Below are 56,691 nucleotides of genomic sequence, written 5' to 3'. Positions count from 1 at the left end.
CGGTTTCAACGTGCACTACGGCCAGGTCGTGCCGCGCGAAGACATCGACGTCATCATGATCGCCCCGAAGGCCCCCGGCCACACGGTGCGCAACACGTACAAGCAGGGTGGCGGCGTGCCCCACCTGGTGGCCGTGTACCAGGACAAGTCGGGCGCCGCGCGTGACGTGGCCCTGTCGTACGCCAGCGCCAACGGCGGCGGCCGTGCCGGCATCATCGAAACCAACTTCCGCGAAGAAACCGAAACCGACCTGTTCGGCGAACAGGCCGTGCTGTGCGGCGGTACCGTCGAACTGATCAAGGCCGGTTTCGACACGCTGGTGGAAGCCGGCTACGCGCCCGAAATGGCTTACTTCGAGTGCCTGCACGAACTGAAGCTGATCGTCGACCTGATCTACGAAGGCGGCATCGCCAACATGAACTACTCGATTTCGAACAACGCCGAATTCGGCGAGTACGAAACGGGCCCGAAGATCGTCACGGACGAAACCCGCAAGGCCATGCGCCAGTGCCTGACGGACATCCAGACCGGCGAATACGCCAAGAAGTTCATCCTGGAAAACGCCGCCGGCGCCCCGACCCTGACCTCGCGCCGCCGCATCAACGCGGAATCGCAGATCGAGCAAGTGGGCGGCAAGCTGCGCGCCATGATGCCCTGGATCGCCGCCAACAAGCTGGTGGACAAGTCCAAGAACTGATCCCCACGGCAGGCGGGGCGCGGCCCCGCCCGTCAGGATCGAAGCGGCATGCCTTTCATGGGCATGCCGCTTTTTTCTTATTTTTTGGCCTTTTCGCAGCCATTTGGGCGCTTTGGCGCCAAATGGGGACGGGCATGATCCTTGCTGTAGCCCGCAAGCAGGGCCAGATAGGTTAACCTTTCAAAGTCCGTCGTAAGTTATTGAGACCATGCCCAATTTTTCCATGCGCGATTCCGAGAACCGCCACCGGAGCATTTACCTGCTCCCCAACGCGTTCACCACCGCCGCTTTGTTTGCCGGGTTCTACGCCGTTGTGCAGGCCATGAACGACCGCTTCGAAGTCGCCGCCATCGCCATTTTTGTCGCCATGGTGCTGGACGGCATGGACGGCCGGGTGGCCCGTCTGACCAACACGCAGTCCGCATTTGGCGAGCAATACGACTCGCTGTCCGACATGACGTCGTTCGGTGTGGCGCCGGCGCTGGTCATGTATGAATGGATCCTGAACGACCTGGGCCGCTGGGGCTGGCTGGCGGCTTTCGTCTATGTGTCCGGCGCGGCGTTGCGGCTGGCGCGTTTCAACACCAATATCGCCGTCGTGGACAAACGTTTCTTCCAGGGATTGCCCAGCCCGGCCGCAGCTGCGCTGGTGGCGGGTTTCGTCTGGCTGGCCGTGGACAACAAACTGCCCATCCATGACAGCCTGATGGCCTGGGTGGCGTTCACGCTGACCATGTACGCCGGCATCACCATGGTGTCGAATGCGCCGTTCTTCAGCGGCAAGAGCTTCGCCCTGGGCCGCAGCGTGCCGTTCTGGGGCATCCTGCTTGTCGTTGCGGTGTTCGTGTTCGTGTCCAGCGATCCTCCCGTTGTCCTGTTTGGCCTGTTCGTGCTGTACGGCCTGTCGGGCTGGGTCACCTGGCTGTGGCGCTGGAACAAGGTGCGCCGTCTGCAGCAGGAGCGACGCGGTCATTCGTCCTGACGTCCAGACGCCGCCAACAAAAAACCCGCCATCGCAGAGATTGGCGGGTTTTTTGTTCCGGGTGGTGCTACCAGAAGTTGAACCGGTCGTCGTCGTACATGGGGTCTGGTCCGGGGTGGAAGTGGGTGACCTTGCTGCCGTCGCGGCTCATGTACACGTACATCAGGGAATTCCAGACGCTGTTTTCCTTATAGCGATACGACCAGACGACCTCGCGCTTTTCGCCCAGGCCAGCCTGTTCGATACGAGCTGGCGGGCCGAACTCGCAGCGCACCCGATCCGGCCCCCAATCTCCGGTCTCCAGCACTTTGAAGTGCGCGTCGGTCAGAAGCGGCATCACCCGGTCGACCCGGCCATCGGGGCCGACGTTCGCGCCCCAGGCGTACTGGCCCATGGGCTGCTGCGTCCAGATCACCCGGCGGCCGCCATTGGCCTGGGGGCATTCGAAGTTGGGCGCGCCGAACTGCGCCTGAACTTGCGAAAGCGGGGTGCCGGGCGGCACCTCGGTCATGTTGGCGCAGGCGGCCAGTCCGGCCAGTGCGATCGAGGCCAGGGTCACGCGGGCCGTTCTGTATAAGCTGATCATGTCCATGCTCCTTCGGGTGCGCACTGCGGCTTGGCCGGCCCTCGCGGCGGGCCCGGTCTTCTTGCTGGGGTAATTCTAGCGAATCAGCTATAATCGCCGAGCTTTATCAAATGTATTGATTCTGCAAGATCCTTTGCGCCAGCCGCCGGCGGCTTGTCGCAGTACCCGCAACATGGCGCCAAGCCTCATGTGCCGGTCCTGCCCGATCCCGCCAATGGCAGCAGTGAGAAAGCGAATTCAAGCCTGGCTCGCGCAAAATTTTCCAAACCACGTCAGGGCGCCTCGGCCCTGTCGCATGTCCGAAGAGGTCATCAATGTCTGTAGCTGACATCAAGAAATCCGATATCGTTGCGCAATTCCAACGCGCTCAGGGCGATACCGGCTCCCCCGAAGTTCAGGTGGCTCTGCTCACCGCCCGTATCAACGAGCTGACCGGTCACTTCAAAGAACACATGAAGGATCATCACTCGCGCCGCGGTCTGCTGCGTATGGTCAGCCGTCGCCGCAAGCTGCTCGACTATCTCAAGGGCCGCAATCCCGATTCGTACCGCGCACTGATCGAAAAACTCGGTCTGCGCAAGTGATCGACGGGGCTGGCTCCCCATGACGCAACCGTGGTCGGTGCGACGCATGTCGCAGCGGCCACGGTTTTTCATTTGTAAGGAATAATCGTCATGTTCAACAAAGTGACTAAATCGTTCCAGTACGGCCAGCACACGGTCGTCCTGGAAACTGGCGAAATCGCTCGCCAGGCCTCCGGCGCCGTTGTGGTGTCGATCGAGGACACCGTCGTCCTGGCCACCGTCGTGGCTGCCAAGAAGGCCAAGCCGGGTCAGACGTTCTTCCCGCTGACCGTCGACTACATCGAAAAGACCTACGCCGCCGGCCGTATTCCGGGCGGGTTCTTCAAGCGCGAAGGCAAGCCCTCCGAAAAGGAAACGCTGACGTCGCGCCTGATCGACCGTCCGCTGCGTCCGCTGTTCCCTGAAGACTTCTACAACGAAGTCCAGGTGGTCCTGCACACGCTGTCGGTCAATCCTGAAATCGATCCCGACATCGCCGCCATGATCGGCGCCTCGGCCGCACTGGCCATCTCGGGCATCCCGTTCAATGGCCCGATCGGCGCCGCGCGCGTGGGTTACATCGATGGTCAATACACCATCAATCCGACCGCATCGGAACTGAAGTCCTCCAAGCTGAACCTGGTTGTCGCCGGTACGGAAAACGCCGTGCTGATGGTCGAATCGGAAGCTGACCAGCTGTCCGAAGAAGTCATGTTGGGCGGCGTGGTCTACGGCCACCAGCAAATGCAGACCGTCATCAACGCCATTCACGACCTCGTGAAGGATGCTGGCAAGCCCGATTGGGATTGGCAGGCTCCCGCCAAGGACGAGGCCCTGATCGCCGCGGTCACCGCCGCCGCCCAGGAAGGCCTGAACGCCGCCTACCAGATCCGCGAAAAGCAGGCCCGCACCGCCAAGCTGCGTGAAGTGTCGGCCGAGGTGTCGGCCAAGCTGGCTGCCGCCGCTGCCGAAAAGGGCGAATCGGCTCCCGACGCCGTCACGGTCGACAACATCATGTTCTCGCTGGAATCGGCCATCGTCCGTGGCCAGATCCTGAACGGCGAACCGCGCATCGACGGCCGCGACACCCGCACCGTCCGTCCGATCAGCGTGCGTCTGGGCGTGCTGCCCCGCGCGCACGGCAGCGCCCTGTTCACCCGTGGTGAAACCCAGGCGCTGGTCGTGGCCACGCTGGGCACCAAGCAAGACGAACAGATCATCGACGCGCTCATGGGCGAGTACCGTGACCGCTTCATGATGCACTACAACATGCCTCCGTTCGCCACCGGCGAAACCGGCCGCATTGGTGTGCCGAAGCGCCGCGAAATCGGCCACGGCCGTCTGGCCAAGCGCTCGCTGGTGCCGCTCCTGCCGGCTCCGGAAGACTTCCAGTACACGATCCGCCTCGTGTCGGAAATCACCGAATCCAACGGCTCCTCGTCGATGGCCTCGGTCTGCGGCGGCTCGCTCGCCATGATGGACGCTGGTGTGCCCATCAAGGATCACGTGGCCGGCGTGGCCATGGGCCTGATCCTGGACGGCGGCAAGTTTGCCGTGCTGACGGACATCCTGGGCGACGAAGATCACCTGGGCGACATGGACTTCAAGGTTGCGGGCACCGAAAACGGCGTTACCGCACTGCAGATGGACATCAAGATCCAGGGCATCACCAAGGAAATCATGCAGGTTGCGCTGGACCAGGCCCGCGAAGGCCGTCTGCACATCCTCGGCAAGATGAAGGACGCCCTGGACGGTTCGCGCGGCGAGCTGTCGGCGTTCGCGCCGCGCATGCTGACCATCAAGATCAACCCCGAGAAGATCCGTGACGTGATCGGCAAGGGCGGCGCCACCATCCGCGCGCTGACCGAAGAAACCGGCACGCAGATCGACATCTCCGACGACGGCACGATCGTGATCGCCAGCGTCGACGAAGCGCAGGCCAAGGAAGCCCAGCGCCGCATCGTCGAGCTGACCGCCGACGTCGAAGTGGGCCAGATCTACGAAGGCTCGGTCCTGCGTCTGCTGGACTTCGGCGCCATCGTGCAAGTGCTGCCGGGCCGCGACGGTCTGCTGCACATCTCCGAAATCGCCAACTACCGCATCGCGAACATCAACGATGTGCTGAAGGTCGGCCAGCAAGTCCGCGTCAAGGTCATCGAGGCCGACGACAAGGGCCGTCTGCGCCTGTCCATCAAGGCAATCGGTGGCATCGAGCAGCAGCAAGCCGCTGCCGCTCCCGAAGCTGCCCCCCAATCGGAACCGCAAGCTGAATAAGCCTGCAGCCTCCTGATTGAAAAGCGGCGCCTCATCCGAGGCGCCGTTTTTTTTGCCTGGCGCGGCTGAACGTGAGGGGGATGGGTCGCTGCTCCCCAGTTCGTCCGCCTTCCTGTAAAGTCTTGCGCGAGAGACGCGCCGCCGGGTGCAATGGCGCGCTTCACGCTTGATCGAAGGGGGCATACGGATGAACAAGGCATGACGGCGTGGCCGATAACCGCAGTCACCGCAGCGCTGTTGGCGGCGCTGTTGACCGGCTGCATGTCGCCCCCCGGGGCGGGCCAGCGTGGCCCCAAGGGCGAGGACATGACGGCGGACCAGTTCGCGCAGACGGACTTCAACCGGACGGTCACGCTCGAGGTACGCGACAACCTGACCAGCCTGTATTCGTTGCTGGACAAGCTGTACCGCCGCAATCCTCGGGAATGGCGCAAGACCGGTGCGCCGGACTTGGCGACGGCGGTGAACCGCGTCAAGCATTCCATCGAAGTCCGCGTGCCGCCGAGAGATCTGAGCGGGCTGCGCGACATCCAGATCCTAGCAGTTGCCCTGGATCCCAATTATCCGGGCGACCGGGTCGGCGCCTTCATCTACGGGCTTGCGGACACCATCATCGCCGCGCACAACGGCAAGACGCGTCTGTACGCGACAGACGCCCTGGACGGCCAGCGGGTCTACAATGCCGCACGGAACGTCGAGGCCGCGGCCTGGCTGCTGGCCACGCGCCGCAACAACCAGGGCGAATTGCTGTTGCTGGCCAACGAAATTTCCCCGACCGCCACGAATCTCAGCTTCGAGCGCGAGTTCGGCGCCATCATCGGCCGGCTGGACCTGATCGCCAACCTGCTCGGCGAGAACTCCCGGCGCATCGGCATCAACTACGCCCAGGGCCTTTTGCTGTTCAACTTCCTGCCTGTGCGTTAACCGGATTTCCATCGTGATCGATATCGCATCCATCCAGGCCGCCCGCGAAAAGCTGCGCGGCCAGGTCCTGAAGACCCCGTTCACCCTGTCCCGCACGCTGTCCGACATTTTCGGCGCCGAGATCTGGCTGAAATTCGAGAACCTGCAGTTCACCGCATCCTTCAAGGAGCGCGGGGCGCTGAACCGCATGCTCACGCTGTCGGACGAGGAGCGCGCCAAGGGCGTGATCGCGGTGTCGGCGGGCAACCACGCGCAAGGCGTGGCCTACCATGCCCAGCGCATGGGCGTGCCGGCGGTGATCGTCATGCCGCGCTTCACGCCGACGGTGAAGGTCGCCAACACGCGGCGCTTCGGCGCTGAAGTCGTTCTGGCAGGCGACACCTTTGACGATGCCAAGGCGCGCGGCTACGAGCTGGCTCGCGAACGCGGCCTCATCATGATCCACCCCTACGACGACGAAGCCGTCATGGCGGGGCAGGGGACCGTCGCGCTTGAAATGCTGGAAGACCAGCCCAAGCTGGACACCCTGGTCATCGCCATCGGCGGCGGCGGGCTAATCTCCGGCATCTCCACCGCCGCCAAGGCCGTGAACCCCGACATCGAGATCGTGGGCGTGCAGACCGAGCGCTTTCCGGCCATGTACGCGGCCGTCAAGGGCGTCACCATGCCGCCGGGGCAGTACACCATCGCCGAGGGCATCGCCGTCAAATCGCCAGGCGATCTGACGCTGGCGGTCGTGCAACGACTGGTCGACCGCATCGAACTGGTCAGCGAAGCGGACATCGAGCACGCCATCGTCGTGCTGCTGGAAATTGAAAAGACCGTCGTGGAAGGCGCCGGCGCCGCGGGCCTGGCCGCCTTGCTGCGCGCGCAGGAAGAGGGCAGCGACCGCTACAAGGGCAAGCGCATCGGGCTGGTGCTGACGGGCGGCAACATCGACCCGCTGATGCTGGGCGAGCTGATCGAGCGCGGCATGGTGCGGGCCGGGCGGCTGGCGCGGATCCGCGTCGACCTGCGTGACCTGCCCGGGGCGCTGGCCCATGCCACCAAACTGATTGCCGACGCGCAGGCCAACATTACAGAAGTGCACCACCAACGCGCGTTCACATCGCTGCCCGTGCGCAATGTCGAGGTGGATTTCGTGCTCCAGACGCGCGGTCCCGAGCACATCCAGGAAGTGATCGACATCCTGAACGCGGCCGGATTTGCCGCCAGCAACCACGACCACTGACCTGCCGGGCGGCATTAGGACGCCGCCAGATTCTTTCAATATCCTGTCAGAAAACTGTCGCTCCGGCCGAACTTCGGCCGGAGCGATTTTGCTTTGATGGTCGGATTGAAGGCGCCCCGAGCAGGCCCTGCATCTGCTGCTCTGAGGCTCGCCCGAGGGACGATTTGGAGCCGTCCTTCTCACAAAAAGTGCGTCCGCATATTTCTCCGCTGACCACCTTGTGATCGGACGTGGAACTTTTTGCGCGAGCCTCAACTTCCGCGAAAACACGGTTTTTAAAGGGAATTTCTGCGATTTCTGCAGCGTGTTCGCCTTTGTTTTGGACGAAATCTGTCCATTGAGTGGTCGCGGGATATCCCCAGGGAAGTCATGGTTCCTACCGATATGAGATATGTCGGCCCACGATTTAATATCCCGCGTTCATGTCGTTGCCGTCCTTTGGGGAGGCTGCGTTGAACGAGAAATGCTTGCGCCTGAAGTCATGTTTTTGGGGCCGCAGCAGATTAGGGAGAAAGCAGATTGATAAAAAACAGACAGGATTTCTGGTCTGGCGTCATGTTCATCGTGGTGGGGGGAGGCTTTGCGTTGCAGGCGACCCAATATTCCATGGGCAGCGCGGCGCGCATGGGCCCCGGTTACTTTCCGTTCTGGCTCGGCATCGTGCTGGCGCTGATGGGCGCGACGGTGCTGATGAGCGCCTTGTCCCCCCGCGCCGAGAAAACGACCATCGGCCGCTATGACTTCCGCATTCTTTTTCTCGTCGTCGGGTCCGTGTTCCTGTACGGCTTTTCCCTGCGTTATCTCGGCCTCTACCTCTCGGTGTTCCTGCTTGTCCTGATCAGCAGCGTCGCCAGCCACGAATTCAACTGGAAGGTTGCCGTCGCCAACGGCCTGTTCCTCGTGGCGTTCTCCTACCTCGCGTTCATTCGCGGGTTGGGCCTGATTTTTCCGCTGTGGCCCAGCGTGCTGACCAACTGAGGTACCGGACATGGAATTGCTTCAAAACCTGATGCTGGGCTTTTCGGTGGCTTTCACCCCCGAAAACCTGACTTATGCATTCATCGGCTGCCTGCTGGGCACGCTGGTCGGGGTGCTGCCGGGACTGGGTCCCGTGCCGACCATCGCCATGCTGCTGCCCATCACCTACGTGCTGCCGCCAACCGCCGGCCTCATCATGCTGGCTGGCATCTACTACGGCACGCAGTACGGCGGGTCGACGACAGCCATCCTGGTGAACCTGCCGGGCGAGACCTCGGCGGTGGTGACCGTGCTGGACGGGCACCAGATGGCGAGAAACGGACGGGCGGGCGCCGCACTGTCGCTGGCGGCCATCGGCTCGTTCTTCGCGGGCAGTGTCGCCACCGTGCTGATCGCCGCCTTCGCGCCGCCGCTGGCCGAAGTGGCATTCGCGTTCGGCCCGGCCGAATACTTCTCGCTGATGGCGCTGGGCCTGATCGGCGCCGTGGTGCTGGCGTCGGGCTCGCTGCCCAAGGCGATCTGCATGATCCTGCTCGGCCTGCTGCTGGGCATGGTGGGCACCGACGTGAACTCGGGCGTGGCGCGCTATGACTTCAGCATCCCCGAACTGCAGGACGGCATCGACTTTGCCATCGTCGCCATGGGCGTCTTCGGCCTGTCGGAAATCATGAGCAACCTGGAGCTCAAGGAGAACCGGGTCGAGATCACCGACAAGGTCGGTTCGCTGTATCCCAGCCGCCAGGAATTTCGCGAAGCCGCGCCCGCCATCGTGCGCGGCACGGCGCTGGGTTCGGCGCTGGGCATCCTGCCGGGTGGCGGTTCCGTGCTGTCGGCGTTTGCGTCCTACACGCTGGAAAAGAAGCTCTCGAAAGAGCCGCAGCGCTTCGGCAAGGGCCACCCCGCCGGGCTGGCCGGTCCCGAATCCGCCAACAACGCGGGCGCGCAGACCTCCTTCATTCCGCTGCTGACGCTGGGTATCCCGGGCAACGCGGTGATGGCGCTGATGGTGGGCGCGATGACCATCCACAATATCCAGCCGGGACCGCAAGTCATGTCCAGCCACCCCGAGCTGTTCTGGGGCCTGATCGCCTCGATGTGGATCGGCAACCTGATGCTCGTGGTGCTGAACCTGCCGCTGATCGGCATCTGGGTGAAGCTGCTGCGCGTCCCGTACCGCATGCTGTTCCCGGCGATCCTGGTCTTCTGCACGATCGGGGTGTATTCGTTGAACTACAACGCCTTCGACATCTTCATGTTCGCCATCTTCGGCATCATCGGCTACGTGTGGAGCAAGCTTGGCTGCGAAGGCGCGCCGCTCCTGCTTGGCCTGGTGCTGGGGCCCATGATGGAAGAGAACTTCCGCCGGGCACTCCTTCTGTCGCGCGGCGAGTTCTCCACCTTTGTCACGCGTCCGCTGTCGGCCACGCTGCTGGCGCTTGCCGCGATCCTGCTGGTGCTGGTTGCGATGCCCGCGCTGCGCAAGAAGCGCGAAGAGGCTTTCGTCGAGGTCGATTGACGTAACGGTAACGGTTGGCTCCGGGTCTGGTTCGGCGAAAGCCGGCCAGGCCCCTTTTTTCTTGGCGGCTTCTTATTGCCTGCCTTATTTCCGCCGGCTTATTGCCGCCGCTTTCATCGCCAAGCGGTCTATTGACGCGCCACCAGGTTCTTCAGACCGTACAGCCGTTCGCGATGCAGGGTCGCAGTCAGCGGCTCCGGCTCGCGGCCCAGCGCGACGTAGTCGGCGGGAATCTGCGCAATCGCGTCCTGCATGTTTTCAGACCCCGCGTGCCACCACTGCACCAGCATCCGGTCCGGGTTGTAGACGTCCAGCCCCTGGCGTCGCAGCTCGGATCGATTGAAATCCTTCAGGTTCCACGTCAGCACCTGCACGGTCGGCGTCTGAGGCAGCCCGCAGCGCGCGCGCCGCGCCAACCCGGCCGCAATCACGTGGAAATCCTTCGGATCGCTGTAGCGCAGCGACGCTTCATAGACCTGCGTGTCCGATTCCATGGCCGCCGGAAACCGCGCGTTCATGTCTGCCCAGAATTCCGCCATCACCTCCGGCGGAATGTCCCAGATGCGGCAGGCGTTGCGGCGCCATTCCTCGCCGATGCGTTCGGTCCATACGGGCTGGAACACGCCGGCCTCGGCCAGGCGCAGCAACAGGCGGCGCAGGATGCCGGACATAAGGACGCACGCGTCCAGGACGATGAACGGGGGAGAGGCGGGGAGGGAGGTCAAGATCGGTTCGGTCGCTGGCCCGGGCAACGCGCACGAATGGTGCGGCGATGGTCGCCGGGCGGGCGGGAAATATGAGGCGAGGCAGAAGAATAGTGGTTTTTTCTGTGGTCTGCCGAGCGGGTGATCTGTTCAGGAGGTCGTCCGGCACCAGAAGGTTTCGGTCGTCGGGACCCTGTTGGGTACCGCTGAGGAAAGGTCGGGCCATCGGGGTGGCCGTCAGCATGTCTGCCGGAAACGGAACCAGCATCTCGCGGCTGTGGGCGGCCGATGCGGTCAGCCAATCGCCATAGGCGCCTTCCGGCAGGATGACCACCATGCGCTTTTCCGTGTTGGGCTGGTGATAGCGGCTGAACAGGGGATCGTGGTCGGCGTTGATGGTGAGCATGGTGTAGCTCTCCTGCCATTGCCCCGCCGCATCGCGATAACGGTCCCACAAGCCCGCGATGCCCAATGGCTTGCCGTCGGCGCGGGTGAAACGGGTGGCCACGGCCTTGCCGGACGTCCAGTCCGGCTCGAAGATCGCGTCGGCGGGAATGATGCAGTGCTGCGCGCGGCGCCAGGCGTTGCCGAACGTGTACGAGCCCGCGGCGGTCTCCGCGCGGGCATTGAAGGTAGACAGCTTGCCTGCCCGTTCCAGGCCGCCTGAACGCGTCATGGCGCTGATCAGTCCCCAGCGGCCCGCCGCGGCCTCACGATCAGGAACGGCATCGTCGCCGGCGTCATGCTCAGGCGGACGCCGCACGAACACCCCTTCGTAGCGGGGCCACATGTCGTACTTGCCGATGGCGGCGGGTCTGGTGCGCACGCCGAATTTCTGCAGCAGCAGTTCGGCGTCCTTGAGCGTCTGGTAGTGCGAACACATGCACGGGCTCCCGGAATGACGGGGAGGCGCGGTGTGGCGCCTCCGGGGTATCCAAGCTTGCCGTGTGGGCGTGCGATTTGTCCAGCGTGAGGGGACTGCGAGAAGGCGTGGCGAGCAGGGCGCTCATGCGGCGCGGGGCGACAGATGCTGAAAAGGAAGCTCGAGAGCTTCCTTTTTTCATTATGCGGCGACCATCTTCTTGATCGGTGCCGGAGGTCCGGGTTCTTCCCGGGCGCCTTGTGTTATGCCGCTGCTACCGCTGGTGATGGCGCGCAAACCGGAGTCCGTGAGGGTGAGCTGTCGTACCGTGATCTTGGCATCCGGTTTCGAGATGACCGTTGCCTCTTTTACGAAAGTCCAACGTGAGCGCGGGGTGGCAGTTGTCATGTCAATACCTTTTCGTGACGAAATCGCTGATGGCTTCGCAGCCGGCGCCAACTATTTCCATTACATCGTCACGGGCGAACAATGCACGGTCACTTGAATCGAAGTAGATCACGCCCACTGCATGCTGTCGAGAAGCGTCCAGGACAGGAATGGCTAATGCGGAATATCGCCCCGGCGTGAGTCTGCGAGCTTGTGCCGTAGTGTACCCCCAGGCATCAACGAGCTCATCTCTCAATTGTTCGTCCGTCGCGGTTTCGCTCGACATATCAAATGGGGTCTTATTGCGGATGGCTTTGCCGGTGATGCCCGCGTTCACCGGAAACGTTCGGCCAACCCCTTCGCCGCTTCCGCCTGCATAGTTGATGATCTGCTCGATCTCAGTCGGATCGTTGACAGGTGGGACGACTCGATGAAAGGTTGCCCGCAAGTCCGACCCGCATTCTCGGGTGGCGCATTGCTTGGCGAGCATATGGTGTACGGTGGACACCGCAGCATACAGCCCTTCGTGGACGGCGGCGGGGCTGTCTTTGGTATCCTCCCCTCGAGCTACGCTGACGCGAACCATGAGGGCGGCAATAAGCCAAACGAACGCAAGAGCGGCGCAACCGAAAAGGAAGTAATCAGGCTTTGGCTCATGCCACAGCTTTATCGCCGCAATGCCGGCCGCGAATATAGGCGGCACGTTATACAGGAGTTCACGCGGCCAGCGCTTCTCGAGCAGCCGTCGCTTTTTGGCGCCGGGGATTTCTTTCAGGCGCATAGGGTTCCCTCCTGTTCGGACCCGTCGGGTGGCAGGTGACCGATTCTGCGAGGTAAGTCTAGCTTGGCTGTTATCGCGGTAGCCAAGGCTCAACAAAAATCAGACAGAGTCGCGCATAACGCTTGCCGAGCATTGGTGCCAGTGGGCATGCGAAACAATCATGAACAGTTTCGGGAGGCGCGTGGCGTTGCGGCCCCTGACGGGCACAGCGAACGCCAAGGAAGGCGGCGCAGAAATGGCGTCCTGCCTTGGATCGTGATGCAGAGGGGTGGTGCCCGAGACCGGAATCGAACCGGTACGGCCGCGAGGCCGAGGGATTTTCTTACCACTTCGGCTTTCGCCGCCAGCACAGGCTTGCTGTTCGTGGTCTGGAGCACGCCTTCACCATAGCCCTTTCGGCCTTAGGTGCCCGCCGTCTGCTCTCTACACCTTCCCCGATATGTCATCGGGGCTTGGCTCGGCGTTAGCGCGGAACGGGTCCAGGGCCTTCGCCGAGTTTGACGGGCTTCACCTTTGGAGTTTCCTCCAGAGGGCTCAAATTTGTTCAAGTCCCTTGTGTCTACCAATTTCACCACTCGGGCGATGCGCGTCCCGCGAGGGGCCGGCAGCGGGCGAGACTATACCACCTTGGCAGCGGGGATATTGGCGGCGCGCGCTGGTGACGGGTAATCGCGACAGGAACTGGACCGGCGGGCGGGTAAACCCCGATCCCTGCGCGGCGGGACTACGGACGACACTTTGCGCCATGAAGCCCAGCCCGCCCGCCCTGCCGTCCCGCGACATCGACCCCGTTTCCCTGCGCCTGTTCCTGGCCGCGCTGGAGGAAGGCAGCCTTGCGCGCGCCGCCGCCCGCGAGAACATCGTGCCGTCGGCCGTCAGCAAGCGCATGTCGGAAATGGAAGACGCGTTTGGCGTGCCGCTGCTCGAGCGCGGCGTGAAGGGCGTGCAGCCGACGCCGGCCGGCGATGCGCTGGCCGCGCACGTGCGCCGCGTGCTGGAGGATATGGACCGCATGCACCGCGACATGGCGGGATTTGCAACCGGGATACGCGGGCATATCCGGCTGGCCGTCAGTTTTGCCGCCTTGTCGGGCGACCTGCCGGCGCAGATCCAGTCCTTCCGGCGCGCGAATCCGCAAATCGATATCTCGCTGGAAGAGGACACCACGCAGACGGCGTTTCGCGCCGTGCTGGAAGGGCGGGCGGACGTGGCGGCCGGTTCCGACTTCGGACACGAAGGCCTGCAGGTGTTTCCCTTTGGCCATTGCGAACTGGCGGCGGTGGTGCCGGGCCGGCATCTGCTGGCTGACCGCGAGACGCTCGGTTATGCACAGCTGCTGCCGTTCGAGCAGATCGAGCTGAACCGCGATAACGGCATCAGCAGCGTATTCGATCAGGCGGCGCGCGAGGCGGGTATGACGCGCCGCATCAGCGCGCGTGTCAGTTCGCACGAGACCATTTGTCTGCTGGTGTCGCGCGGCATGGGCGTGGCGGTGGTGCCGCATTATCTGAAGCCGCGACTGGCGCACCTGGACATTCGCTTCATTCCGCTGGAAGGGCCTTGGTCCAGCACGCCGCTGTGCATTGCGGTGCGGGATCCGGAAGCGCTGTCGCCGGCTGCGCGTGCGCTGCTCGCGCATCTGGGCGTGCTGGGGGATTGACGCCCTCAGGGCTAACCCGGACGTTCCGAAACGAGAATGCCCCCGTGCTGAAAGACCGCTACCCGCCGGTGCCGCCCGCCCGCGATGATGCAGACATGCCGGCGCGGCGCGGACAAGTTTCCGAGGCTGACGCCGCGCTCCCATTGAACAGGCTGGCAAGAGGAACCGCAGATGACAGCAGCACCGGCTTCACCCTTCATGGACAGCACCGAACTGCCGCTGCGCGGCATCAAGGTCCTGGAACTGTCTCACATGATCATGGGGCCGGCCGCCGGCCTGTCGCTGGCGGACCTGGGCGCGGACGTCATCAAGGTCGAACCGATCGACGGCGACCGCACGCGGCGCTTGAAGGGATCCGGCAGCGGCTACTTTCCGGTCTTCAACCGCAATAAGCAGAGTCTTGCGATCGACCTGAAGTCGCCGGAAGGCCAGGAGGTCGTGCGCAAGCTGGCGCTGCAGACCGACATGATCGTGGAGAACTTCCGCGATGGCAGCCTGGCGCAGTACGGACTCGATTACGAATCGCTGTCGGCTGAGAACCCGGGGCTGATCTATGTGTCGCTCAAGGGCTTTCTGTCCGGTCCCTACAAGCACCGCACCGCGCTGGACGAGGTGGTGCAGATGATGGGCGGGCTGGCCTACATCAACGGCGGCGCGGACACGCCGCAGCGGGTGGCGGCGTCGGTCAACGACATCCTGGGCGGCACGTTCGGCGTGGTGGGCGCGTTGGCCGCGCTGCACGACCGCCACGCCACCGGCCGCGGGCGCCATGTGCGGTCCGGCCTCTTTGAAAACAATCTGCTGCTGGTTGCACAGTTCATCGCGCAGTTCCAATTGACGGGCACGGCACCCAAGCCGATGGGCGCCGAGCGCAAGCCGCCATGGGGCGTGTACGACGTCTTCGAAACCGCCGATGGTCGCGTGTTCGTCGCGGTGGTGGGCGATGCGCAATGGCGCAACTTCGCGCAGAAATTCCTGCCGCCCGAATGGGCCGCGGATCCGCGCCTGGCGACCGCCATCGACCGCGAGGCCGCACGGTCGTGGCTGGTGCCGGGCGTCGGTGAAATCCTGAAAACCTGGAAAACCGACGAACTGTGCGCCGCGCTGGAGGAAGCCAATCTGTCGTATGGCCCGATCCGCCAGCCGCACGATCTGCTTGATGATGCGCATCTGAACGCGGGCGGCGCGCTGCTGCCGACCCGGCTGCCGGACGGCGGCGAGATCTCGGCCGCCGCGCTGCCCATCGAGTTCGATGGCCGCAAGGCGGGCAAGCGGTTCGATCCGCCCACCCAAGGCGCGCAGACGCACGCCATTCTTCAAGGCCTGGGCCTGGATGCCGCGCGCATCGACGCCTTGCGCACGGCGGGAGTGATTGCATGACGCCAGGGCGTTAGCGCCCGATTTCTGTCGAGGCGGCGTCAGACCGCCAAGACATCCATCAAAGAGGAGACACCCATGATCCGCAAACTCGTTGCGCTGGCTGCACTGGCCGTCGCATGTACCGCCACTGCGCAGGACTATCCGAACAAACCCATCCGCATCATCATCCCGTCCACGCCGGGCGGCGGCACCGACTACATCGGCCGCCTGATGAGCACCAAGCTGCACGAGCTGAACGGCTGGGCGGTCGTGCCCGAGAACAAGCCCGGCGCCGGCACCGCGCTGGGCTTGGCCGAAGCGGCGCGCTCGCCCGCGCAGGGCTATGACCTGGTGATCGGCCAGTCCGACAACGTCACGCTGATTCCGCTGCTGATGAAAGTGGCCTACGACCCGGTCAAGGATCTGACGCCGGTAGCGCTGGTGGCCACGACGCCGATGGTGCTGCTGGTGGCGGAGGCCTCGCCCTACAAGACGCTGCCTCAGGTGATCGAAGCGGCCAAGAAGGCGCCCAACCAGATTTCGTACGGCACGTCGGGCACCGGCGGGGGCGTGCACATCGCAATGGAAATGCTGCAGCACGAAGCCGGCTTCAAGATGCAGCACGTGCCGTACAAGGGTTCCGCGCCGGCGCTGGCCGACCTGATGGGCGGGCATCTGCAGTTCGCGGGCTCGTCGATCTCGTCGGCGGCCACGCTGATCAAGTCGGGCAAGGTGCGCGCGCTGGCGGTGACCTCGCCCAAGCGCAACCCGGCCTTGCCGGACGTGCCGACCGTGGCGGAGCTGGGATACAAGGACTTCAGCGTGGTGACCTACTACGGCGTGCTGGCCCCGGCCAAGACGCCCGACGCCATCGTGACGCGGCTGAACAGCGACTTCAACAAGCTGCTGGCGCGCCAGGATGTGAAGGACGCGCTGGCGGCGCAGGGACTCGAGACCGACCCTGTATCCAGCGCACAGTTTGCCGCGCTGATCCAGTCGGACATCGGCAAGGCGCAGCAGACCATCAAGAGCGCCGGCATCGTCATTCAGCAATAAGACACGGGAACGCACATGAACCAGGAAGTCAGGCTTTGCGAGGTCGGGCCGCGCGACGGGTTGCAGATGGCCAAGGGCATGATGCCGGGCGCCGACAAGCTGCGCTGGATCCGGCAACTGGCCGATGCCGGGCTGCGCGAGATCGAAGTGGGCAGTTTCGTGTCGCCGCGACTCGTGCCGCAGATGGCGGACACGGGCGACATCCTGCCCGAAGTGCTGAAGATCGACGGGCTGACCGTGTGCGCGCTGGCGTGCAATCTGAAGGGCGCCATCGCCGCCTACGAGGCCGGTGCGCACGTGCTGGCGTTTCCCGTGTCGGTCAGCGACACGCACAGCCGCGCCAATGTGGGCAAGGGCACCGACGCGCAGGTCGACATGCTGGCCGCCATCGTCGACTGGGTGCGTTCGCAGGCGCGGCCGATGCGTATCGACGCCGCCGTCGCCACCGCGTTCGGGTGTTCGATGGAAGGCGAGGTGCCGGTGCGGCGGGTGGCCGAGGTCGCGGCCGCGGTGGCGCGCGTGGGCGCCGATGAAATCGCGCTGGCCGATACCGTGGGCTATGCGCACCCCGGGCGCGTGCGCGAGGCGGTGCGTGCCGCGCAAGACGCCGTGGGCGCGCGGCTGACCAAGCTGCATCTGCACGACACGATGGGGTTGGGCCTGGCGAATGCGCTGGCCGGGTTGGACGAAGGCATCCGCGCCTTCGATTCCTGCCTGGGCGGGCTGGGCGGTTGCCCGTTTGCGCCGGGGGCGTCGGGCAACATCGTCACCGAAGATCTGGTGTTCATGCTGGAAAGCATGGGGTACCGCACGGGCGTTGACCTGACCCGCTTGCTGGCGGCGCGGCCCCTGCTGGCAGAATCATTGCCGCAGGAAAGCCTGCGCAGCGGCGTGGCCGCCGCCGGCATTCCCGGCACCTACGCGGCCACCGCTTAGGTCAGCGATACACCAGGACGGGCAGGGTGGTGTGCGCCAGCACCTTCTGCGTCTGGCTGCCCAGCAGCAGCGCGGCCATGCCCCCACGGCCGTGCGAAGACATGGCAATCAGGTCGCAGTTGCGCGTCATGGCCACGTCGACGATCACCTGATAAGGCGAGTCGCTCTCGCGCATTTCCGTGACGCAGGCCACGCTGGCGGTGCTGGCCTTGCCGGCGGCTTCGGACAGATACGAGCTGGCCAGCTCGCGCGCCTGGTTTTCGTAGATGCCGCGCATGCCTTCAAGCTGCACGGATTCCATGGAGGGCATCTCGAACGGGCTGTATACGGTCAGGACCGTGACGCTGGCGTCCAACGCACGCGCAAGCGCAAGGGCTTGTTCCAGGCCGGAATTGGCCAGGCTGGATCCGTCGATGGGGATGAGTATGTGCTTGTACATGGCAACCTCCAGAGGGAATCTGCGTCCATGGTACGCCCGTTGGGGTCGGCCCGTTTGGGTCGGCCCGTTTGGGACGGCCCGTGGAGGACGGCCCGTGGAGGACGGCCCGTGGAGGACGGCCCGTGCGTGGAGGACGGCCCATTTGGGACGGTTGCCTCTGAATCTGGCGGAAGCGGTGAGATTCGAACTCACGAACGGTTGCCCGTTGCCGGTTTTCAAGACCGGTGCAATCGACCACTCTGCCACGCTTCCGGGGTGTTGCCAGTACTGCCGGCGATTTTGCCTGCCGGATTGCCCGCAGTGCCGCCAGTCTATTGCGGCCGCCAGGCAAACATTCTGCCCGAACGGAATCACGATATGCCGCAAAGGGCGCAATAATAATCCATTTGCTGCAAAGGAGGCACGCGATGCACGCTGTTGAAATCACCCGCCCCGGTGGCCCCGAAGTCCTCGTCCCCGTGGAGCGCCCCACGCCCGAGGCCGGCGCCGGCGAAGTTCTGATCAAAGTGACCGCTGCGGGCATCAACCGCCCCGACGTGTTCCAGCGCAAGGGCAACTACGCCCCGCCGCGCGGCGCGTCCGACCTGCCGGGTTTGGAAGTGGCCGGTGAAATCGTCGGCGGCGACGTGGCCGGCAGCGGCTTTGCCGTGGGCGACAAGGTCTGCGCCCTGGTCGCGGGCGGCGGCTATGCCGAATACTGCGTCGCGCCTGTGGCGCAATGCCTGCCGATTCCCAAAGGCCTGTCCGACATCGAGGCCGCCGGCCTGCCGGAAACCTATTTCACCGTGTGGAGCAACGTGTTCGACCGCGGCCGCCTGTCCGAAGGCGAGGCGCTGCTGGTCCATGGCGGCGCCAGCGGCATCGGCACCACGGCCATCCAGTTGGCCCGTGCGATGGGTCACAAGGTCTACGCGACGGTCGGTAGCGACGATCGCGCCCGTGCCGTCGAGGCGCTGGGCGCCGACAAGGGCATCAACTACAAGACGCAGGACTTCGTGAAGGAAGTGCTGGACGCCACCGGCGGACGCGGCGTCGACGTGATCCTGGACATGGTGGCCGGCGATTACATCGCCCGGGACATGCAGTGCCTGGCCGATGACGGCCGTATCGTCATCATCGCGCAGCTTGGCGGCTCGCACGCCAATGTGGATACCGCCCAGGTCATGCGCCGTCGCCTGACCATCACCGGTTCCACCCTGCGGCCCCGTCCGGTCGCCTTCAAGGGCGCCATCGCCCGCGCTCTGCGCGAGCAGGCCTGGCCGCTGCTGGAAAAAGGGGCCATCAAGCCCATCGTCCACGCCACGTTCCCGCTGGCCGAGGCCTCCAAGGCGCACGCCATGATGGAAGGCGGGGAAAACATCGGCAAAATCATCCTGACCATGTAAGAAACGCGCGGCGTTCGGCGTATCGCCGCGCAACAGGATACAATCTCGGGTTTCGCCTGGAATTTTTTCCAGGCAGGCCCGTGGGCGGTTGCTGCACAAGTCCCCTGTATCAGGACCTGCAGGCTCACCCCCTCACTCCCAATCGTCAGACAAATTCGCCATGACTTCAGTCGAAAACCGCGCCCGCCTCGTGCTGGGCAACTGGAAGATGCACGGCAACCTTGCCGAGAACGCCGCGTTGCTGACCGAGCTTCGTGCCGCGGATGCGGCGGGCCACTGCGAAATCGGCATCTGTGTTCCGTTTCCCTACCTGGCGCAGGCTGCATCGGCCCTGACCGGCAGCAGCGTGTCCTGGGGCGCGCAAGACGTCAGCGCGCACGACAAGGGCGCGTACACGGGTGAAGTTTCCGGTTCGATGCTGAAGGAATTCGGTTGCCGCTGGGCGCTGGCCGGCCACTCCGAGCGCCGCGTCCTGCACGGCGAAACCGACGAGATCGTGGCCGCCAAGGCCCAGGCCGCGCTGGCCGCCGGCCTGACCCCCGTGGTCTGCGTCGGGGAATCCCTGGCCGACCGCGAAGCCGGCAACACGCTGGCCGTGATCGAACGGCAGCTCAAGCCCGTGCTGGCGTTGGGCGCCGATGCGGTTTCCCGCATGGTTCTCGCCTATGAGCCCGTCTGGGCCATCGGCACGGGCCGCACCGCCTCGCCGGAGCAAGCCCAGGAAGTCCACGGCGCCATCCGCGCCGCCCTGCGCGCGCTCGGCGCCGCGCAAGTTCAGGTGCTGTACGGCGGCAGCGTCAAAGCCGCCAACGCCTCCAGTTTGTTCGCCATGACTGATATCGACGGAGCCCTGGTCGGCGGCGCGTCGCTCGTGGCCGAAGAGTTTTTGCGAATTGCCGCCATCTAAGTTTCCGTTCCGGAGTCTGTAATGCCCCTGATGCTCAAAATTCTGCTGGCCGTCCAAGTGATCTCGGCGCTGGCTATCATCGTCCTGGTCCTGCTTCAGCAGGGCAAAGGCGCCGACATGGGCTCCGCTTTCGGTAGCGGCTCGTCGGGCAGCCTGTTCGGCGCCACCGGTGCGGCCAACTTCCTGTCGCGCGCCACCAAGTGGGCCGCGGTCGTGTTCTTTGCCTCCACCGCTGGTCTGGCCTACTTCAGCCACAAGGGCACCGCTGGCCCCGCCGTGGATTCCGGCGTGATGCAAAGCTTCCCGGCCGACCGTTCGGTCCCGCAAGCGCCGGGTTCCTCGGTGCCGTCCACGCCGGGCGCCTCGTCCGTCCCGGGTGCATCGTCCGTGCCCGCCACGCCGGCGCCCGCCCAGCCCGACACCTCCGTGCCGACGGCTCCGGCTGCCCCGGCCGCCCCGGCTGGCGACAAGCCGGCGGCCGCGCCCGCCGCCCCGGCAAAGTAAGGCACAGCAGCAGAAAGGCCGGCGTAAGCCGGCTTTTTTTATGCTTGCCGCATTGAAGCGACCTGCCTGGAAAAGCCATGGAAAAGCGATTGATGCCGTCGATGATGGCGCTGCAGTGTTTCGAGGCGGTGGCGCGGCACATGAGCTTCACGCGCGCGGCCGAGGAACTGCACATGACGCAGAGCGCGATCAGCAAGCAGATCGCGCAACTGGAGGCCCTGCTGCGCAACCCGCTGTTCCTGCGCGTGCGCCGCCGGCTGCAACTGACGCCCGCGGGCGCGCTGTACCAGTCCGAGGTCAGGGCAATTCTGAATCAGATCGACGTGGCTTCGCGCGACATTCTGACCTATGGCAGCGAGACTCAGGTGCTCACCATCGGCACCCAGCCCACCTTCGGGTCTCGCTGGCTGATCCCGCGGCTGCAGCGCTTCATGGCTGCGCATCCGGAAATCCAGTTGAAGGTGCGCAGCGAAACCCATCCGTTCGATCTGATGCAGGCCAAGATCGACATATCGCTTTTCTTCGGCCATGGCGCGCTGCCCGGCGCGCAGTGCGTGGAACTCTTCGAGGCTGACGTCGTGCCGGTGTGCTCGCCCGCCATCCTGCACGGCGGCAAGCTGGCCAGCCTTGCCGACCTGAGCCGGCAGACGCTGATCCAGTGCGCCTCCCGCCCGGAGGCCTGGCACGACTACTTTTCCCATCAGCAATTCCAGTCCGACCGCAGCTATCTCGGACCGCGCTTTGACACCTTCTACATGTGCGTGCGCGCGGCCGAGGGGGGTTGCGGCATCGCGCTCACGCCGCGCCTTCTGGCCGAAGAAGAATTGCAGGCCGGCAAGCTGGTCGTTCCCTGGGATTACGTGCAGCCCAGCGATGGCGCGTACTTCGTGGCGTATTCCGAGCACTCGGCCGAGGTGCCGAAGATCAAGCAGTTCGTGGCATGGGTGCGGGACGAAGCCCGCCAGCCGGACGGCCGGGGCGCGCCGCGCGCCCGGTCCATGAAAAAACGGACTGATTAGGCCGAATTTTTTCATTTGATCGGCGCGGGGCGGCGTGATTACATGCGGGCCATCCTTTTCCACCGATGTGCCGAGCCCGTCATGAGTCAGAACTACGTCAATCCCGATCAGATCCGCGCCTGGTTTTCGCGCGCCATGTCCGACATGTACAAGCAGGAAGTCCCGCTGTACGACACGCTGCTGGACCTGGTGGCGCAGGTGAACGCCCGGACGATGGACGAGCAGCCGGAACTGGCCGCGCATCTGGCGCGCACCGGCGAGATCGAGCGCCTGGACATCGAGCGCCATGGCGCCATCCGCGTCGGTACGCCGGAAGAACTGGCCAACATGCGCCGCGTGTTTGCCGTGATGGGCATGCTGCCCGTCGGCTACTACGACCTGTCGCCCGCCGGCGTGCCGGTGCATTCGACGGCTTTCCGCGCCACGCATGAAGCGGCCCTGCAGGCCAGCCCGTTCCGCGTCTTCACCTCGCTGCTGCGCCTGGAGCTGATCGACGACGTGGCCCTGCGCGAAAAGGCCGCCCGCATCCTGGCCGCCCGGCAGATCTTCACGGACCGCGTTCTGGCGCTGACCGCCAGCTGTGAGGCGCAAGGCGGCCTGAATGAGGCCGACGCCCGGGAATTCGTGGCCGAGGCGCTGCACACTTTCCGCTGGCACAGCGAGTCCACGGTCAGCCTGGCCGACTACCGCGAATTGCATGGCCAGCATCGCCTGATCGCCGACGTGGTGGCATTCAAGGGGCCGCACATCAACCACCTGACCCCGCGCACGCTGGACATCGACGAAGCGCAGGCCGAGATGCCGCGCCGCGGCGTGTCGGCCAAGGCCGTCATCGAAGGCCCGCCGCCGCGAAAGTGCCCGATCCTGCTGCGCCAGACCAGCTTCAAGGCGCTGGAGGAACCGGTGCGCTTCGCCGGCGCGGATGGCTCCAGCGCGGTGGGCAGCCACACCGCCCGCTTCGGCGAGATCGAGCAGCGCGGTGTGGCGCTGACCCGCAAGGGCCGCGCGCTGTACGACCAACTGCTGGACCTGGCCCGCAGCCGCATCAGCGGCGCGCCCAACGAGGGCAATGCGGCGGCTTACATGCAGAACCTGCAGGATTGCTTTGCGGCGTTTCCGGACGATTACGCGGCGCTGCACGACCAGGGGCTGGCGTACTTCCGCTATTTCCTGACCGGCAAGCCGGGCACGCCGGAAACCTCGGATCTGTCCGCCCTGATCGATGCGGGCTACGTCCAGTTTGAACCGCTGGTGTACGAAGACTTCCTGCCGGTCAGCGCAGCCGGCATCTTTCAGTCGAACCTGGGCGACAAGGCGCAGGCCGAGTACGCGCAAAACGCCAGCCAGGCCGCGTTTGAAGCGGCGCTTGGCGCGCCAGTGATGGACGAACTGGCGCTGTACGACGCCACGCAGGCGCGATCGCTCGCGGCGTGCCTGCAGGCGCTGGGCGTGGAGGCGGTGGCGGCCTGAAGATGTCCGGGCTGAATGGGCCGCAACCCGCCGCCTTGCAGATAAAGCGGGACGGCTTTCCCGCTTTCCAAATTACGTGATAGAATGCTCGACTTTCCAGCAGGGTTCGCCTTGTTGGGTTGGTCAAGCCGACGTGGTGAAATTGGTAGACACGCTATCTTGAGGGGGTAGTGGCGAAAGCTGTGCGAGTTCGAGTCTCGCCGTCGGCACCAAGAAATTCCTCGCAATGAACCCGCATTTCTCTTTTGGAGGATGCGGGTTTTTTGTTTGTCGGTCCCTTCGGTGGACGGTCCCTTCCATGGTGGGTCCGCAAGCCAACTGTGGCTATTCGCCCGGATCCGCTGGAAAACAGATTTCCAGATACCGGAACAAAGGACAGATGGGCCTCGGATCCCCCGTGAACCGCGCGATCTCAGGGGAAACCCCATCCGGTCGCGTATCGCCGCTGCGCTTGTGCCGTCGCCGCCTCGCGACTAACATGTCGCAAGCCAACTATCAAGCCAACATTGCAATCTGTCGCTCGTGCCCCGAGATTGCGCAAAATTCTTCAATGCTTTCCTGCACCTTCGAATCCCCGAGCCGACATCGGCATGACCGACCGCATCCTCATGCCGGGGCTTCCCGGCATTTGCCGAGGCCGCGTCCGTGCTGAACGTGTCGGTCCGGCAAAAGACCGCCAATCTGAAGACGACACCCTGGAAGGGCCTGCAAGTCATTCCGCGGCGGGCGCTCGCCCCGTCGGAATCGGCCAGTCCGTTCGAAATCCTGGATTTGAAGCCGCTGAACATCGCCGCGGCGGGCAGCGAGCGGGACGTGTATCTGCATCCGGCCGACAACTCGTTGCTGATCAAGATCGTCAATGGCGTGCGCCGCAGCCAGGCCGACCGCAAACGTCCCTGGTACAAGCGTTTCCGGCGTGATGCCTCGCATCGCGTGTTCATCATGGAAGCCGTTGAATACATCGCCACCACGGCCCAGCAAGGCGCGCGGGGAGGCAATGTGCTGATGGCGCGCATCTTCGGTTTGGTGTTGACCTCGAAGGGCTTGGGCCAGGTGGTCGAGCGCATCGTCGATGCGCATGGCAACCTGGCGCCCACGCTGAAGGAAGTCGTGGCGCGGCACGGGTTCTCGCCGGAACTGCGCTATCGCGTGCACGAATTCATCATGGCGCTGATCGACGCGCATGTGGTGTTCAACGATGTCAGCGCCAGCAACATCGTCGTGGGTTTCAATGCCGAAGGGCGCGAAGGCCTTTATCTGGTGGACGGGTACGGCTCCAAGCAGCTCATTCCCGTCTATTCGTGGAGCAAGTCGCTGAACGGCCGGCGCATTCTGCGCCGTTACGACACGATGACCAAGAAGCTCCTGGCCGCTAGCGAACGCCGGCGCTAGGCGTTTACCTCGTTAGCCCAGATTTGACGCCTGTCCTTGGGGGCAGGTGTCCGCCGCTTTTGTCTCTAACGACTTGAAATTCTTCGCTGCCTATTCAACAGGGCAGGAAGTAAGAATTTCGGGCGCGAGTTTCTGGATATCACTTCCTGATAGCGCCGGCAGCGCCTCCGCCTTGATGTTGCGCTTGATGACTTGTAGCGCACAGGTGCAATAGCCGGAGTTTCCGCTACTCGCCGCAACACAGTTCTTTTCGAAGTTGCGATCAAACTCAGATTGCCGCGAACAGCTTGTTAACATCGCAAGCGTCAGAAACATAAAAATACATTGAAGAAAATTTTTGTGACGCATTGTTAGTCTTATCCTTATAATTTCAAACTGTCCCGAATTAAAACACGGGGTCGTCCATGCCCGCGTGACGGAGATTGGGGGCTGTTCGTCCAGATTGTGGGCGATATAAAGCAGACAAGTAACAAAATATGCTAGGCGTTAAATTACGTAGCGAAAATATTGACCAGTTTGATGTGTTGGGCGAACGCGGACAGGCCATTCACCTTGTCGCCAGCCAAATCCTGACTGTGTTGAAAGGCAAGCGTCCCGATCTGCTCGCCAATTTCGCCGTGCCGCAGCCTAGCGAAAATGGCACTCGCATTGATTGGTACGCGCCTAATCCGGGAGCCGTGATCGCCTGGAACGCGGCGACCAAAACAGAGCAGTCGAGCGCATTGGCAAGGCTCGAATCGGTACGGGCTGGCGTGGCGCAGTTGCGGGAAACCGTGCAAGCGAAGGGGAGCAGCAACGATGCTGCCTTGCTGGGTCAACTGCTGAAATGGATCCTGCACCACCCGGATAACAGCTTTGTGTTCCTCGTGGACGGCCAGCCCGTCATCACGTTCTGGGGCTTCGTGCACAGCGGTGCGGATCGATCCCTCGATCCTCTTCACGCCTTGCGGCCATCCGCTTTCGCGGAATCGGTCCCGCAGGCGCCACTCCTGGAAACTGCAACCCGTCCCTCCTTGTCCTCGCCGGGGCTGCCTCAGGTTGGCGCGTCCTCACCTTGGTGGAAGCGGTGGTGGATATGGCCGCTCTTGCTTCTTGCATTGTTGGCTTTGTTGTTTGGTTTGCGTGCGTGCATGCCGGGTCTCGCGCCGAGCTCATCCTTGCCGGTCGACACGGCGCCGCGCGACGTTGGGGGGTCACAAACCCTTCCGGAGCTGCCTAAGCCGCCTGGTGTCACACATTGGACCGCGCCCGCAGCGAATGGCAATGGTGCAAGCAGTGGCTTGCCCGCCACTTCGGGCAGCGCTGTGTCGGGCGAGAAACTGCCTGTTCCCGGCCTGAATACTCCCGCTGAATCTGCATCTGCCCTTGCCGGAGCAGACCAAGTCGCGCCTGCGACGCCGCCTTTGGCCGCGAATGACGCCAATTCTTCCGCGCCGGGCGCCTCGGACAATTCCTCCGGCCAGCGCGATGTCGTGCCGCCGTCGCCGGCAGAAAACAAGGACGCCCTGCAGATTCCGGTTGACGCGGGCGAGGGCAATGCCGACTTCCTCAACGGTAACTGGCGCGCCGGCGCGGGAATTCAAGACCGCGATACCGGCCAGCCCCTGCGTCTGCTCTACCAGTTCAAGAACGGGGAAGGGAACGTCACCCTCAATCGTCACAACGGCGTGCAGTGCTCCGCGCCTGTCAGTGCCGCCATGAGCAAGGGCTCGTTGATGATCAACAACAGCGTCGAGGCACAGTGTAGCGATGGAGGCACCTACGAAATGCCCCAGATCCAGTGCCAGCCCGGCGCGACAAGTATCGCGTCGTGCGCCGGCCATTATGGGGACACTCGATTCCCCATCTCCATGCGTCGCGCCCAACCCTAATCGTTGAGAGAACCTGCCATGTTGCCCCCAGTTGATACCTACGACGCCGACAAAGATAACGTTGAGCTTTTCGGAAATACGGGCGTCCAGTTCCTCGACCTGGCGTGCGCCCTGCCTGATCTCAAACGAGAGCCGGAGGGTGAGTTCTGCATGCATCCATCTGGCAGGATGCCGATCAGGCTGTATGTGCCTGACGACGGCAAGCCAGGCTACGAAGACAGGCCGGGCAACTTCTTCGAGACGAGGGCCGCCTTTTCCCTGCCGCTACAGGAAAGCCTGGAGTTGTTTGACGGCTACTGGTTGCCTGCTCCTTTCTTTCGCTACAAATCAGACAGCCAATTCGATCGGGGTCCGAAGAACTGGGCGCGCCTGCGCTTCGTCAAGCTCGCTGAAGCTGACGCCAATGGCAATACGCACCGTCTAACCCTGGCGTTCGACACTCGCACGCGTGCGCGCGACGACGCCCGCGATTACATCGAGCCCTACGACGAAGACATGGAGACGGGCGCCTTGTTTCGTCTTGCCTTCAACCTCCACGAAATGCAGTGGTTCCTTGACGAACAGGAATGGGTCGTCAAGTGGCTTGAAAGTATCTTCCGCGAGCGCCGGGACGACCTCGAAAACCGGGAAATTGAAAAGGCGCTCGCAAAGAAAGAGCACATTGCCCACTACTTGAACCTGCTCAGCCTGATGCGCGAGGGCGCGCCCACCACACGCTCCAACAAGGAGCTGAAGGACAAGGTCAAGATCAAGTTGCCGCGCATCAAGGTGCTGAACATGGTTGCGCCCGGTAGCAATGGCCGCAAGGTGATTCGAGGGGGAAGCGTGCCGGTCGACCTGGTGCTGGACGTGGGCAATTCGCGCACCTGCGGCATCCTGATCGAGGAACACAAGCAGAACGACAACGGCTTGAACGACTACAGCTTCCTGACCTTGCGCGACATGACACGGCCGGAGCATGTCTACCATCATCCGTTCGAGTCGCGCGTTGAGTTCGCACCGGTCAGCTTCGGCAAGGATGACCTTTCTCTGCAAGGCGGACGCGACGACGCGTTTGTCTGGGTCTCGATGGCGCGGGTCGGCACCGAAGCGACGAACCTGGCCGCGCGCAAGGAAGGCACGGAAGGGTCCACCGGACTGTCCAGCCCCAAGCGTTACCTCTGGGATGCCGAGGATGCCTACGAGACTGGCTGGCGGCCCAATGCTTCAACGATCAAGGGCGAAGCGCCTGAATGGGCGACGCTCGGGCCTTTGAAGAACCTGATCGACGAGAAGGGCATTCCTTTGTATGGACCGTGCCCGCTTTACGAAGGCGAGGAAACTTCAGGCTTTCCCGCGTTTGAGGCCCACTACACGCGCAGTGCGTTGATGGGCTTCATGTTGAACGAAGTGTTCGCGCAGGCGGTGTCGCAGATCAATAGCTGGTTGTATCGTTCGCGCAAGAAAGATCGGACCCTGCCTCGCTTCCTGCGTGCCATCATCCTGACCGTCCCCCCCAGCATGCCGCAGGTGGAGCGTGGCATCTTCAAGCAGCACGCGCAACGCGCACTCAGCTTGCTCTGGAAGAGCATGGGCTGGCACACCGGCGATGGCGACCCCGTCGAGGACAGCGAGGATGAGAAGCACGACCTGTTCGTCATTCCCTTGCCCAAGATCGTCATCAAATGGGACGAAGCGACCTGCGGTCAATTGGTTTACCTGTACACGGAGGTCGTCACCAACTTCAACGGCTATGCCGAGGAGTTCTTCGATGCGATCGCGCGGCGCGAGAAGCCGGATCGTGAATGCATCACCGTGGCCTCCCTGGATATCGGCGGCGGCACGACCGACCTTGTCATCACCGACTACAAGCTGGACCGCGGCGCGCGGCAATCGGCCAACAGCTTCGTCCCGATCACCCCCACGCAGCGCTTTCGCGATGGTTTCAAGGTGGCGGGAGACGACATCGTCCTGGAGGTCATCCGCAAGTACGTGCTTCCCCAGCTGGAAACCGCGCTCAAGGAGGCGGGCGCCCGGGAAACGGCGAGCCTCATGGACATCCTGTGCGGAAGCACGGGCGACGACGAGCGCCAGCGCCTTCTGCGCCAGCAGCTCACGTTGCAGTGCCTCTATCCCTTGGCGCTCGTACTGCTCAAGGAGTACGAAGGCTATGACCCGGAGAAGCCGGCCGAGCGCAAGGAACAGACCATTGGCGATTGGCTGCACGATAAGCAGCCGCTTAGCAGTGCGGTGCGAGGATTCGTGGGCAAGGCGCTCAATGAAGCCGCCGGGCAGCCGGTCGAGTTTGACCTGGACGCGGTGGTCCTGACGTGCGACCCGCTCAAGATGCACTTTGACTTCCTGACCGACAACCTCGATATCTGCAATACCTTGCGGAACCTTTGCGAGATCGTCAATTACTTCGAGTGCGACGTGTTGTTGCTGACCGGCAGGCCGTCTGTCCTGCCGGGCGTGCAGGCCGTGATCCGCAAGGCCGTGCCGTTGCCGCCGGGGCGGCTGGTTTCCATGCACAACTACCGCACTGGCGACTGGTTCCCGTTCCGCAAGGCCGGACGCATCGACGATCCCAAGACCACGGCATCGGTAGGCGCCATGGTGATCTGGCTGTGCGAGAACAATCGCATTCCGACCTTCAAGATCAATACCGGCACGCTACGACCGAAACCCCTGATCCGCCATTTCGGCGAGATCGGCAACGACAACATGCTCAAGCACGGCAACGTGCTGTTTGCCGACATCCATACGCGGCAGTCCGATGACGGCAAGACGTCCATGGACCAGAGCATCGAGTTGCCCCTGGGGCCGGACGGCGACGTCATTCCGTTCAAGATGGAAAACACTGCGCGGCTGGGCTACCGGCAGCTCAAGGCGGAACGTTGGCCGGCGACGCCCATGTATGTCCTGGGCTTCGACCGGGAGTGGGAGCAGGAATACAAGCGCATGCAGGAAGCCAATCCGAACAGGACCCATGCCTCGGGCCGCGTGTATTTCAAGGTCGCCAAGCCCACCGAGCAGGAGCGCAAGGCGGGCTTGATCAGCGATCGGCTGCTGGTCGCCAAGACCGCACCCCTGACGGACGACGCGCGAGGCAAGCCGGAGGTGAGGCTGCAACTGAACACGCAGCTCCGGATCGGGAAGGCGAATTTCTACTGGCTGGATAGCGGTAGCGTGAAAGGTTGATTCAGGATTGATTGCGACATGAGCGAATCTCAGGAAAAAATTGCGAACCAATGGCGTGCGATTCATCGCGGCGCGGGCCGTGCAATTGCATGGATAGACGCCGTGCGCGGCAACTCCAAGCGGCTCGACGACAAGGCCGATGCCTTGATCCACGGGTTGCGCCGGACCAGCAACAAGGCGCGCAGTCTCGAGCGTGCGGCGGGTCACCCCATGGCCATCGGGTTCTTCGGCTTGTCCCAGGCGGGAAAGTCGTATCTGATTTCCACCCTGGCGGCGAGCGAAGACGGCCGCCTGGAAACGGAGTACGGCGGTCAACGCGTCGACTTCTTGACGTCGGTGAATCCTTCCGGCGGCGGTAGCGAGGCGACAGGACTGGTGACCAGGTTCACGCGGACCAAACCTGCCATCCAGGATGCGGCCTATCCCATCGAAGTGCGCCTCTTCCGGGAAATCGATCTCGCCAAAATTCTGGCCAACGCATGGTTCAAGGACTTCGACCAAGGAAAGGTCGAATACAAGATCAATGGCAATGGCATCAAGTCCATCCTTGAGCGGTTCGCCGATCGGGTATCGCATGAGCCTCAGCCCGGCGTAAGCGCTGACGACGTCGTGTCCCTGTGGGACTATGTGTCCGATTCGTTCGGCAACCACGTCCAAGCGCTGGAAGGCGACCTTAAAAGCGGCTATTGGCCGCAGGCCGTCGCTCTGGCGCCTCGGTTGTCTCCCGCCGACCGCGCGGAGTTCTTCTCTCTGTTGTGGGGCGAGGAAAGGGAGCTGACGAAGGTTTACGCGCAAATGGCCGAAAGCCTTCGCGCCATCGGCAATGCCGACGTCGCGCATATTCCGCTCGATGCCGTGCAGGATCACAGCGACGGTCCTCCCAGCATCATGAACGTCACGATGCTGGACCAGATCGGCGGCGGCGACGGCGCAACCATCAAAGTGCGCGCGGTGAAGGGGGGGGCATTGGGCGAGCCGGTCAGCATTCGGCGCTCGAATCTGGCTGCCCTGACGACGGAGCTGGTTTTTCCGCTGGTGAACCCGCCGCGGGAACGCAGCCTGGAAACGGTCGACCTGCTGGATTTTCCCGGCTACCGGGGCCGATACGACAAGGCCCGTTTGAGCGAAATTCCGAACAATCCGGTAGGCGAGCTGCTGCGTCGTGGCAAGGTGGCCTACCTGTTCGAGCTGTACACCGAAAATCAGGAAATGAACGGCCTGGTGCTTTGCACGCCAGCGCACAAGCAGCCCGAAACGAGCGCGGTAGTGCCCGTGCTCGATCGGTGGGTCAGGCGAACGCAAGGCGATTCGGGCCGTGATCGCGCCGAAAAGTCGGGCTTGTTGTGGGCCGTGACCATGTTCAACGCTCGCGTCACGGACATGCTGCAGAAGGAAGACAAGTGGCACCAGGAGTGGAAGGGCTTGAACGACATTGCGTTCAAGATCTATGAAAGCCTCGACTTCATGCGTGACTGGAAGGGCGGAAAGCCGTTCAGCAACACGTTCCTCGTGCGCACGCCTTCCTACTCGGACTTCACGACCAAAGACGGCCATCGGGAAGTCGCCGTGTCTCCTGAGAAGCGGGATGCACTGAGCCGGATGCGTGAGAGCTTCATCAACGCCGATGCGCTGCGCAGCAGGTTCCCGCAGGCGGGCGAGGCGTGGGACGCCATGATGCAGCTTGACGACGGCGGCATGGGACGCATGGCAGGCGCCATCGCGCAGATCAGCGACATCGGGTTCAAGCTCGATCGGCTGCGTTCCCAGGTCGAGGACGCGCACCACACGATCGCCGATGTTGGCGTGGGCCTGTTTTACCGTGAAGGCAGCGATGTCGAAGCGGCACGAAAGAAAAAGCGGGAACTGGCTGACAAGGTCGCGCCCGTCTTGCGTGGCATCGCCGAGAACCCCAAGGCCTATTTCATCCTGTCGGAATTGATGCACGCCCTGGAGATTCCGAGCGAAGCACTCCGCAACCTGTATCTGAACGGCGCGGACGTGCCGCAGGCGCGGCAGGTTCAGGCCGAGGCGAAAGCGGCGCCCGCGAGCACGGGAGACGATCTGTTTGCCAGCCTGCTGGACAGCGGCAGTGGTGGCGGCGATGATGCGCCAGCCAGCGCCGCTGCGGATGTGCTCGTTGATACCTACGAACACTGGTTCGCCGATTCGGCGTTCAAGCTGTGGCTCAACCATCTGAGCGAGATTCCCGCCCGAACGCGCCAGCACGCGATGCTCAAGAACATTCCGCAGGATGTTCTGGAGATTGTCGTCGAAGAGCTGCGCAACGCCGCCTATCGGGACAATGCCAACGGCCATAACCTGCCCAAGCAGATGCTGCTCAGCCTGCTCGCGCGCTCGGACAGCGCTTCCAAGCGCGATCAGATGGTCATGAGCCAGGTGCTGCGCGTGCAAATGGTGCTGCGCGACTTCATTGCGTGGCTGGGTTACCCCGGCATGAACGACGACGACAAGCCTGCCAGCGCGTCGGTGGCCAACGGCAAGGTCTTTGCAAAGACCACATCGCTTGACGCCGCCACCGGCCTGCCCGACCTGCCCGAGAAGAACGAAATGGGTAAGGGGCGCGAGTTCTTGAAGGACTGGGTTGCTTGCTTGACCGACATGATCGTCAAGAACGCAGGCTACACGGCCGGGCAGGAAATCAGCGATGAACAGAACGAGGCGCTGGGCGCCATCATTGCGGACATCAGGAAAGGTTGATAAATGGCTGTTTTTATTTCTTTGAATCCGCTGCCGAGCCGGCGCGCGGGTTACGCCGAACTGCAGATCGAAGGATGGAGCGGCGACGCCGTCGAAGTCGAGCTGAGCGTCCGGCGCAACTCATCGCCGGCGCACCTGGATGCACAAGGGACGTGGGGCGGCGAACAACAGTGGCTGCGCTTTGGCCATGGTCAGGCGCGAGACGGCCGGCTGGTGATCGAGATCGGCCCTGCGATCGTGGACGCGATGCTTGAGGCCAAGCGCAATTCCCAGTTCCAGATCGAAACGCGCAAACCTGACGGTAGCGTGGCGCGCTATCCGGTACGTCCCATTCCGAATGATGTAACGCCGTCGACCGCGGCGGGCGAAGCGCCCGCGCAGGCCGAAGTTGTCAATGTCGCGGCCGCCCCGCAGCCAACGCCGTCCGAGCCGGTCGTCCTGCCGCCCACAGTCGAGCCAGCCGAGCCGATGGGCCAGCCTGAACCTGCGCCGCCCGAAGCGCGTAAATCCAAGCCGGTGGTTGCCATCGTCGCTGCCGTGCTGGCGCTTCTGGTGGCGGCCGGTCTGGCCGTCTGGTTCTTCCTCAAGAAGGGCGACATGCCCGCGCCAGCGCCGAAGGCGGACGTTCCGGCGGCCGCGCCGGCCGCTTCTGCAGCCGCTTGCTCGAAAGACAGCTTGGGTACTGCATCCGAAATGGTCTTCGTGCAGGACTGCGTGCGGGACGTCAAGGATCCCGTCGCGATGTTGTCGATCATTCAGGCCGCGCGGGACGCTGGCAAGTGCTCGATCGCCCAGCGGCTCTATGCGAATCGCGCGCAGGCCGGTGACGCTCAGATAGCCCTGGCTTATGCAGGGGAGTATGACCCCGCGAGCTACAAGGAAAACGCCTGCTTCAAGGCGGATGCCGCGACCGCTGCGTACTGGTACCAAGCGGTGCTGGAAAAGGATAAGGACAACGCGCAAGCGCAAGCGCGCCTCAAGGAGCTGCCGAAATGAGGAAGATCTTTCTGGCGATCGGCCTGATCGGCATGTCCTTCGCGGTACACGCCGCACCGCCGCTGTTGCAGGAAGGCAAGAAGACGCTTTACCAGCGCGTGCTGACCACGCCAGGTTGCCAGCTGCACGAGACCCCCGACGGAAAACCCGGTGCGGTCCAAGCCACCTTCAGCCGCTTCTACGTTTATGCGGATCAGGAAGTTGGAGGCAAACGCTGGGCGCAAGTGGGACCAGATTCATTTGGCAAGACGCTGGGCTGGCTTGACCGAGCCTGCACGGTGGACTGGAAGATGCAGATGTCGCTGGCCTTCACCAACCCCGCTGGCCGGGATCGAACCTTGTTCTTCAAGGACCGCTCGGCACTCGATTCGGTGCTCAACGCAATCGACCCTGTCGAGAAGATCGCTCCCGCGCGACAGCAACTCAAAACGTCGGGCAAGGCTCCGGGCGTGGTGGCGCAGGAGCCTGAGCTGTTCGTCGATATGACCAAGAACTTCTATCTGCTGCCCATTCTTGGCGGCGAAGAGGTGATGACGGAACAGAACATGCGCGTGCGCGTGCTGAACGTGGCGTCCGTCAGTGCGGCGGACCCCGGGGCCGCGGCCAATGGGAGCCCGGACCAATCGACCGAGCAGGAACGCACGAAGCAGATCAAGGAATTCAGTTCGGCGGTGGTCTTTGTCATCGATTCCACTATTTCCATGGATCCGTACATTGAGCGAACGCGCGAGGCGATTCGCAAGGTCTATGCAAAGGTCGAGGCCGAGAAACTGGACGACAAGGTCAAGTTCGGCCTGGTGGCCTTCCGCTCCAGCACCAAGGCCGTGCCGGGTCTGGAGTACGTGAGCAAGATCTACGCGGATCCGAACAATATCAAGGACGGCGCGGATTTCATGGCCAAGGTGGCCGAATTGAGGCAGGCCAAGGTCTCCAGCAGCCTGTTTGATGAAGATTCGTACGCAGGTGTCATGGACGCCATCAACAGCATCGATTGGCGTCCGTATGGCGCGCGATATGTCGTCCTGATCACCGACGCCGGCGCGATCGATGGCGGCGACAAGTTGTCCTCCACGGGCATGAGCGCCAGCCAAGTCCGCCTGGAGGCGGCCAAGCCTGGCGTTGCCATCTACACGCTGCACCTGAAGACGCCTTCGGGTTCCAAGAACCACGCAGCTGCCGAGGCGCAGTATCGCAACCTGTCGACGTACGGCAACAGCAACTTGTCCCTGTACTACCCGGTGAATGCGGGAGATGTGAACGAATTCGGCAAGAAGGTGGATGCCTTGTCGGAGGCGATTACGCAGCAGGTGAAGTCGGCCTATCAAGGCGAGGATGCTGTCGGCAGCGCCGCCAACGCCACGGACCCGGGCAAGAAGCCGGCCAACGCTGACGAAAAGATGCTGCAGGATGCGGATCTTATTGGCAATGCGATGAAGCTGGCTTATCTCGGTGAACGCATCGGCGCCAAGGCCCCTCCGGTGTTCGAGGCATGGATCAGCGATCGCGATCTGATCAAGCAGACCGTACCGACGACCGACGTGCGCGTGTTGTTGACGAAAGGGCAATTGAGCGACCTGAACGACATCATGAAGACGATCGTGGACGCGGCGAATCAGGGCTTGATTTCGCCGACCGACATGTTCAACCAATTGCGCAATGTCGCTGCCACGATGGGCGCGGATCCCAATCAATTGCAGAAGTCCGACAAGAAGCTGGCGGAAATGGGATTCATGGCGGAGTACCTGGAGGGACTGCCCTACCAGAGCGAGGTCCTGAATCTTGACGAGGCGACCTGGAAGAGCTGGGACGGCTTGGCCCAAGAAAAGTTCATCCGCAATTTGTCCATCAAGCTTCGGCACTACCAGGTCTACAACGCCGATGTCGATCGCTGGGTATCGCTTGCGCCAGACAGTGATCCACGTGATTTCGTCTACCCGGTGCCTCTGGAAATGATGCCCTGAGCGGTCGGATGATGCTGGCTATTGACGATTTGCGGTTGCAGCGAGGGCGGGGCGATTCCACCTACGAGGTTCGGCTTCCGCGGTTACGCCTCGCGCGCGGCGAGGTGATGGCGGTCGTGGGAGGCAGCGGATGCGGAAAGAGCACGCTGCTGGAAGGTATCGGCCTGCTCTTGTCACCCGTGCAGATTCAAACTTACACCCTTGGCGACCAGCGTGACGTGGCCGCGTTGATGATGCGCGATGACGAGTCTGCGCTGGCGGCCGTGCGTGCGTCCAGGATCGGCTTCGTGCTGCAGACCGGCGGGCTGTTGCCTTACCTGACGGTGCTGGAAAACATCCTTCTGCCGCGCCAGCTTCTTGGTCTGCCCGCGCACAGTTCGCGCGTCCGTCATGCAATCGAATTGCTCGCCCTTGACGGCTTGCTTGATAAGCGGCCATCCCAATTGTCCATTGGCGAGCGGCAGCGCGTTGCGGTGGTGCGGGCACTTTCGCACGACCCGGATGTGCTGTTGGCCGATGAGCCCACGTCTGCGCTGGATCCGGATAACGCGCGCAAGCTCTTTCAGCTTTTCCTCGATCTGGCGCGCGACGAAAGCATGGCTACGCTGGTCGTCTCGCACGATTGGGACCTGGTCCGTCAGTTTGGGCTGCCTTGCTTGACGGCGGAGTTGGAGCCAGGCTTGAGCGTGTTCGGTCTGCGCGAGGCATTTTGATGCGCACCTGGCAGATATCTCGGCTGGCAATCAGAGACCTTTGGCATGACCGATTGGTGTCGCTCTGCATGATCGCTACGCTCGTGGCGGTGATCGCGCCACTGTTGCTCCTATTCGGGCTGAAGCATGGGGTTGTGAGCGCCATGCAGGACGAGTTGATGCGTGACCCGCGCAATCTGGAAATCCGTATGCTCACCAGCGGCAGCTATGACCAGGCGTGGATTGACGAACTAGCTGGCCAGTCCGGTGTCGGCTTCACGGTGGGTATGACGCGTTCCCTGAATACACAGGCGGACTTCATCCGTAGCGCCTCGAACTTCCTGGAGAATGTGGAAGTCCTGCCCACTGCCCCTGGCGATCCGCTGATGAGCGGCGTGGACGTTCTCGCCTTGCCGCATTTCGGCGTGATCTTCAGCGCACAAGCCGCGCAGCGCTTGAAAGCCGTTTCAGGAGATGTACTGCGCATGCAGATCGCGCGTCGCCTGAACGGCATGGATCAGCGCGCCGTGGTCGAACTCACCGTCCTCGCCGTGCTGCCGGGTCCAGCCTACGAGCGTGCCGCCGCATTTGTGCAACCCGCCCTGTTGCGAGACATGGAGTGGTACCGCGACGGCTACGCCGTCGCCGCCTTGGGCGCTGCGGACGGCAATGACGTGGAAGCCGCGAAGGTGCGTTTCGCGCGTGCTCGCATGTATGCGAAGGACCTGGACGCCGTGGAAGGCCTGGAGAAGCGCTTGAACGACCGCCGCATCGAAACCAGCAGCCGCCTGGCCGACATACGCAACGTCAAGGCCATCAACCATCTTCTGACGACCGTGTTCAGTGTGATTTCCATCACCGCGGTTGCAGGGTGCGTGGCGGCCTTGGTGGGGGCGTTCCTGGCCAGTGTCCGGCGCAAGCGGCGCGACATCTCGACGCTGCGCCTGCTGGGACTGGGTAGCCGGGACGTCGCCGTCCTGCTTGCGATGCAAGCAATCGCTTTGACCGTCGTGGCGATGGGCGCAGGTCTCGCCATTTACTTCACGGGAAGCGCGGTGTTCAACGACATGTTGGGCGGCGTCCGGGAGGCTGGCCAATTCGCCTGCCAGATCACGCCGCTGCATGGCGGCATGGCGTTCATGCTTGCCCTAGGCGTAGCGCTGCTGGCGTCGATGATCGGCGCGGCCAGCGCCAAACGAATTCAACCCGCGGAGAGTTTGCGTGAAATTTGAACTGCTGGGCCGTTGCGCCGCACTTGTCCTGCTGGCGTGGCCCTCAAGCCAAGCGGCGCTTGCCGCGGATGCGCCGGCGTCACCCTCGAAGTGGGATGCGCGTTTCTATAACCCCAAGCCGGAAGCTGGCGACATTGAATTGCCGCTGCCGTGCAATGGCGCCATCGTCTTCCGAAAAATCGTCGTCCCGGTGGGGGGGCCGCTGGCCGACCTGCCCATTCAGGTGGGCCAGGAAGGGGGAGCCTACTCTTTTGTCGAAAAGAGCAGGCCGGCGTACATCGCAGGCGGCTTCACCGAAATCTCGGCAGACAAGAAGTCGCGATCCAGCTATTACCTGATGGCCAAGTATGAGCTGACCACCAGCCAGTATCTCGCTCTGGCGACGCTGGCCAACGGCGATTCGACCAAGTGTCCGGATCCACAGGCTGGCGATGGCCGGTTCCCCATTACAGGGGCGAACTGGTTCGACGCGATGCGGACTGCCCATCTTTACAACATTTGGCTGCGGCAGCATGCCAAGGGGTTGCTACCTCAGGAAGACAAGATCTCCGGCTTCGTGCGCCTGCCCACCGAGGTCGAATGGGAGTTTGCCGCCCGGGGCGGCATCAACGTCAATGCCGCGGAGTTCGCTGAACCGCGTTATCCCATGCGCGACGGGAAGATCACGGAGTATGAATGGTTCGGCGGCACGCAGTCGTCGAACAGCAAGATCAACCGGATTGGCGTGCTTCTTCCGAACCCGCTGGGACTGCACGACATGCTGGGCAACGTGTCAGAGATGACGCTTGATGCATTCCGGCTCAACAAGTTCGATCGCCAGAACGGCTCGGCCGGCAGTTTCGTCATTCGCGGTTCAGACTTCATGCAGCCGGAGTCGGAGCTTCGTGCCGCGCTGCGGCGCGAGGGGAATCTCTACGACGAGGACGGCGAGATCAAGGACAAGACGGTGGGCCTGCGATGGGTGATCGCATCGCGCGAGATGACCAGCGCGAACCACGTCAAGGCGCTTGAAGAAAGCTACAGCAAGCTGGGAGACGGCCATGTTTCTTCGGACGCGACCAAAAAGGGCGCTTCGGCAGTCAAGGAATTGAACGCGTTGGCAGGCACTGTCACGGATAAGAAACTGAAGGATCAACTGGCTGGCTTGGAAGGCAAGCTGCGCGCAAGCAACCAGCAACAGGAAGAGGCGCGTGACCAGGCAATTCGCGCGAGTCTTAACCTCGGCGCGTTTCTGTGCACCAAGCTCAAGGATGACGGCGAGCACCGCAATCTGCTGCGCAGTGTCTACAAGTCCAATTGCGAGGACGGCAATTCCGACGCCACTTGCGAACGCCGCAAGAAACTGCTTACCAGCCACGAGAGCCGGGTCGAGGGCGTCACACAGTACTACGCCAGCAGCCTTGTCGACGCGGCCACCCTGTACGGCGCCAACAACCTGACCAAGCAGGTGCCGGTCCTGGACAAGATGTTCGAGCAGAACAAGCAGCTTAACGGGTTGCGGCCCTACTTGACGACATATTGGTCGCAACAGAAGGCATACCTGAGCAATAAGAAGATCGACCGCTCGGCGTGGCTGGATTCGTGCATGGCAGTCAACAAATAACAATCAAGGAGTTCTCATGGCTTTATCCGCAAGGAAGTGGAATCGCATTCCGGTCGTTCTCATGATGGTCTGTTCTTTGGCGATTAGTGGGTGCGCCAGCACGGGCAGCTCCTTCCTCAACAATGGCGTGAAGCCCGACCCGCGTCTGACGCAGGGCAGTGATGCCAAGTTTTTCAGCCAGTCTGGTCTGCAGGCCTGCATGATGGGCGCAGCTGCGGGATTGGCGGTAGGGTTGCTGGCCGGAGGCAAGAACAAGGCAACGGCTGCCGTCGTCGGCGCCGTTGCGGCCTGCGGCGTGGGAATGGGCGCAAATTACTATCTGGACGTCCGCCGCAGTCAGTATAAGAACACCTCGGATCAGCTCAAGGCGATGGGCGACGACATCAAGACCGATACGCAAAAAGTCCAGGACCGCAGCAACTCCATCGTGGCAGTGATGGCCGACGACAAGAAGAAGCTTGTCCAGTTGCAAGCCGAGATTGCGACCAAGTCCGCAGACCAGACCGCCGCTCGAAAAGATCTTGCGCAGATCGACGCCAACATCGGCCTCATCAAGAGCGACATCGATCGGATGAAGGGCGTCGCAGATCAATACCGGCAGGCTGGCGAGCAAACTGGCGGCAGCGCGAAGGACACCAAGGAAATGCAAAAGGAATTGGCCGTGCTCGAGAACAAGATTGCGAAGCTCAACAAAGAGGCGGATAGCTACTTTGCCTTGCGCGGCGCCATCGATCTCGGGGAGCAAAAGGCATGAAGCGCTTGATGACGCGAGTTGCGCAGCTTGCTCCGATCGTGGCGCTGTTCGTTCTGGCCGGTTGCGCAACGACGGCAGCCGATTGTGATCCATCGAACACGAACGCCGGTTTCATCACCAAAATGAACTGCGACGTGGGCGGAGGCTATGGCAAACACGTGGCACAGCGCGAAGACGACATACGGGCGGCTCAAGCCGAAAATGCGCAAGCCAGGCAGGTGCTAGCCGATCTGGAGGCGCAGCGGGCGTCAATTGGCAAGTCCTTGGCGGAAAAGACCAAGGCGCGTGACGCGCTGTCAGCATCGGTCCAGAAGTTGCTGGATCAGGCGCGGGCCAAGTCCAAGAACAGCGAGGAGCTCAAGCGGCAACTGGCACAGTCGGAACGGGCACTGAAGACGCCCATCAACGTCAATGTTTCGGATGCCGCCCTGGAAGCGCAGATCAAGGCCAAGCAGGCCGAAGTGCTCAGGCTGCAAAAGAGCATGGGCCTCGTTCCTTGACGCCTCCGTAAGCCCAAACTTCGAGACTATCCATGCAACGCTTCTTGCGGGACCCGCGAGGGAACGTGTCGGAGGCGTCGCTGTCCGGCACCTACGGCGAGCTGATCGAGTTGATCCGCAAGCATTTCGCGCCGGGCGTGGCGGCGACGTACGCCGTGCCCCGGATTGGCGCGGACGGGGTGCTCGAGTGGTGGACTTCCCAGCAGGGGGCGGTGACGCAGTATGCCGCCCTGTCTGAGGACGCCCAGCAGGCGCTGCTTCGCGCCTATGATGCGCATGTCGCCACCCTTGGTGGCCTGGCAGAGGCCATGCGAGCGCGCGGGATGGAGCACCAGGCGCAGCAGATAGAGGCGCTGCGGGTTCCGCCCGATCTGGACAAGCTGTATGGCGTGGACGGGCGCCTGCTGATTCGCCTGCAGGATGCGGCGCCCACGCTTCCGGCTGCGGGCGGCGCGCCGGCGCCGTCCTTCGCTCTCTGGCGCTGGCTTGCGGTGGGAGGGGCGCTGTTGCTCGCGCTGCTCCTGGCTGGCGCATGGTGGTGGTACCGGCAGCCGGCATCTCCGAGCGGCCCAGCTTTGCCTGCACTCAGCCCTGAGCCCAAAGCAGAGCCGGATCGCACGCCGGAATGGCCCACGGAACTGGTGTTCGTGCTGGAAACGGCAGCGCGTATGAAGGCAGCGCCGGAAAAGATCGGCGGGCCTGAACGCCGGGTCATTGGCCACGATGAGATTCGACGGATCGTCGACCGATTGCCGGACGTCACCGATACGCGTCTCGTCACGTTCCCAGCAATGCAGTGTGGAATGCCACACAGTCAGGGCGCTTTCCCATCGGCGAACCGAGCGGAACTCCTGCAGGCTCTGAAATCCACGCAGAACGAGGGCAAGGCGGCGTTGGCCGACGGATTGAAGATCGCGGCAGCGACCGTCGATGGCGTCAAGCGCGATGCCCTGATATTCCTGTTCCTGGCCGGCGCGGACGAATGCGGCCAGGATATCTGTGCAACGGCTGTGCAGCTCTCCCGGGACAAGCCGCGGCTGCGGATCAACATCGTGGACTTGAGCGGTACGCACGCGGTGGCGGCCTGCCTCTCCGATCAGTCACGCGTGGGCTCGTACGCCTGGACGAGGTCCAAGCCAGATGGAAAAGGAGTGGATCTGTCACGAGAGGCGTCCAGGATGCTCTCGCCCGCAACGGATTCAGCTGGGTCATCCCAAGGCGCCGCTTCAGCCAAGTAAGCAGTTGGCGCGGCGCCACGTCATTACGCCCCCTTCAACCGCTCCGGCACATCCTCCATATCGCTGCACACGGCCAGCACCTCGGCCGGCTTTCTGCTCAGCGACAGATAAACGTGGCCGATGCTGCTGTCGAAGTACGCCGATTCCAGCCGGTTCAGCACGACGCTGTCGCCGTTTTCGAACTGGATGCGGACCTTGCCCGACAGGACCACGACGAACTCCTGGCCCGGGTGGCGGATATAGTCTTCAAACTCCACGACCTTGCGCGAATCGATCATGGCGACCATCGGCAGCATCTTCTTGCCGGGGTATTCGCCCATCAGCAGGCGGTAGTGATAGTTCTCGGTGATGTAGTCGCGGGCGTCGCTGAGCCGGTTCTTGACGAAGGTGGGGGCGACCGCGGCCTGCGCGGCGTCGCGCAGCATGAACATGCGGGTCATGTCGATGTCGAGCGCGCGGGCCAGCGCGGCGAATTTTTCGTAACTGAGGGCGATCTGGCCGAGTTCGGCCTTCGATAGCGTCGACACCGCGATGCCGCTGGCCTTGGATAGTGCCTGCAAGGTCATCTTCCTGGCCTTGCGCTCGGCGCGCAGGCGGGCGCCCATTTCTTCCTTGCCCACGATTTCGGGCGGGGATGTGTTGCCGGTTGGGGCCATGTAGCGGTCTGGCTTATAGGGTTGAGGGCAGGGGCAGGGCCCGCAAGCCCCGCCGCGTGTAGCCGGATTGTACGGGGTGGGCCGGGTCAGGCGGGAGGCTGGGCGCCGGTGCGTTCGACGATCATCCGGTAGTGCTCGGGCCGGCGGTGGGCGGCGAAGTTGAAGATGTTGGCGCGGTAGTGATCCGACACCGACAGGTCGCAGACGAAGTTGATGACTTCGTCCTCCTCGGAGAACGTGCGCACCATGATTTCGCCGGTGGGCGCGACGATGCAGGATCCGCCGATCATGGGGTTGCCTTCCTCGACGCCGGCCTTGGCGGCGGCAGCCACCCAGCAGGCGTTCTGGTAGGCGCCGGCCTGCAGCGACAGCAGGTGGTGGTGCATGCGCAGGTGGATCGGCTCGTTCCATTGCACGTAGCCGGAGGGCGTGTTGTACCCGGCCATGACGACCTCCACGCCTTGCAGTCCCATGACGCGGAACGTCTCGGGCCAGCGCCGGTCGTTGCAGATGCACATGCCGATGGCGGCGTCCGGGGTCTGCCAGACGGTAAACCCCAGGTCGCCGACCGCGAAATACTTCTTCTCCAGGTGCTGCAGGGGCGCTCCGTCGACGGCCTGCGCGTCGCCGGGGATATGGATCTTGCGGTACTTGCCCACGATCTGCCCGTCGCGCCCGACCAGGATGCTGGTGTTGTACTGCACGCCGTCCGCCAGCTCGGCGTAGCCCAGATAGAAGCCGACGCCCTTGTCGCGCGCCGCGTCGAACAGGGGGCGGGTCAGGGGGCCCGGCATTTCGGTTTCGAAGAACGCCTGCACCTCGGCGGGATCGTCGATGGACCAGCGCGGAAAGAACGTGGTCAGCGCCAGCTCCGGAAACGTCACCCACGCCGCGCCGCGGCTGTGGGCGTCTTCCAGCAGGTCGATCAGCCGGCGAACGACCTGGACCCGGGTGTCGCTGCGCTGGACGGGGCCCAGCTGCGCGACGGCAAGGTGGAGCTTGCGGGCGGTCATGCGGCGCTCCCGGCGTTGCCCGGAGCGGCGATCCCAACGGCGCTCCGCGCCAGGACGCGGCCGGCGTGCTGCCCGGTGAAGGCCTGGTCCTCCCACACGGGCGCGCCATTCACGTAGACCGAGTGAATGCCGGCCGCGCGTTCGGTGGGGCGTTCGAAGGTGGCGGCGTCGGCCACCGTGGCCGGATCGAAGACCACGAGGTCGGCAAAGTAGCCTGGCTGCACCTGCCCGCGTTCGGCCAGGCCGAACTTGGCGGCGGTCAGGCCGGTCATTTTCCAGACCGCGGTTTCCAGCGGGAAGAGGCCCAGGTCGCGGGAGTAATGGCCCAGCACGCGCGGGAAGGTGCCCCACAGGCGCGGGTGCGGACGCTCATCGTGGGGAAGGCCATCCGAGCCGATCATGGTGGGGCCGAACTTCAAAATGCGCTGCACGTCGGGCTCGTCCATCATGAAGTAGATGGCGCCGGCCGGTTGCAGCTCGGGCACCACGTCGAATTTGGACTTGCCGCGCTCGGCGGCGACCTCGTCCAGGTCGCGCCCGCTGAGTTCGGGAAGAGGCTTGCACCAGGTGATGATGGTGCGGCCTGCCAGCAGCACGCGGTCCTGCTTGAGCATGGTGGAGCCGGCTACATAGGGATAGGCGTCCAGCGAGACGTCCTGCTTGGCCATCGCGGCCTCGATCAGCGGCAGGGTCTCCGCGGAGCGGCCGAAGTTGGGCTGGCCCATGACCTTGTGGTGCGAGATCACGACCGGCACGTCCAGTTCGCGGCCGATGCGGAAGGTCTCTTCCAGCGCCGCCACAATGTGTTCGCCCTCGTCGCGCATGTGGGTGGCGTAGATGCCGCCGTGCGTGTTGAGCGGGCGGCAGACTTCGATGATTTCTTCGGTGGTGGCCTGGGCGGCTGGCGGGTAGAACGTGCCGGTGGAGATGCCGATGGCGCCGCTGGCCAGCGCGTCGTCGGCCAGCGTCTGCATGGCCTGCACTTCATCCGGCGTGGCGGCGCGCTGCAGGTCGGGCATGACGGCCGCGCGCAGCGTGGAGTGGCCGACCATGCAGGCGGCGTTCACGGCGGCGGGCGTGGCACGCAGGGCGTCCAGGTAATCGGAGAAACGTTCGAAGCGATACGAGCCGCCTTCGTCCAGCAGGTCCAGCGGCGCGGGCGGGCTGGCATGTGCGTGGGCCAGCGGCGCCAGGCTGATGCCGCAGTTGCCCGTGACGACGGTGGTGACGCCCTGCGAGATCTTGGGCGTCATGTCCCGGCGCTTGAGCAGGTAGTTGTCGTCGTGGGTGTGCGAGTCGATGAAGCCGGGCGCCACCACTTTGCCCGTCACGTCGATGCGGCGTTGCGCGGCGCTGCCGGACAGGTCGCCCACGGCGGCAATGCGGTCGCCGCGCACGCCCACGTCGGCGCGCTGGCCGGGGGCGTTGGTGCCGTCGATGACGGTGCCGCCGGCGAGGATGTAGTCAAACGGGGTGGCGTCGGGCTGGGACATTCGGTTCTCCGGCTGGATGGATCAGGCAATGCGGGGATCAGGCAAAGTGGCAGGCGACCTGCTGTTCGGCAGCGACCTGGCGGGGCTGGGGCGTTTCTTCGGCGCAGCGCGGCTGCGCCATCGGACAGCGGGTGCGGAACGCGCAGCCGGATGGAGGCGACAGCGGGCTGGGGATTTCCCCCTTCAGGACCTCGACCGGATTGCGCTCTCCCTGGCGCGCGGACGGCACGGCGGCCAGCAGCGCGCGGGTGTACGGATGCGCCGGGCGGTCAAAGATCGCGTCGCGCGTGCCGATCTCGACGATCTTGCCCAGGTACATCACGGCCACGCGGTGGCTGATGTGGCGCACGACGCTCAGATCGTGCGAGATGAACACGTAGGTCAGGCCCAGGTCGCGCTGCAGGTCCATCAGCAGGTTGATGACCTGCGCCTGCACCGACACGTCCAGCGCTGACACCGGCTCGTCGCACACGATGAGGCCAGGGTCCAGCGCGAGGGCGCGCGCGATCACGATGCGCTGGCGCTGGCCACCCGAGAATTCGTGCGGATACTTGTCGGCCGCATCGGGCCGCAGGCTGACGCGCGCCAGCAACTGCGCCACGCGTTCGCGGATGGCCTCGCGGTCATGGCCGAAATTGCGCAGCGGCTCACCGATGATGTCGCGCACACGCATGCGCGGGTTCATCGACGAAAACGGATCCTGAAAGATGAACTGCATGCGGCGGCGCATGGCGCGCAACTGGCCGCTGTTCATCTTGGCGAGGTCCTCGCCTTCGAGCAGGATGCGGCCCTCGGTGGGGTCGGTCAGACGGATCAGGCACTTGCCGGTGGTGGACTTGCCGCAGCCGGACTCGCCGACCAGGCTGAGCGTCTGGCCGCGCGGCACCGATAGCGAGATGCCGTCGACGGCGCGCAGCACCTTGGCGCCGCGCCCGCTGTCCACAGGAAAGTGCTTCTTCAAGCCGATGACTTCCAGCATGGGCACCGCGGTGGCCGCGGGCGCGGAAGACGCGAGGGGAATGTCGTGCAGATTCATGGCGGATCTCATGCGTCTCAGGCAGTCAGGGCGGCGGGCGCGGGGGCGTCCTGGCGCGCCCAGCACCAGACGCGGTGGCGCGCGCCGGCGTCGGTGGCGGACGGCGCTTCCTCGGTGCAGCGCGGCAGGGCCTCGGGGCAACGCGCGGCAAAGGCGCAGCCGCGCGACACGGGCGTCCTGACGGGGACGATGCCGGGCAGCTCGGCAAGCCGGGCAGTGTGGTCCTGGCCGTCGACGAAGTCGGGCAGCGAACGGATCAGCGCCTGGGTGTACGGATGCTGCGGGCGGTCCAGCACGTCGTCCACGCTGCCTTCCTCGACCTTGCGGCCGGCATACATGACGATGACGCGCTGGCACATCTGCGCGACCACGCCCAGGTCGTGCGTGATCAGCACGATGGCCGTGCCAAGCCGCGCCTGGATGTCGCGCAACAGGTGCAGGATCTGCGCCTGGATGGTGACGTCCAGCGCCGTGGTGGGTTCGTCAGCGATCAGCACCTTGGGCTGACAGGCCAGCGCCATGGCGATCATGGCGCGCTGGCGCATGCCGCCCGAGAGCTGGTAGGGATACTCGCGCACGCGGCGCGCGGGGTCGGAGATCTGCACCAGGTCCAGCAACGCCTCGGCCTGCACCAGCGCCTCTTTGCGCGACAGGCCCTGGTGCAGCATGAGCGATTCACTGATCTGCTTGCCCACCGTGATGACGGGATTCAGTGACGTCATGGGCTCCTGGAAGATCATCGAGATCTGGTTGCCGCGGATGGCGCGCATCGATTTTTCCGGCAGCGCCAGGAGGTCGCGGCCGTCGAATTCGATGCTGCCGCCCGCGACGCGGCCAGGGGCGCGCAAGAGCCGCATGATGGACAGGGACGTGACGCTCTTGCCGCAGCCCGATTCGCCGACCAGACCCAGCGTTTCGCCGGGCAGGAGGTCGAACGATAGCTTGTCGACGGCCAGCACGGTGGTGTCGTCGCCGTCGAAACAGGTGGTGAGGTCTTGCACGCGCAGGACGGGTTGGGTTTGCATGTGCGCTCCTACAGCTTCTTGGCCAGACGGGGATCGAGCATGTCGCGCAGCCCGTCGCCGACCAGGTTGACGGCCAGCACGGCCACGCCCAGGAAGAGGCCCGGATACAGGATGATGTGGAACGCCACGGCCACGAAGTTGCGGCCTTCGGCCATGATGTTTCCCCAGCTCGGAATGTGCGGCGGGATGCCCACGCCCAGGAAGCTGAGCACCGCTTCGGTCAGGATGGCCGAGGCCGCGATGAACGTGGCTTGCACCATCAGCGGCGCGAAGAGGTTGGGCAGGATGTGGCGCAGCAGGATCGACGGCACGCGCGTGCCGACCGAGACGGCGGCCTCGATGTACGGCTGTTCGCGGATGGTCAGGACCAGCGCGCGCACCAGGCGCACGACGCGCGGCACTTCGGGCACGACGATGGCGATGATGACGGTGCCCAGCCCGCCCTTCAGCGTGGCCATCAGCGCAATGGCCAGCAGCACGCCGGGAATGGCCATCAGGCCGTCCATGATGCGCATGATGACGGCGTCGATGCGGCGGAAGTAACCCGCCATCATGCCCAGCACCACGCCGGCCACGGTGGAGACGACCGCCACCACGATGCCGACCAGCAGCGAGATGCGGGCGCCCCAGACGGTGCGCGAATAGACGTCGCGGCCCAGCGCATCGGTGCCGAACAGATGCTCGGCCGACGGGGGCTTCATGCGCGCCATGGGATTGATGTCTTGCGGATCGACGGTGGCCAGCCACGGCGCGGCCAGCGCGATGGCGGCCAGCACCAGCAGGATGGCGCCGCCGGCATACAGCATGGGATGGCGGCGCACGGATCGGAAGGCGCGCTGCAGGCGCGGGCGCGCGGCGGGAAGCGGCAGGGTGGTCGTGTTCATGCGTTGCCTCTTCTCAGTAGCGGATGCGCGGATCGAAGAGCCGGTAGCTCAGGTCGACCAGCAGGTTGATCAGCACGTAGATGCCCGAGGCCACCAGCAGCACGCCCTGGATGACTGGGTAGTCGTGGCGCAGCACGGCGTCGATGGTCAGGCGGCCCAGGCCGGGGATCGCAAACACGGTTTCCGTTACGACCACGCCGCCGATCAGGAGCGCCACGCCCACGCCGATGGTGGTGACGATGGGGTTGGCGGCGTTTTTCAGCGCATGCCAGACGATGGGACCGGACGACAGGCCCTTGGCGCGCGCGGTGCGGATGTAGTCTTCGGACAGGGCTTCCAGCATGGTGGCGCGCGTCATCCGCGTGAGCAGGGCCATGTAGACCAGGCCCAGCGACAGACAGGGCAGCACCAGGTGGCGCAGGTAAGGCACAAGGCCATCGGCCAGCGGTTTGTAGCCCTGCACCGGCAGCCAGCCGAGCTTGATGGAAAATCCGTACACCAGGCTGTAGCCGATCAGGAACACCGGCACCGAGAACGCACAGACCGCGCCCACCATGACCAGCCTGTCCAGCCACTTGCCGGCGTTCCACGCGGCCAGCACGCCCAGCGGAATCGCGGCCAGCACGGCAAACAGCATCGTGAAGAGCGCGATCGAGATCGTGGGGCCCATGCGCTGGGCGATGAGCTGCGACACGGGCATCTGCGTGGACATCGAGGTGCCCAGGTCGCCGACGGCGATATGGCTGATCCAGATGACGAACTGCTGCAGGAGCGGCTTGTCCAGCCCCAGGTTCTGCCGGATTTTTTCGACGTCGTCGGCGGTGGCGTTGTCGCCTGCGATGACCGCCGCGGGATCGCCCGGCGACAGGTGTATCAGCAGGAACACCACGACGGCCACGACGGCCATGACGGGTATGACGGCCGCGATGCGGCGCAGGATGAATTTCACGCTGGATTCCCCCCGGCTTGCGGCCGGGCGCGCACGGCGCCCGGCGTCTGCCTTACGGTTTCTCGATGTTCCACATCACCGGAATGCCGGACTTGATCAGATCGGTCTGCTTCAAGCCGCGCACCGCGAAGACAGGCTTGAATTCGCCCCACATCACGTAAGGCACGGTCTGGTAGGCGCGCGCCTGGATCTGCGCGGCAAGGTCCTTGCGCTTGGCGGCGTCGGTCTCGCGGATCCAGCTGGTGCGCAGGGTGTCCAGTTCCTTGTCGCACGGCCAGCCCGGCAGGCTGTTGCCGCAGGCGGCGGACAGCCACGGGTTAGTGACCGGCGTGCTGGCGTCGAAATAACCGCCCCAGGTCAGGAAGATGTTCCAGCCGCCTTGAGCGGGCGGATCCTTCTTCAGGCGGCGGCCGGCCAGCGAGGCCCAGTCCATCGACTGCAGGTCCACGTTCACGCCGGCCTTCTTCAGGTTCTGCGCCAGCACCATGACGGCCGGGGCGCTCAGGTGATCGGTGGGGTACAGCAGCACCACCTTCTCGCCCTTGTAGCCGGCTTCCTGCAGCAGTTGCTTGGCGCGTGCGGGATCGGTCTTGGCGTAGGGCGCGGCGCCCGCGTCCGTGGCCAGGGGCGAACCGCAGATGTACATGGTGGCGCAGTAGTCCACCCGGTACTTGTCCGGGTAGCCCATCGCGGTCAGCATTTCCTTCTGGCTGACCAGGTAGTACACCGCCTGGCGCGCGAGCGGGTTGTTGAACGGCGGATGCAGCGAATTCAGGATCACCATGCCTTGCGAGGCCACCGACGTGCTCAGCGTGATGTCCGGGTTGGATTCCAGCACCGGCAGGAAGTCGGGCGTGACCTGTTCGATCATGTCGACCTCGCCGTTCATCAGCGCGGCCGTCGACGTGTTTCCATCGGGGATGTAGACCCATTCCACGCGGTCCACCTTCACGTTCTTGCCGCCCGCCAGGCCGTCAGGCGCTTCGGATCGCGGCACGTAGGCCGGGTTCTTCACATAGACGACCTTGTTGCCGGGCACCCATTCATCGCGCTTGAAGAGGAACGGACCCGAGCCGACCATTTCGGTGACCTGGGTGTTCGGATCAGTGGCGGCCAGCCGCTTGGGCATGATGAAGGGCGGCATGCCCGAAGGCTTGGACAGCGCGTCCAGCACGAGGCCGAAGGGCTCTTTCAGCGTCAGCGTGAACGTGTTTTCGTTGGTGGCGGCAAATTCTGCGCCGGCCGCCATCATGGCCTGGCCCAGCGTGTCCTTCTTTGCCCAGCGCTGGATCGACGCAATGCAGTCCTCGGCCGTCACCGGCGTGCCGTCGTTGAACTTCAGACCGGGACGCAGGGTGAAGGTCCAGGTCTTGCCGTCTTCGGACGTGGTCCAGGTTTCCACCATCTGCGGCTTGACCTGGCCCTTGCTGTCCTGCGCGAACAGGGTGTCGAACACCATGTAGCCGTGGTTGCGCGTGATGTAGGCGGTATTGAAATGCGGGTCCAGCGTCTTCAGGTCGGCGTGCGGCACGAGGCGCAGCGTCTTGGTCTGGGCGAGTGCACCGGTCGCGGCGCTCATGGCCAGGAGCGCGGCGGCTCCCAGCAGGCTGAAACGTCTGATCATGGATTTCCCCTTGTTGGTTCTGGTCTGCCCGTCATGGGCGGCAATGGTGATTGGTCCTCGGCCCCCGCCTCAGGCCTTGAAGGGCCATTTCGGCAGCTTGCGCTTCACGAACGGCAGCGTGTTGAGGTCATTCGTGATGGCGCCGGGCGTTTCGACGTAGATGACGTGGCGGCCGACCTTGGAATACGAGGCATAGAAATGCTGCGAAGACTTCACGATGACGAGTTTCATCGCGGCCAGGTCCACGCCGAATTGCGTGAAAAGGTCGGTGCCCATGGCCTGGGTGCGTGAGGTGGTCATGACGAGGGTGACGCCGCCGGTGCGCACGACGGCCACGTCGCCCAGCAGCGCAGGTGTGCCGGCCAGACCAGTCATGACGGCGTCGCGCTTGAGCGCCAGGATCTCGCAATCCAGGTCCAGCGGCTGGCCGGACACCGGCGCCACCTTGCCGCCCACGCGCAGCTTGATCTGCGCGCCTTCGCCGGCCTCGAAGCACAGTTGCACGGCAACCGGATCCCAGAACGGGCCGGTGGCGACATCGGTGATGCCGCGCGCCAGCACGCGTTCCAGGATGAAGGTGGCATCGCTGGGCGCGCCGCCGCCGGCGTTGTCGGCCGAATCGGCCAGCACCACCGGGAATTCCTTGTGCGCCAGCGCCTGGTCCAGCGCTTCGTCCGCGCCGGGGTAGGGCGGCGCCAGCTGATCGCGGAAACCGATGATCTCTTCGCCCAGCGTGCGCGCCAGCGCCTCGGCCTGCGCGGCGTCGCCGTCGGTATAGACCAGCACCTTCGAACCCATGTCCGGCGTGTCGCCCCACGGAAAGCCGTGGGCGATGGACACGGACAGCACGCCTTCCTTGCCTTCCATCGCTAGCAGGCGGTCCACGAAGCTGCGCATCGGCTCGCGGCTGGTGTGCATGATGGAGATCATTTCGCAGTCGTAGACCGCACGCGTGGGGTTGATGCGGCCCTCGGCGCGCGCCACGCACAGGTCGACCAGGTCGAACGCACGTTCCAGGATGTCGGTATGCGGGTATTCCTTGAAACAGACCAGGAAGTCGGCGCTCTCTACCATCGCGTCCGTCAGGTGGCAGTGCGGATCGAGTTCTGCGCCGATCACGGCGTCCGGGCCGACGATCTCCCGCGCGCGGCGCAGCAGGTCGCCTTCGCAGTCGTCGTAGCCGTCGGCGACCATCGCGCCATGCAGGCCGAAGAGTGCGATATCCACCTTGCCCGCGCGGCGCAGGTCGTCCAGCAGCTCATCGCGCAGCGTCTCGTAGGCGTGGCGGGTGGTGATGCCGGCCGGCGTCGCGCCTGCGGTCAAGCCTTCGATCAGCGTCCAGTCCTTGCCCGCGGCGCGCTGGCGCGCGGCCCACAGCGGACCCGAAAACATCTGCATGCGGTCCGGATGCTGGCCGGCGGGGAAGTAGCCGCGCGCCCGGTAGGAAGCCAGGCCGGTCGGAATGGGGGAGAAGGTGTTCGTCTCGGTCGCCAGGGACCCGGAAAAGATCTTCATGAATGACGCTCCGCGCTAGAGAGGGGCTTTGAGGGCGCGGGCATCGGGGCGCGCGCTGGGGGGTGTCGCCCCGCCAGGCGTGGGCCTGGCGGTGTCATGCAATCGAACGAATACGGCGTCAGGCGGCTGCGGGACCCTTGGGCTGGCTGTCGCCCAGCCAGGCCTGCACTTCAATCTCGACATCCACGTCCATGGCCAGCTTGGCCTCGACGGTGGAGCGCGTGGGGAAATCGGAAGAGAAATGGCTGCGGTAGGCCTCGTTGAACTGCGCGAACAGCGCCAGATCGGTCAACCACACAGTCACGCGAACCACGTCCTTCAGGCTGGCGCCGGCCAGTGCGAGCGTGTCCTTGATGCGCTCGATGGCGGCATTCGTCTGGGCGGTGATATCGCCACGCACGACCTGGCCGTCGGCATCCAGCGGGATCTGCCCGGACAGGAACAAAAAGCCGCCCGCCTGAGTGGCGCGCGAGAAGGGCAGGGGCAGGCTGCTGGGGTATCGGGTGATGGCGGTCATGTCGGGGTCTCGGTTAACGGTGACTGGATCAGCGCAAGCGCTCGGGCCGCACGGCGTCGGCATTGACGCCGTGCGCGTGCAGGTGATCGGGTAGGGGCTGGCGCGTCAGCAGCGCGGCGGCAAGCTCGGACGTGGCGGCGGCGGTCTGAATGCCGTAGCCGCCTTGCGCGGCCAGCCAGAAGAAGGCCGGCGTGGCCGCGTCCCAGCCCACCACGAAATCGCCATCGCGCACGAACGAGCGCAGGCCGGCCCAGATGTGCTTCGGGCGGCGGATGGTCAGCGACGTGGCGGTTTCGATGCGGTAGATGCCGGTTGCGACATCCAGCTCTTCGGGCACCACGTCGTGCGCGTCGACCGGATCGGCATTGGCGGGGGAGCCCAGAAGTTGTCCGGCGTCCGGCTTGAAGTAATAGCTTTCGTCCACGCCGACCACGGCGGGCCAGTGCGAAAAATCGACGTTTTCCGGACCGCTGAAGGTAAAGGCGGTGCGGCGGCAGGGTTGCAGGCCGACGGGGGCGGCCCCGCACAGCGTTGCCGTGTGGTCGGCCCACGCGCCCGCGGCGTTGACGACGGCGCGCGCTCGGATCTGGCGCCCGTCGGCCAGGGTCAGCGTCCAGACATCGTTCTCGAACGCGGCGCCGGTCAATTCGGCATTGTTGTGCAGCACCGCGCCCTGGCGGCTCATGCCGCGCAGAAAGCCCTGATGCAGGGCATGCACGTCAATGTCGCGCGCGTCGGGTTCCTCGATCGCCCCGCAGAGCTGGTCTTCGCGCAGGCAGGACACGCGGGCCACCGCTTGCGCGGCGTCGATCAGCGTGACGTTGGGCGACTGGCGGTGGAAGTCTTCGAACACTTCCTGCAGCAGATCCTTCTGGTCCGGCGTTGCGATGTACAGCACGCCGCGCGGGCTAAGCAGCGGATGCTCGCAGAAGCCTTCGGGCGGATGCTCGTAGAACGCGCGGCTGGCGCGCGTAAGCGCCTTGATCTGCGTGGTGCCGTAGGTCTCCATGAACATGGCGGCGGAGCGGCCGGTGGAGTGATAACCGGGTTGGGACTCGCGTTCCAGCACTGCCACGGACGCCGAGGCGCTGAGGCGGTAGGCCACGGAGGCGCCGGCGATCCCGGCGCCGACCACGGCAAAGTCGTATAGGGTTTCAGCAGTCATTTTGTCGGAAGCGAGAATTCTCTTATTTGATAATTCTCGAATACGATAGTTTTTTGACGCGGCTGGAGTAATAGGGGAATGCCCGCATGGGCGCGAAAGGCGCGCGCAATGCGGCGCAGCCCTGCGTGGAGAGGGAAGCCGCGCTACCCCAGCTTGCCCAGCAGCCCGATCAGTTTTCGCCGATCCGCCGCGCCCAGCTTCCCGCTGATACGCGCGTCGTGCGCCTGCACGGCCTCGGTGATGGCGGCCAGCGCGGTGTGGCCGGCCGGCGTCATGGCGAGCGCGTAGGCGCGCCGGTCGCGTTCGGCTTCCTGGCGCTCCACGTAGCCCAGTTCCTGCAACTGGTTGACGATCTGCACCGCGCCCGAGCGCGCAATGCCCAGGATGCGCGCCAGGTCGGTGAGCTTGAGGTTTTCATTGGCGGCGATCAGCGTCAGTGCCGAATAACGCTGCGGCGTGATGTCCCACGGCGCCAGCGCGGCCAGGAAGTCCTCGTAGATCAGGATCTGCGCGCGGCGGATGGCGTAGCCCACCAGATCGTCCAGCGCGCCGTACTGAATGCCGGGCACATGCGGATCGAAGTGTTCGCCGCGGGCAGCAGGGCGGCGAGGGCGTGGGGCGGAGGCTCTGGACATCGGGGGCAGATCGTGAAACGGGGCCTCAACACTAATGCACGCCTCGCCGCCGCGCCACCGGATTGCGGGAAATCCCTCGTGCGAAACGCGTGGCTATTTTGTTATGTTGCATAACAAATAAGACCAGGAGTAGACATGCATATCGTCATTGCCGGGGCCGGGATCGGCGGGCTGACCCTTGCGCTGATGCTGCATCGGCGCGGCATCGGCTGCCGCATCTATGAAAGCGCGCAGGAATTGCGGCCATTGGGCGTCGGCATCAATCTGCTGCCCCATGCGGTCAGCGAGATCGAACAATTGGGCCTCATGCCCCAGTTGGCCGAACGCGCCATCGAGACCTCGCAGCTTCACTACTACAACAAGCTCGGCCAGCCGATCTGGCGCGAGCCGCGCGGCCTCGAGGCCGGTTATCCGCTGCCGCAGTTTTCGGTGCATCGCGGCGAATTCCAGATGCTGCTGGCGCAGGCCGTGCGCGACCGGCTCGGCCCGAATGCCATCGTGCCGGGCATGGTGCTGGAATCGGCCAGCCAGGATGCGGCGGGCGTGCACGCGCAGTTCCGCCGCCGCGCGGACAACGCGCTGCAGGCCGTGCACGGCGACATCCTGGTGGGCGCCGATGGCATCCACTCGGCACTGCGCCGTCAGCTTCATCCCGTCGGGGACGAGCCCCGTTTTTCCGGGCGCATGTTGTGGCGCGCCGTGACCGAGGCGCCGCCGTATCTGGACGGGCGCAGCATGTTCATGGCGGGTCACCAGGACCAGAAATTCGTCTGTTATCCGATCTCCGAACCGCTGCGCAAACAAGGCCGTTCGCTCATCAACTGGATCGCCGAGCTGTCGATCCCCGGCGCGGAACTGCCCGCCACCGACTGGAACCGCAAGGTCGACAAGTCCGTCTTCGCGGACCGCTTTGCCGATTGGCGCTGGGATTGGATCGACATCCCTGCCATCATCGACGGCGCCGAGGCGATCTACGAATTCCCGCTGGTGGACCGCGACCCCTTGCCGCGCTGGACGCGCGGGCGCTTTACGCTGCTGGGCGACGCGGCGCATCCGATGTATCCGATCGGCTCGAACGGATCGGCCCAGGCGATCCTGGATGCGCGCTCCCTGGCCGACTGGCTGGATCAGGCGGTGCAGGGCAAGGCGCGTTCAGCAGAGATCGCGCTGCTGGAGTACGAGGCCGAACGTCTGCCGCGCACCGCCGGCATCGTGCTGCGCAATCGTTTGAACGGCCCCGAACAGGTGATGCAGTTGGCCGAAGAGCGCGCGCCGCAAGGCTTTGCGAACATCAACGACGTCATATCGGGCGAGGAGCTGGCGGCGGTATCGCTGCGCTACAAGCAGCTGGCGGGCTTTGACCCCGCTGCGCTGCGCCTTGCCCGCGGAGAAAAGCCATGAGCGGCGCCGATGCCATCAACGAACCCCACGCGCCCCGGCTGGAACACGTGACCACAGTGGTGGTCGACGTGGGCGCGCCGCAGGAAGTGGGCGATACGCCGCAGGGCCGGCGCCGCGTGATCCCGATCACAGGCGGCACGGTCGACGGTCCGCGTCTGTCGGGCAAAGTGCTGCCCGGCGGCGCGGACTTCCAGATCATCCGCTCGGCAACATTCACGGACATCCACGCACGCTACGTGATCGAGACGCCCGAAGGCGAGCGCGTGTATGTCGAGAACACCGGCATCCGCACGGGCAGCGCCGAGGACATCGCGCGGCTGGCGCGCGGCGAAGCCGTCGATCCGGCGCGCATCTACTTTCGCAGCTATCCCCGCTTTGAAACGTCGTCGCCCGCGCTCGGCTGGATGAACGAAAGCCTGTTCATCGGCACCGGCGCGCGTTATCCCGACCGCGTCGAATTGCGCTTCTATCGCATTTGCTGAACCCGCGGCAGCCGCCGCGGCATTAAAAAAACCAGGAGACAACCATGCAAACGATGCTGCGCCGCCTGCTGGGCGGCTTCATGCTGTGCCTGCCGCTTGCGGCAGCCGCCCAGTTCCCCAATGGGCCGGTGCGCCTGAACGTGGGCTTTCCGCCCGGCACGGGGCCGGACATCGTGGCCCGCACGTTGTCCCAGCACATGGGACCGCTGCTGGGCGAAAGCGTGGTGGTGGAGAACAAGGTCGGTGCGGGCGGGCAAATTGCCGCCCAGAACGTCGCGCGCAGTCCGGCGGACGGCCAGACGCTGCTGCTGGGCGAGGTCGGCTCGATCAGCATTTCGCCTGCCACGTACCGCAACCTGAACTACGATCCGCCGCGCGACTTCGCGCCGATCTCCGAGGTGGTGCGGGCCGACTTCGTGCTGGTGGTGCCGGCCAGCTCGCCGTACAAGGACCTGCCGGCGTTCATCGACGCCGCGAAGAAGGCGCCGGACCGCGTGAACTTCGCCACCTTCGGCGCGGGTACGCCCGGCCATTTCGGCGCGGAGCTTTTCGCGCGCGAGGCAGGCCTGAAGATCGAAGCCATCCATTACCGGTCGACGGGCGATGCCGTGTCTGGACTGGTGTCCGGCGGCGTGCAGGCAGCCTTCGTGACGACGGCCCTGGCCGCGCCCCAGGTGCAGGGCGGCAAGCTGCGCGCGCTGGCCACCACCGGCGCGAAGCGCTCGTCCGCGTTGGCTGACGTGCCGACGTTCGCGGAGGGCGGCCTGCCCGCGGTCAATTTCGGTGCCTGGTTCGCGTTGTTCGCGCCGGCCGGCACGCCCGAGGCCGTGCTGACTCGCTTGCAGGCTGACAGCGCCGCCGCGCTGCGCCAGCCTGCCGCCGTGAAGACGCTTGGCGAAGCGGGATTTGTCGTCGTGGGCTCGGACCGGCAGGCGCTGC

50 protein-coding genes, 2 tRNA genes and 1 pseudogene (2 of these 53 cut by a window edge) are annotated in these 56,691 nt (G+C 64.3%); 33 read left to right on the top strand and 20 right to left on the bottom strand.

The window, feature by feature from the left end:
* Together ilvC and pssA are read left to right on the top strand one after the other, a co-directional pair.
* On the top strand, window positions 1-697 hold the 3' portion of the coding sequence (ilvC, locus tag B2W22_RS01625; RefSeq protein ID WP_056568560.1) for a ketol-acid reductoisomerase. It extends 320 nt beyond the left edge of the window; 697 of the gene's 1,017 nt are visible here — the last part of the coding sequence; its start codon lies off the left edge, out of view; the stop codon is at window positions 695-697.
* 208 nt (window positions 698-905) lie between these two features.
* On the top strand, window positions 906-1,679 hold the full coding sequence (pssA, locus tag B2W22_RS01620; protein ID WP_105237630.1) for a CDP-diacylglycerol--serine O-phosphatidyltransferase: 774 nt from the start codon (window positions 906-908) through the stop codon (window positions 1,677-1,679).
* A gap of 67 nt (window positions 1,680-1,746) precedes the next feature.
* Here pssA and B2W22_RS01615 read toward each other — a convergent pair whose 3' ends face one another.
* Entirely contained in the window at window positions 1,747-2,265 is a 519-nt protein-coding gene (locus B2W22_RS01615) for a hypothetical protein (RefSeq protein WP_175123109.1), read from the bottom strand.
* Window positions 2,266-2,579: 314 nt separating this feature from the next.
* Here B2W22_RS01615 and rpsO point away from each other — a divergent pair, with 314 nt between their 5' ends.
* The 6 genes from rpsO to B2W22_RS01585 all read left to right on the top strand — a co-directional run bounded on the left by rpsO (window position 2,580) and on the right by B2W22_RS01585 (window position 9,751).
* Window positions 2,580-2,849, top strand: a complete 270-nt coding sequence (gene rpsO, locus B2W22_RS01610) for a 30S ribosomal protein S15 (protein ID WP_006223612.1) — start codon at window positions 2,580-2,582, stop codon at window positions 2,847-2,849.
* 90 nt (window positions 2,850-2,939) lie between these two features.
* Entirely contained in the window at window positions 2,940-5,102 is a 2,163-nt protein-coding gene (pnp, locus tag B2W22_RS01605; RefSeq protein WP_175137241.1) for a polyribonucleotide nucleotidyltransferase, read from the top strand.
* Between the two features lie 198 nt (window positions 5,103-5,300).
* Window positions 5,301-6,026: a hypothetical protein gene (locus tag B2W22_RS01600; protein WP_175123107.1), complete on the top strand. Its 726-nt coding sequence runs from the start codon at window positions 5,301-5,303 to the stop codon at window positions 6,024-6,026.
* A 13-nt stretch (window positions 6,027-6,039) separates the two neighbouring features.
* Entirely contained in the window at window positions 6,040-7,257 is a 1,218-nt protein-coding gene (locus B2W22_RS01595; RefSeq protein WP_175137242.1) for a threonine ammonia-lyase, read from the top strand.
* A gap of 555 nt (window positions 7,258-7,812) precedes the next feature.
* Window positions 7,813-8,235 (top strand): tripartite tricarboxylate transporter TctB family protein, encoded by a 423-nt coding sequence (locus B2W22_RS01590; RefSeq protein ID WP_175184167.1) that lies wholly within the window; start codon window positions 7,813-7,815, stop codon window positions 8,233-8,235.
* A gap of 10 nt (window positions 8,236-8,245) precedes the next feature.
* On the top strand, window positions 8,246-9,751 hold the full coding sequence (locus B2W22_RS01585; RefSeq protein WP_175137244.1) for a tripartite tricarboxylate transporter permease: 1,506 nt from the start codon (window positions 8,246-8,248) through the stop codon (window positions 9,749-9,751).
* Between the two features lie 128 nt (window positions 9,752-9,879).
* On the opposite strand, the gene B2W22_RS01580 is transcribed toward B2W22_RS01585, so the two are convergent.
* The 4 genes and pseudogenes from B2W22_RS01580 to B2W22_RS01565 form a co-directional block, all read right to left on the bottom strand.
* The gene (locus tag B2W22_RS01580; RefSeq protein WP_239216225.1) at window positions 9,880-10,422 is read right to left on the bottom strand and encodes a PIN domain-containing protein; all 543 of its coding nucleotides are present in this window, start codon (window positions 10,420-10,422) and stop codon (window positions 9,880-9,882) included.
* 256 nt (window positions 10,423-10,678) lie between these two features.
* Window positions 10,679-11,338: pseudogene (locus B2W22_RS01575) on the bottom strand (SOS response-associated peptidase); the annotation flags it as partial.
* 180 nt (window positions 11,339-11,518) lie between these two features.
* On the bottom strand, window positions 11,519-11,725 hold the full coding sequence (locus B2W22_RS01570; protein ID WP_286935996.1) for a sulfatase: 207 nt from the start codon (window positions 11,723-11,725) through the stop codon (window positions 11,519-11,521).
* A gap of 1 nt (window position 11,726) precedes the next feature.
* Window positions 11,727-12,485, bottom strand: coding sequence for a GAF domain-containing protein (locus B2W22_RS01565; RefSeq protein WP_175123101.1), 759 nt, complete (start codon window positions 12,483-12,485; stop codon window positions 11,727-11,729).
* Window positions 12,486-13,230: 745 nt separating this feature from the next.
* Between B2W22_RS01565 and B2W22_RS01560 the strand changes: the two genes are divergently transcribed.
* The 4 genes from B2W22_RS01560 to B2W22_RS01545 all read left to right on the top strand — a co-directional run bounded on the left by B2W22_RS01560 (window position 13,231) and on the right by B2W22_RS01545 (window position 17,496).
* Window positions 13,231-14,145, top strand: coding sequence for a LysR family transcriptional regulator (locus B2W22_RS01560; RefSeq protein ID WP_286935995.1), 915 nt, complete (start codon window positions 13,231-13,233; stop codon window positions 14,143-14,145).
* Window positions 14,146-14,316: 171 nt separating this feature from the next.
* Window positions 14,317-15,525 carry a CaiB/BaiF CoA transferase family protein gene (locus B2W22_RS01555; protein WP_175123099.1) on the top strand — a complete coding sequence of 403 codons (1,209 nt, stop codon included), beginning with the start codon at window positions 14,317-14,319 and terminating at the stop codon, window positions 15,523-15,525.
* Between the two features lie 75 nt (window positions 15,526-15,600).
* A complete protein-coding gene (locus B2W22_RS01550) occupies window positions 15,601-16,560 on the top strand; it encodes a Bug family tripartite tricarboxylate transporter substrate binding protein (protein ID WP_175123098.1) in 960 nt (319 codons plus the stop codon).
* A 15-nt stretch (window positions 16,561-16,575) separates the two neighbouring features.
* On the top strand, window positions 16,576-17,496 hold the full coding sequence (locus B2W22_RS01545) for a hydroxymethylglutaryl-CoA lyase (protein ID WP_286935994.1): 921 nt from the start codon (window positions 16,576-16,578) through the stop codon (window positions 17,494-17,496).
* Window position 17,497: 1 nt separating this feature from the next.
* Here the strand turns inward: B2W22_RS01545 and B2W22_RS01540 are convergent, their stop codons facing one another.
* Together B2W22_RS01540 and B2W22_RS01535 are read right to left on the bottom strand one after the other, a co-directional pair.
* Window positions 17,498-17,935 (bottom strand): universal stress protein, encoded by a 438-nt coding sequence (locus B2W22_RS01540; protein ID WP_286935993.1) that lies wholly within the window; start codon window positions 17,933-17,935, stop codon window positions 17,498-17,500.
* Between the two features lie 164 nt (window positions 17,936-18,099).
* Window positions 18,100-18,187: transfer RNA gene (locus B2W22_RS01535), tRNA-Ser, on the bottom strand.
* A 155-nt stretch (window positions 18,188-18,342) separates the two neighbouring features.
* Between B2W22_RS01535 and B2W22_RS01530 the strand changes: the two genes are divergently transcribed.
* The 7 genes from B2W22_RS01530 (at window position 18,343) to B2W22_RS01500 (ending at window position 24,612) form a co-directional block, all read left to right on the top strand.
* Window positions 18,343-19,320, top strand: a complete 978-nt coding sequence (locus B2W22_RS01530) for an NAD(P)H-quinone oxidoreductase (protein WP_175123095.1) — start codon at window positions 18,343-18,345, stop codon at window positions 19,318-19,320.
* A gap of 160 nt (window positions 19,321-19,480) precedes the next feature.
* On the top strand, window positions 19,481-20,227 hold the full coding sequence (gene tpiA / locus B2W22_RS01525) for a triose-phosphate isomerase (RefSeq protein ID WP_056321524.1): 747 nt from the start codon (window positions 19,481-19,483) through the stop codon (window positions 20,225-20,227).
* Window positions 20,228-20,248: 21 nt separating this feature from the next.
* Window positions 20,249-20,731 (top strand): preprotein translocase subunit SecG, encoded by a 483-nt coding sequence (gene secG / locus B2W22_RS01520; RefSeq protein WP_286935991.1) that lies wholly within the window; start codon window positions 20,249-20,251, stop codon window positions 20,729-20,731.
* 77 nt (window positions 20,732-20,808) lie between these two features.
* A complete protein-coding gene (locus tag B2W22_RS01515; protein WP_175123093.1) occupies window positions 20,809-21,750 on the top strand; it encodes a LysR substrate-binding domain-containing protein in 942 nt (313 codons plus the stop codon).
* Between the two features lie 81 nt (window positions 21,751-21,831).
* Window positions 21,832-23,220: a 2-oxoadipate dioxygenase/decarboxylase HglS gene (hglS, locus tag B2W22_RS01510; RefSeq protein WP_175123092.1), complete on the top strand. Its 1,389-nt coding sequence runs from the start codon at window positions 21,832-21,834 to the stop codon at window positions 23,218-23,220.
* A 127-nt stretch (window positions 23,221-23,347) separates the two neighbouring features.
* Window positions 23,348-23,432 (top strand) — tRNA-Leu (locus tag B2W22_RS01505).
* 433 nt (window positions 23,433-23,865) lie between these two features.
* Window positions 23,866-24,612 carry a YrbL family protein gene (locus B2W22_RS01500; RefSeq protein WP_254594159.1) on the top strand — a complete coding sequence of 249 codons (747 nt, stop codon included), beginning with the start codon at window positions 23,866-23,868 and terminating at the stop codon, window positions 24,610-24,612.
* Between the two features lie 90 nt (window positions 24,613-24,702).
* On the opposite strand, the gene B2W22_RS01495 is transcribed toward B2W22_RS01500, so the two are convergent.
* A complete protein-coding gene (locus B2W22_RS01495) occupies window positions 24,703-24,960 on the bottom strand; it encodes a hypothetical protein (RefSeq protein ID WP_175123091.1) in 258 nt (85 codons plus the stop codon).
* A gap of 128 nt (window positions 24,961-25,088) precedes the next feature.
* Between B2W22_RS01495 and B2W22_RS01490 the strand changes: the two genes are divergently transcribed.
* Genes B2W22_RS01490 through B2W22_RS01440 form a run of 11 tightly spaced genes read left to right on the top strand, consistent with a single transcriptional unit; the run spans window position 25,089 to window position 41,357 of the window.
* Entirely contained in the window at window positions 25,089-26,483 is a 1,395-nt protein-coding gene (locus B2W22_RS01490; protein ID WP_175123090.1) for an SrfA family protein, read from the top strand.
* An 18-nt stretch (window positions 26,484-26,501) separates the two neighbouring features.
* Entirely contained in the window at window positions 26,502-29,663 is a 3,162-nt protein-coding gene (locus tag B2W22_RS01485; protein WP_286935990.1) for a virulence factor SrfB, read from the top strand.
* 18 nt (window positions 29,664-29,681) lie between these two features.
* A complete protein-coding gene (locus tag B2W22_RS01480; protein ID WP_286935989.1) occupies window positions 29,682-32,381 on the top strand; it encodes a virulence factor SrfC family protein in 2,700 nt (899 codons plus the stop codon).
* Between the two features lie 3 nt (window positions 32,382-32,384).
* Window positions 32,385-33,377: a hypothetical protein gene (locus B2W22_RS01475; RefSeq protein WP_175123087.1), complete on the top strand. Its 993-nt coding sequence runs from the start codon at window positions 32,385-32,387 to the stop codon at window positions 33,375-33,377.
* On the top strand, window positions 33,374-35,338 hold the full coding sequence (locus tag B2W22_RS01470; protein WP_286935988.1) for a vWA domain-containing protein: 1,965 nt from the start codon (window positions 33,374-33,376) through the stop codon (window positions 35,336-35,338). The genes B2W22_RS01475 and B2W22_RS01470 overlap by 4 nt, the downstream gene beginning before the upstream one ends.
* A gap of 8 nt (window positions 35,339-35,346) precedes the next feature.
* Window positions 35,347-36,051: an ABC transporter ATP-binding protein gene (locus B2W22_RS01465; RefSeq protein ID WP_254594161.1), complete on the top strand. Its 705-nt coding sequence runs from the start codon at window positions 35,347-35,349 to the stop codon at window positions 36,049-36,051.
* A complete protein-coding gene (locus B2W22_RS01460; protein WP_286935986.1) occupies window positions 36,051-37,262 on the top strand; it encodes an ABC transporter permease in 1,212 nt (403 codons plus the stop codon). The genes B2W22_RS01465 and B2W22_RS01460 overlap by 1 nt, the downstream gene beginning before the upstream one ends.
* Window positions 37,252-38,865: a formylglycine-generating enzyme family protein gene (locus B2W22_RS01455; protein ID WP_217467844.1), complete on the top strand. Its 1,614-nt coding sequence runs from the start codon at window positions 37,252-37,254 to the stop codon at window positions 38,863-38,865. Before B2W22_RS01460 ends, B2W22_RS01455 begins: the two co-directional genes overlap by 11 nt.
* A gap of 16 nt (window positions 38,866-38,881) precedes the next feature.
* Window positions 38,882-39,619, top strand: coding sequence for a hypothetical protein (locus B2W22_RS01450; protein WP_175123085.1), 738 nt, complete (start codon window positions 38,882-38,884; stop codon window positions 39,617-39,619).
* Window positions 39,616-40,119: a hypothetical protein gene (locus B2W22_RS01445; protein ID WP_286935985.1), complete on the top strand. Its 504-nt coding sequence runs from the start codon at window positions 39,616-39,618 to the stop codon at window positions 40,117-40,119. Before B2W22_RS01450 ends, B2W22_RS01445 begins: the two co-directional genes overlap by 4 nt.
* Before the next feature lie 32 nt (window positions 40,120-40,151).
* On the top strand, window positions 40,152-41,357 hold the full coding sequence (locus B2W22_RS01440; RefSeq protein ID WP_286935984.1) for a hypothetical protein: 1,206 nt from the start codon (window positions 40,152-40,154) through the stop codon (window positions 41,355-41,357).
* A gap of 23 nt (window positions 41,358-41,380) precedes the next feature.
* Here the strand turns inward: B2W22_RS01440 and B2W22_RS01435 are convergent, their stop codons facing one another.
* The 12 genes from B2W22_RS01435 to B2W22_RS01380 form a co-directional block, all read right to left on the bottom strand.
* Window positions 41,381-42,013, bottom strand: coding sequence for a helix-turn-helix domain-containing protein (locus B2W22_RS01435; RefSeq protein WP_063954138.1), 633 nt, complete (start codon window positions 42,011-42,013; stop codon window positions 41,381-41,383).
* A gap of 86 nt (window positions 42,014-42,099) precedes the next feature.
* Window positions 42,100-43,026 carry an N-carbamoyl-D-amino-acid hydrolase gene (locus B2W22_RS01430; RefSeq protein WP_286935983.1) on the bottom strand — a complete coding sequence of 309 codons (927 nt, stop codon included), beginning with the start codon at window positions 43,024-43,026 and terminating at the stop codon, window positions 42,100-42,102.
* Window positions 43,023-44,519, bottom strand: a complete 1,497-nt coding sequence (locus B2W22_RS01425) for an N-acyl-D-amino-acid deacylase family protein (RefSeq protein ID WP_286935982.1) — start codon at window positions 44,517-44,519, stop codon at window positions 43,023-43,025. The genes B2W22_RS01430 and B2W22_RS01425 overlap by 4 nt, the downstream gene beginning before the upstream one ends.
* 37 nt (window positions 44,520-44,556) lie before the next feature.
* On the bottom strand, window positions 44,557-45,555 hold the full coding sequence (locus B2W22_RS01420) for an ABC transporter ATP-binding protein (RefSeq protein WP_286935981.1): 999 nt from the start codon (window positions 45,553-45,555) through the stop codon (window positions 44,557-44,559).
* Between the two features lie 17 nt (window positions 45,556-45,572).
* Complete coding sequence (locus tag B2W22_RS01415; protein WP_175137261.1) at window positions 45,573-46,580, bottom strand: ABC transporter ATP-binding protein; 1,008 nt, start codon at window positions 46,578-46,580, stop codon at window positions 45,573-45,575.
* 8 nt (window positions 46,581-46,588) lie between these two features.
* The gene (locus tag B2W22_RS01410; RefSeq protein WP_175137262.1) at window positions 46,589-47,464 is read right to left on the bottom strand and encodes an ABC transporter permease; all 876 of its coding nucleotides are present in this window, start codon (window positions 47,462-47,464) and stop codon (window positions 46,589-46,591) included.
* 13 nt (window positions 47,465-47,477) lie between these two features.
* Window positions 47,478-48,413, bottom strand: a complete 936-nt coding sequence (locus tag B2W22_RS01405) for an ABC transporter permease (protein WP_175123077.1) — start codon at window positions 48,411-48,413, stop codon at window positions 47,478-47,480.
* A 52-nt stretch (window positions 48,414-48,465) separates the two neighbouring features.
* Window positions 48,466-50,037 (bottom strand): ABC transporter substrate-binding protein, encoded by a 1,572-nt coding sequence (locus B2W22_RS01400; RefSeq protein ID WP_286935980.1) that lies wholly within the window; start codon window positions 50,035-50,037, stop codon window positions 48,466-48,468.
* A 69-nt stretch (window positions 50,038-50,106) separates the two neighbouring features.
* Window positions 50,107-51,552, bottom strand: a complete 1,446-nt coding sequence (locus tag B2W22_RS01395; RefSeq protein WP_175184181.1) for a M81 family metallopeptidase — start codon at window positions 51,550-51,552, stop codon at window positions 50,107-50,109.
* A 118-nt stretch (window positions 51,553-51,670) separates the two neighbouring features.
* Window positions 51,671-52,069 (bottom strand): RidA family protein, encoded by a 399-nt coding sequence (locus B2W22_RS01390; protein ID WP_175123074.1) that lies wholly within the window; start codon window positions 52,067-52,069, stop codon window positions 51,671-51,673.
* A 28-nt stretch (window positions 52,070-52,097) separates the two neighbouring features.
* Window positions 52,098-53,234: an NAD(P)/FAD-dependent oxidoreductase gene (locus B2W22_RS01385; protein WP_175137265.1), complete on the bottom strand. Its 1,137-nt coding sequence runs from the start codon at window positions 53,232-53,234 to the stop codon at window positions 52,098-52,100.
* A 143-nt stretch (window positions 53,235-53,377) separates the two neighbouring features.
* The gene (locus B2W22_RS01380; protein WP_175123072.1) at window positions 53,378-53,869 is read right to left on the bottom strand and encodes a MarR family winged helix-turn-helix transcriptional regulator; all 492 of its coding nucleotides are present in this window, start codon (window positions 53,867-53,869) and stop codon (window positions 53,378-53,380) included.
* Window positions 53,870-54,004: 135 nt separating this feature from the next.
* Between B2W22_RS01380 and B2W22_RS01375 the strand changes: the two genes are divergently transcribed.
* The 3 genes in view from B2W22_RS01375 to B2W22_RS01365 are tightly spaced (at most 44 nt apart) and all read left to right on the top strand, a layout consistent with a single transcriptional unit that may run on beyond the window.
* A complete protein-coding gene (locus tag B2W22_RS01375; RefSeq protein WP_175184183.1) occupies window positions 54,005-55,270 on the top strand; it encodes a flavin-dependent oxidoreductase in 1,266 nt (421 codons plus the stop codon).
* Window positions 55,267-55,752, top strand: a complete 486-nt coding sequence (locus B2W22_RS01370; protein ID WP_175123070.1) for a DUF3237 domain-containing protein — start codon at window positions 55,267-55,269, stop codon at window positions 55,750-55,752. The genes B2W22_RS01375 and B2W22_RS01370 overlap by 4 nt, the downstream gene beginning before the upstream one ends.
* A 44-nt stretch (window positions 55,753-55,796) precedes the next feature.
* A protein-coding gene (locus B2W22_RS01365) for a Bug family tripartite tricarboxylate transporter substrate binding protein (protein WP_175184184.1) crosses the window boundary here: on the top strand, window positions 55,797-56,691 show its 5' portion. 71 nt of this gene lie beyond the right edge of the window; the window shows 895 of its 966 coding nt (coding positions 1-895); the start codon lies at window positions 55,797-55,799; the stop codon falls past the right edge of the window.

The sequence above is a fragment of the Achromobacter sp. UBA4530 genome, assembly GCF_002388205.1.
Classification (GTDB): Bacteria; Pseudomonadota; Gammaproteobacteria; order Burkholderiales; family Burkholderiaceae_B; genus Achromobacter; species Achromobacter animicus.
This window is presented reverse-complemented; position numbering and strand designations above follow the sequence as displayed.

Excerpts from the sequence above, each read along its gene's own strand:
- pssA (WP_105237630.1), top strand. The coding sequence starts at position 906 with ATGCCCAATTTTTCCATGCGCGATTCCGAGAACCGCCACCGGAGCATT.
- B2W22_RS01615 (WP_175123109.1), bottom strand. The coding sequence starts at position 2,265 with ATGATCAGCTTATACAGAACGGCCCGCGTGACCCTGGCCTCGATCGCA.
- rpsO (WP_006223612.1), top strand. The coding sequence starts at position 2,580 with ATGTCTGTAGCTGACATCAAGAAATCCGATATCGTTGCGCAATTCCAA.
- pnp (WP_175137241.1), top strand. The coding sequence starts at position 2,940 with ATGTTCAACAAAGTGACTAAATCGTTCCAGTACGGCCAGCACACGGTC.
- B2W22_RS01600 (WP_175123107.1), top strand. The coding sequence starts at position 5,301 with ATGACGGCGTGGCCGATAACCGCAGTCACCGCAGCGCTGTTGGCGGCG.
- B2W22_RS01590 (WP_175184167.1), top strand. The coding sequence starts at position 7,813 with ATGTTCATCGTGGTGGGGGGAGGCTTTGCGTTGCAGGCGACCCAATAT.
- B2W22_RS01585 (WP_175137244.1), top strand. The coding sequence starts at position 8,246 with ATGGAATTGCTTCAAAACCTGATGCTGGGCTTTTCGGTGGCTTTCACC.
- B2W22_RS01580 (WP_239216225.1), bottom strand. The coding sequence starts at position 10,422 with ATGTCCGGCATCCTGCGCCGCCTGTTGCTGCGCCTGGCCGAGGCCGGC.
- B2W22_RS01570 (WP_286935996.1), bottom strand. The coding sequence starts at position 11,725 with ATGACAACTGCCACCCCGCGCTCACGTTGGACTTTCGTAAAAGAGGCA.
- B2W22_RS01565 (WP_175123101.1), bottom strand. The coding sequence starts at position 12,485 with ATGCGCCTGAAAGAAATCCCCGGCGCCAAAAAGCGACGGCTGCTCGAG.
- B2W22_RS01560 (WP_286935995.1), top strand. The coding sequence starts at position 13,231 with ATGAAGCCCAGCCCGCCCGCCCTGCCGTCCCGCGACATCGACCCCGTT.
- B2W22_RS01555 (WP_175123099.1), top strand. The coding sequence starts at position 14,317 with ATGACAGCAGCACCGGCTTCACCCTTCATGGACAGCACCGAACTGCCG.
- B2W22_RS01550 (WP_175123098.1), top strand. The coding sequence starts at position 15,601 with ATGATCCGCAAACTCGTTGCGCTGGCTGCACTGGCCGTCGCATGTACC.
- B2W22_RS01545 (WP_286935994.1), top strand. The coding sequence starts at position 16,576 with ATGAACCAGGAAGTCAGGCTTTGCGAGGTCGGGCCGCGCGACGGGTTG.
- B2W22_RS01540 (WP_286935993.1), bottom strand. The coding sequence starts at position 17,935 with ATGTACAAGCACATACTCATCCCCATCGACGGATCCAGCCTGGCCAAT.
- B2W22_RS01530 (WP_175123095.1), top strand. The coding sequence starts at position 18,343 with ATGCACGCTGTTGAAATCACCCGCCCCGGTGGCCCCGAAGTCCTCGTC.
- tpiA (WP_056321524.1), top strand. The coding sequence starts at position 19,481 with ATGACTTCAGTCGAAAACCGCGCCCGCCTCGTGCTGGGCAACTGGAAG.
- secG (WP_286935991.1), top strand. The coding sequence starts at position 20,249 with ATGCCCCTGATGCTCAAAATTCTGCTGGCCGTCCAAGTGATCTCGGCG.
- B2W22_RS01515 (WP_175123093.1), top strand. The coding sequence starts at position 20,809 with ATGGAAAAGCGATTGATGCCGTCGATGATGGCGCTGCAGTGTTTCGAG.
- hglS (WP_175123092.1), top strand. The coding sequence starts at position 21,832 with ATGAGTCAGAACTACGTCAATCCCGATCAGATCCGCGCCTGGTTTTCG.
- B2W22_RS01495 (WP_175123091.1), bottom strand. The coding sequence starts at position 24,960 with ATGCGTCACAAAAATTTTCTTCAATGTATTTTTATGTTTCTGACGCTT.
- B2W22_RS01490 (WP_175123090.1), top strand. The coding sequence starts at position 25,089 with ATGCTAGGCGTTAAATTACGTAGCGAAAATATTGACCAGTTTGATGTG.
- B2W22_RS01485 (WP_286935990.1), top strand. The coding sequence starts at position 26,502 with ATGTTGCCCCCAGTTGATACCTACGACGCCGACAAAGATAACGTTGAG.
- B2W22_RS01480 (WP_286935989.1), top strand. The coding sequence starts at position 29,682 with ATGAGCGAATCTCAGGAAAAAATTGCGAACCAATGGCGTGCGATTCAT.
- B2W22_RS01475 (WP_175123087.1), top strand. The coding sequence starts at position 32,385 with ATGGCTGTTTTTATTTCTTTGAATCCGCTGCCGAGCCGGCGCGCGGGT.
- B2W22_RS01470 (WP_286935988.1), top strand. The coding sequence starts at position 33,374 with ATGAGGAAGATCTTTCTGGCGATCGGCCTGATCGGCATGTCCTTCGCG.
- B2W22_RS01465 (WP_254594161.1), top strand. The coding sequence starts at position 35,347 with ATGATGCTGGCTATTGACGATTTGCGGTTGCAGCGAGGGCGGGGCGAT.
- B2W22_RS01460 (WP_286935986.1), top strand. The coding sequence starts at position 36,051 with ATGCGCACCTGGCAGATATCTCGGCTGGCAATCAGAGACCTTTGGCAT.
- B2W22_RS01450 (WP_175123085.1), top strand. The coding sequence starts at position 38,882 with ATGGCTTTATCCGCAAGGAAGTGGAATCGCATTCCGGTCGTTCTCATG.
- B2W22_RS01445 (WP_286935985.1), top strand. The coding sequence starts at position 39,616 with ATGAAGCGCTTGATGACGCGAGTTGCGCAGCTTGCTCCGATCGTGGCG.
- B2W22_RS01440 (WP_286935984.1), top strand. The coding sequence starts at position 40,152 with ATGCAACGCTTCTTGCGGGACCCGCGAGGGAACGTGTCGGAGGCGTCG.
- B2W22_RS01435 (WP_063954138.1), bottom strand. The coding sequence starts at position 42,013 with ATGGCCCCAACCGGCAACACATCCCCGCCCGAAATCGTGGGCAAGGAA.
- B2W22_RS01430 (WP_286935983.1), bottom strand. The coding sequence starts at position 43,026 with ATGACCGCCCGCAAGCTCCACCTTGCCGTCGCGCAGCTGGGCCCCGTC.
- B2W22_RS01425 (WP_286935982.1), bottom strand. The coding sequence starts at position 44,519 with ATGTCCCAGCCCGACGCCACCCCGTTTGACTACATCCTCGCCGGCGGC.
- B2W22_RS01420 (WP_286935981.1), bottom strand. The coding sequence starts at position 45,555 with ATGAATCTGCACGACATTCCCCTCGCGTCTTCCGCGCCCGCGGCCACC.
- B2W22_RS01415 (WP_175137261.1), bottom strand. The coding sequence starts at position 46,580 with ATGCAAACCCAACCCGTCCTGCGCGTGCAAGACCTCACCACCTGTTTC.
- B2W22_RS01410 (WP_175137262.1), bottom strand. The coding sequence starts at position 47,464 with ATGAACACGACCACCCTGCCGCTTCCCGCCGCGCGCCCGCGCCTGCAG.
- B2W22_RS01400 (WP_286935980.1), bottom strand. The coding sequence starts at position 50,037 with ATGATCAGACGTTTCAGCCTGCTGGGAGCCGCCGCGCTCCTGGCCATG.
- B2W22_RS01395 (WP_175184181.1), bottom strand. The coding sequence starts at position 51,552 with ATGAAGATCTTTTCCGGGTCCCTGGCGACCGAGACGAACACCTTCTCC.
- B2W22_RS01390 (WP_175123074.1), bottom strand. The coding sequence starts at position 52,069 with ATGACCGCCATCACCCGATACCCCAGCAGCCTGCCCCTGCCCTTCTCG.
- B2W22_RS01385 (WP_175137265.1), bottom strand. The coding sequence starts at position 53,234 with ATGACTGCTGAAACCCTATACGACTTTGCCGTGGTCGGCGCCGGGATC.
- B2W22_RS01380 (WP_175123072.1), bottom strand. The coding sequence starts at position 53,869 with ATGTCCAGAGCCTCCGCCCCACGCCCTCGCCGCCCTGCTGCCCGCGGC.
- B2W22_RS01375 (WP_175184183.1), top strand. The coding sequence starts at position 54,005 with ATGCATATCGTCATTGCCGGGGCCGGGATCGGCGGGCTGACCCTTGCG.
- B2W22_RS01370 (WP_175123070.1), top strand. The coding sequence starts at position 55,267 with ATGAGCGGCGCCGATGCCATCAACGAACCCCACGCGCCCCGGCTGGAA.